At 72.1% G+C, this 57,671-nt stretch carries 42 protein-coding genes (2 of these 42 cut by a window edge); 29 read left to right on the top strand and 13 right to left on the bottom strand.

What is annotated here, in order from left to right; translation table 11 throughout:
• Positions 1 to 256 carry the 5' end (the start) of an FAD-dependent monooxygenase gene (locus WMF33_RS00410; protein WP_437335267.1) on the bottom strand. The gene continues 1,370 nt to the left of window position 1, outside the view, so 256 of the gene's 1,626 nt are visible here — the first part of the coding sequence; it begins with the start codon at positions 254 to 256; its stop codon lies beyond the left edge, outside the window.
• A gap of 401 nt (positions 257 to 657) precedes the next feature.
• On the opposite strand from WMF33_RS00410, the gene WMF33_RS00405 reads away from it, so the two are divergent.
• Positions 658 to 1,122, top strand: a complete 465-nt coding sequence (locus WMF33_RS00405; protein ID WP_437335266.1) for an SRPBCC family protein — start codon at positions 658 to 660, stop codon at positions 1,120 to 1,122.
• Positions 1,123 to 1,162: 40 nt separating this feature from the next.
• On the opposite strand, the gene WMF33_RS00400 is transcribed toward WMF33_RS00405, so the two are convergent.
• Complete coding sequence (locus WMF33_RS00400) at positions 1,163 to 2,035, bottom strand: sugar ABC transporter substrate-binding protein (RefSeq protein WP_437339594.1); 873 nt, start codon at positions 2,033 to 2,035, stop codon at positions 1,163 to 1,165.
• Between the two features lie 215 nt (positions 2,036 to 2,250).
• On the opposite strand from WMF33_RS00400, the gene WMF33_RS00395 reads away from it, so the two are divergent.
• On the top strand, positions 2,251 to 3,054 hold the full coding sequence (locus WMF33_RS00395) for a nucleotidyltransferase domain-containing protein (RefSeq protein WP_061629859.1): 804 nt from the start codon (positions 2,251 to 2,253) through the stop codon (positions 3,052 to 3,054).
• Positions 3,055 to 3,186: 132 nt separating this feature from the next.
• Here the strand turns inward: WMF33_RS00395 and WMF33_RS00390 are convergent, their stop codons facing one another.
• Complete coding sequence (locus tag WMF33_RS00390; protein ID WP_437339606.1) at positions 3,187 to 4,077, bottom strand: hypothetical protein; 891 nt, start codon at positions 4,075 to 4,077, stop codon at positions 3,187 to 3,189.
• Here WMF33_RS00390 and WMF33_RS00385 point away from each other — a divergent pair.
• The 3 genes from WMF33_RS00385 to WMF33_RS00375 all read left to right on the top strand — a co-directional run bounded on the left by WMF33_RS00385 (position 4,007) and on the right by WMF33_RS00375 (position 6,999).
• Positions 4,007 to 4,453 carry a cellulose binding domain-containing protein gene (locus tag WMF33_RS00385; RefSeq protein ID WP_437339593.1) on the top strand — a complete coding sequence of 149 codons (447 nt, stop codon included), beginning with the start codon at positions 4,007 to 4,009 and terminating at the stop codon, positions 4,451 to 4,453. The genes WMF33_RS00390 and WMF33_RS00385 overlap by 71 nt on opposite strands.
• A 369-nt stretch (positions 4,454 to 4,822) precedes the next feature.
• The gene (locus WMF33_RS00380) at positions 4,823 to 6,007 is read left to right on the top strand and encodes a PLP-dependent aminotransferase family protein (RefSeq protein WP_437335265.1); all 1,185 of its coding nucleotides are present in this window, start codon (positions 4,823 to 4,825) and stop codon (positions 6,005 to 6,007) included.
• A 158-nt stretch (positions 6,008 to 6,165) separates the two neighbouring features.
• The gene (locus WMF33_RS00375) at positions 6,166 to 6,999 is read left to right on the top strand and encodes a hypothetical protein (RefSeq protein ID WP_437335264.1); all 834 of its coding nucleotides are present in this window, start codon (positions 6,166 to 6,168) and stop codon (positions 6,997 to 6,999) included.
• Positions 7,000 to 7,032: 33 nt separating this feature from the next.
• On the opposite strand, the gene WMF33_RS00370 is transcribed toward WMF33_RS00375, so the two are convergent.
• Positions 7,033 to 7,773: a hypothetical protein gene (locus tag WMF33_RS00370; RefSeq protein ID WP_437335263.1), complete on the bottom strand. Its 741-nt coding sequence runs from the start codon at positions 7,771 to 7,773 to the stop codon at positions 7,033 to 7,035.
• A 231-nt stretch (positions 7,774 to 8,004) separates the two neighbouring features.
• Here WMF33_RS00370 and WMF33_RS00365 point away from each other — a divergent pair, with 231 nt between their 5' ends.
• The 6 genes from WMF33_RS00365 (at position 8,005) to WMF33_RS00340 (ending at position 16,066) form a co-directional block, all read left to right on the top strand.
• A complete protein-coding gene (locus WMF33_RS00365) occupies positions 8,005 to 8,679 on the top strand; it encodes a dienelactone hydrolase family protein (RefSeq protein WP_437335262.1) in 675 nt (224 codons plus the stop codon).
• Positions 8,680 to 8,822: 143 nt separating this feature from the next.
• Positions 8,823 to 10,178 carry a cyclic nucleotide-binding domain-containing protein gene (locus WMF33_RS00360; RefSeq protein WP_437335261.1) on the top strand — a complete coding sequence of 452 codons (1,356 nt, stop codon included), beginning with the start codon at positions 8,823 to 8,825 and terminating at the stop codon, positions 10,176 to 10,178.
• 275 nt (positions 10,179 to 10,453) lie between these two features.
• Positions 10,454 to 12,187 (top strand): serine/threonine-protein kinase, encoded by a 1,734-nt coding sequence (locus WMF33_RS00355; RefSeq protein WP_437335260.1) that lies wholly within the window; start codon positions 10,454 to 10,456, stop codon positions 12,185 to 12,187.
• Between the two features lie 8 nt (positions 12,188 to 12,195).
• Complete coding sequence (locus tag WMF33_RS00350) at positions 12,196 to 13,182, top strand: tetratricopeptide repeat protein (protein ID WP_437335259.1); 987 nt, start codon at positions 12,196 to 12,198, stop codon at positions 13,180 to 13,182.
• Positions 13,182 to 14,825: an SBBP repeat-containing protein gene (locus WMF33_RS00345; protein WP_437335258.1), complete on the top strand. Its 1,644-nt coding sequence runs from the start codon at positions 13,182 to 13,184 to the stop codon at positions 14,823 to 14,825. Before WMF33_RS00350 ends, WMF33_RS00345 begins: the two co-directional genes overlap by 1 nt.
• Positions 14,826 to 15,370: 545 nt before the next feature.
• Entirely contained in the window at positions 15,371 to 16,066 is a 696-nt protein-coding gene (locus WMF33_RS00340) for a hypothetical protein (RefSeq protein ID WP_437335257.1), read from the top strand.
• Positions 16,067 to 16,271: 205 nt separating this feature from the next.
• On the opposite strand, the gene WMF33_RS00335 is transcribed toward WMF33_RS00340, so the two are convergent.
• A complete protein-coding gene (locus WMF33_RS00335; RefSeq protein ID WP_437335256.1) occupies positions 16,272 to 20,186 on the bottom strand; it encodes a lamin tail domain-containing protein in 3,915 nt (1,304 codons plus the stop codon).
• A gap of 41 nt (positions 20,187 to 20,227) precedes the next feature.
• On the bottom strand, positions 20,228 to 21,547 hold the full coding sequence (locus WMF33_RS00330; protein WP_437335255.1) for a hypothetical protein: 1,320 nt from the start codon (positions 21,545 to 21,547) through the stop codon (positions 20,228 to 20,230).
• Positions 21,548 to 21,627: 80 nt separating this feature from the next.
• On the opposite strand from WMF33_RS00330, the gene WMF33_RS00325 reads away from it, so the two are divergent.
• From WMF33_RS00325 to fadJ, 6 genes are all read left to right on the top strand, one after another.
• Complete coding sequence (locus WMF33_RS00325; protein WP_437335254.1) at positions 21,628 to 23,328, top strand: hypothetical protein; 1,701 nt, start codon at positions 21,628 to 21,630, stop codon at positions 23,326 to 23,328.
• A gap of 168 nt (positions 23,329 to 23,496) precedes the next feature.
• Positions 23,497 to 24,315, top strand: coding sequence for a hypothetical protein (locus WMF33_RS00320; protein ID WP_437335253.1), 819 nt, complete (start codon positions 23,497 to 23,499; stop codon positions 24,313 to 24,315).
• Positions 24,316 to 24,359: 44 nt separating this feature from the next.
• Positions 24,360 to 25,253 (top strand): hypothetical protein, encoded by an 894-nt coding sequence (locus WMF33_RS00315; RefSeq protein WP_437335252.1) that lies wholly within the window; start codon positions 24,360 to 24,362, stop codon positions 25,251 to 25,253.
• Positions 25,254 to 25,365: 112 nt separating this feature from the next.
• Positions 25,366 to 27,309, top strand: coding sequence for a CBS domain-containing protein (locus WMF33_RS00310; protein WP_437335251.1), 1,944 nt, complete (start codon positions 25,366 to 25,368; stop codon positions 27,307 to 27,309).
• 418 nt (positions 27,310 to 27,727) lie between these two features.
• Positions 27,728 to 29,038 carry an acetyl-CoA C-acyltransferase FadI gene (fadI, locus tag WMF33_RS00305; protein ID WP_061625164.1) on the top strand — a complete coding sequence of 437 codons (1,311 nt, stop codon included), beginning with the start codon at positions 27,728 to 27,730 and terminating at the stop codon, positions 29,036 to 29,038.
• The gene (gene fadJ, locus WMF33_RS00300) at positions 29,035 to 31,263 is read left to right on the top strand and encodes a fatty acid oxidation complex subunit alpha FadJ (RefSeq protein WP_437335250.1); all 2,229 of its coding nucleotides are present in this window, start codon (positions 29,035 to 29,037) and stop codon (positions 31,261 to 31,263) included. Before fadI ends, fadJ begins: the two co-directional genes overlap by 4 nt.
• A 34-nt stretch (positions 31,264 to 31,297) precedes the next feature.
• Here the strand turns inward: fadJ and WMF33_RS00295 are convergent, their stop codons facing one another.
• The 7 genes from WMF33_RS00295 to WMF33_RS00265 form a co-directional block, all read right to left on the bottom strand.
• The gene (locus tag WMF33_RS00295) at positions 31,298 to 32,302 is read right to left on the bottom strand and encodes a hypothetical protein (RefSeq protein WP_437335249.1); all 1,005 of its coding nucleotides are present in this window, start codon (positions 32,300 to 32,302) and stop codon (positions 31,298 to 31,300) included.
• A gap of 189 nt (positions 32,303 to 32,491) precedes the next feature.
• Positions 32,492 to 34,072 carry a protein kinase domain-containing protein gene (locus WMF33_RS00290; protein WP_437335248.1) on the bottom strand — a complete coding sequence of 527 codons (1,581 nt, stop codon included), beginning with the start codon at positions 34,070 to 34,072 and terminating at the stop codon, positions 32,492 to 32,494.
• A 220-nt stretch (positions 34,073 to 34,292) separates the two neighbouring features.
• Entirely contained in the window at positions 34,293 to 35,363 is a 1,071-nt protein-coding gene (locus tag WMF33_RS00285; protein WP_437335247.1) for a formylglycine-generating enzyme family protein, read from the bottom strand.
• Positions 35,364 to 35,763: 400 nt separating this feature from the next.
• Positions 35,764 to 36,078, bottom strand: a complete 315-nt coding sequence (locus WMF33_RS00280; RefSeq protein WP_437335246.1) for a hypothetical protein — start codon at positions 36,076 to 36,078, stop codon at positions 35,764 to 35,766.
• 8 nt (positions 36,079 to 36,086) lie between these two features.
• The gene (locus tag WMF33_RS00275; protein ID WP_437335245.1) at positions 36,087 to 40,679 is read right to left on the bottom strand and encodes a PAAR-like domain-containing protein; all 4,593 of its coding nucleotides are present in this window, start codon (positions 40,677 to 40,679) and stop codon (positions 36,087 to 36,089) included.
• Positions 40,666 to 41,694: a DUF2169 family type VI secretion system accessory protein gene (locus WMF33_RS00270; RefSeq protein WP_437335244.1), complete on the bottom strand. Its 1,029-nt coding sequence runs from the start codon at positions 41,692 to 41,694 to the stop codon at positions 40,666 to 40,668. Before WMF33_RS00270 ends, WMF33_RS00275 begins: the two co-directional genes overlap by 14 nt.
• 23 nt (positions 41,695 to 41,717) lie before the next feature.
• Complete coding sequence (locus WMF33_RS00265; protein ID WP_437335243.1) at positions 41,718 to 43,964, bottom strand: type VI secretion system Vgr family protein; 2,247 nt, start codon at positions 43,962 to 43,964, stop codon at positions 41,718 to 41,720.
• A gap of 461 nt (positions 43,965 to 44,425) precedes the next feature.
• Between WMF33_RS00265 and WMF33_RS00260 the strand changes: the two genes are divergently transcribed.
• From WMF33_RS00260 to WMF33_RS00205, 12 genes are all read left to right on the top strand, one after another.
• A complete protein-coding gene (locus WMF33_RS00260; RefSeq protein WP_437335242.1) occupies positions 44,426 to 46,693 on the top strand; it encodes a DUF2169 family type VI secretion system accessory protein in 2,268 nt (755 codons plus the stop codon).
• A gap of 171 nt (positions 46,694 to 46,864) precedes the next feature.
• Positions 46,865 to 47,845 (top strand): SDR family oxidoreductase, encoded by a 981-nt coding sequence (locus WMF33_RS00255; protein WP_061622094.1) that lies wholly within the window; start codon positions 46,865 to 46,867, stop codon positions 47,843 to 47,845.
• A gap of 164 nt (positions 47,846 to 48,009) precedes the next feature.
• Positions 48,010 to 48,567 carry a GNAT family N-acetyltransferase gene (locus WMF33_RS00250; protein WP_061622093.1) on the top strand — a complete coding sequence of 186 codons (558 nt, stop codon included), beginning with the start codon at positions 48,010 to 48,012 and terminating at the stop codon, positions 48,565 to 48,567.
• A gap of 14 nt (positions 48,568 to 48,581) precedes the next feature.
• Positions 48,582 to 49,361 carry a lysophospholipid acyltransferase family protein gene (locus WMF33_RS00245; RefSeq protein WP_437335241.1) on the top strand — a complete coding sequence of 260 codons (780 nt, stop codon included), beginning with the start codon at positions 48,582 to 48,584 and terminating at the stop codon, positions 49,359 to 49,361.
• An 8-nt stretch (positions 49,362 to 49,369) separates the two neighbouring features.
• On the top strand, positions 49,370 to 50,338 hold the full coding sequence (gene speB / locus WMF33_RS00240; protein WP_437335240.1) for an agmatinase: 969 nt from the start codon (positions 49,370 to 49,372) through the stop codon (positions 50,336 to 50,338).
• A gap of 138 nt (positions 50,339 to 50,476) precedes the next feature.
• Entirely contained in the window at positions 50,477 to 51,469 is a 993-nt protein-coding gene (locus WMF33_RS00235) for a M14 family metallopeptidase (protein ID WP_437335239.1), read from the top strand.
• Positions 51,470 to 51,576: 107 nt separating this feature from the next.
• Complete coding sequence (locus tag WMF33_RS00230; RefSeq protein ID WP_437335238.1) at positions 51,577 to 52,977, top strand: serine/threonine-protein kinase; 1,401 nt, start codon at positions 51,577 to 51,579, stop codon at positions 52,975 to 52,977.
• Complete coding sequence (locus WMF33_RS00225; protein WP_437335237.1) at positions 52,964 to 53,977, top strand: tetratricopeptide repeat protein; 1,014 nt, start codon at positions 52,964 to 52,966, stop codon at positions 53,975 to 53,977. The genes WMF33_RS00230 and WMF33_RS00225 overlap by 14 nt, the downstream gene beginning before the upstream one ends.
• Positions 53,978 to 54,050: 73 nt before the next feature.
• Positions 54,051 to 54,869, top strand: a complete 819-nt coding sequence (locus WMF33_RS00220) for an SRPBCC family protein (protein WP_437335236.1) — start codon at positions 54,051 to 54,053, stop codon at positions 54,867 to 54,869.
• A 4-nt stretch (positions 54,870 to 54,873) separates the two neighbouring features.
• Entirely contained in the window at positions 54,874 to 56,055 is a 1,182-nt protein-coding gene (locus tag WMF33_RS00215) for a zinc-dependent alcohol dehydrogenase (protein ID WP_437335235.1), read from the top strand.
• 228 nt (positions 56,056 to 56,283) lie between these two features.
• Entirely contained in the window at positions 56,284 to 56,991 is a 708-nt protein-coding gene (locus tag WMF33_RS00210; RefSeq protein WP_437335234.1) for a hypothetical protein, read from the top strand.
• A 157-nt stretch (positions 56,992 to 57,148) separates the two neighbouring features.
• On the top strand, positions 57,149 to 57,671 hold the 5' end (the start) of the coding sequence (locus tag WMF33_RS00205) for an alkaline phosphatase PhoX (protein WP_437335233.1). Its footprint extends 800 nt past the window's final position; only the first 523 of its 1,323 coding nucleotides appear in the window; the start codon lies at positions 57,149 to 57,151; its stop codon lies off the right edge, out of view.

Raw genomic sequence — 57,671 nt, 5'->3', positions numbered from 1 at the left:
CGCGCTGCCCGTCGGAGAGGAGGACGTTGATGCCGCCCACGCGCACGGCGCGCTCCATGGCGAGATCGACGATCCCCATCCTGCGGAAGAGCTCCATCGTCCGTGTCTGAACTGCGAGCGCTCGCGAGTGATCCGAGGGCGGCTCCGGTGCTCTGTCCACGATGCGCACCGTGAGCCCCCGCCGGGCGAGCTCCCCGGCCATCGTCAACCCCGTCGGCCCTCCGCCGACCACCAGCGCGTCCAGTGCTCCCGCCATGACCCGCCTCCTATTCGGTGAGTGAGTACTCACTCACTAAGGCAGGGCGAGCGGGTTGGCAAGGCGGCCGTCGCTGACGTCGACCGCAAGGCGTCGACCACAACGTGGGTTGGGGTGGCATCGGCCCGACCCACGTTGAGGCAGCCGAGCAGCCGACCGACCCAGGTTGCGCTCTGCCGACCGACCCAGGTTGCGCTCTGCCGACCGACCCAGGTTGCGCTCTGCCGACCGACCCAGGTTGCGCTCTGCCGACCGACCCAGGTTGCGCTCGCCCCCCGCCGCCCACCAATCCCGTCAAGGACGGATCCACCACCCCCGCAAGCTCTCTCTCCTCTCCCCCCTAGCCCCTCTCCCCCCCTCCCCGCGTGCTTGCTCCGTGGGATCCATGCGATGGTCGCCGCATGGCAGAGGTCCACGTCAACGTCTACATCCACGCCCCGCTCGAGCGCGTCTTCGACGCGGTGGCCGATCACGAAAGCTTCCTTCGCTCCGAGGACGGCACCCGCACGACGCTCATCCGGCCGGGGCTCACCGAGCGCAACGGCCTCGGCGCCCTCCGCGAGGTGCGCGTCGGGAAGCGGATCCGCTACGTCGAGGAGATCACGGCCTTCGAGCGCCCCGCCTCGTTCGACTACCACATCCTCGAGAGCAGCCAGCCGCTCCGGCACCACGGCTCACGTCTCCGCTTCACCTCGCGCGGCGACGGCACCGAGGTCGACTGGACATCACGCTTCGAGGTCCCGCTGCCGCTCGTCGGCGACCTCCTCGGCTCGCTCGCCAGGCGCTTGTTCACCGCGGCGTTCACCGAGCTGCTCCTCGCCGAAAAGGCGCGCCTCGAGGCCTCGCAGCCCAAGCCCGCCGCATGACGCGCCCGCGGCCCCTCCGGCAAGCCGGGGAGCTCCAGACCTAGAGGCCAGCCGCCTTGCACGCCTCGGCGTACTGGGCCGTGCAGATCTGCTCCTGGGTCCAGAACGCGTCCGCCATCACCCAGTCCTTCAGGTTCTCCTTGGTGACCGCCAGCGGGACCAGCAGCACCGACGGGACGTCCTTCGTCCCGTTGTTGACCGTCTTGCCGCCGGTGATGTCCGTGGGCACGGGCTTGCCCGTGGCGAGGTGGTACGCGATCACCGCCGCGGCCTCCGCCTGCGGCTTGATGGCCTTGTACACCGTCATGTACTGCTCGCCGAGGAGGATCCGCTGGACGGCGGCGAGCTCGGCGTCCTGGCCCGTCACGGGCGGCAACGGCTTGATACCGGCCGCCTTCATCGCGGCGATCGCCCCGCCGGCGGTCCCGTCGTTGGCCGCGTACACGCCGTCCACCTGGTTGTTCAGCGCGGTGAGGGCCTGGGTCATCTGGTCCTGCGCCTTGTCGGGGCTCCAGTCCGGCGTGTCGTACTCCTTGACCACCTGGACCTTGCCGTCGAGCGCGCCGTGCGCCCCCTTCTTGAAGGCCAGCCCGTTGTCGTCGGTCGCCGCCCCGTTGATCATCACCACGCGGGCCTTCGGCTCGTTGTCGAGCGCCGTCAGCAGCGACTCGCCCTGGAGCCTGCCCACCGCCTCGTTGTCGAACGACACATAGGAATCGATCGCGTCCGTGCCCGGGACGGGGCGGTCGTAGGCGATGACAGGCACCTTCTGGGCCTTGGCCTTGTTCGCGATGACGGCCGCCGACGCGCTGTCGACCGCGTCGAGGACGAGCACGCTCGCGCCGTTCGTCAGCGCCGCTTCGGCCTGCGCCTGCTGCTGCGAGGCGTCCTGGTTCGCGTTGCTCGCGAGGATCTGGCAGTCAGGACAGGCCGACGTATACCGTCACTGGAGCGTGCCGTCCACAGCCGCCGGCCCCCGGGGAGGGGCCGCGCTCGGCGAGGCCGAACCGGGTCTCGCCGAGCGCGTCGAGCGGGCGCCTCTGAGCGGGAAGTCTCCGAGCGGCCGCGCTACCGTGCGACGGCCCTCCGGGAGCGAGCTCCTCGGGGCAAGAAAGCGTGGATGACCCAATGCGAGAACCGAACTATCGACCTCACCATCTCCGGACCGTATCGCGCCTCGTCGAGCGGCTGAGCGCGGACCCGTGCTCCGTGGCCGTCATCGTCGGGGGCTCCCAGGCGAAGGGGCTGGCGAAGGAGACGTCCGACATCGATTTCTTCTGGGTGGTCACCGAGGAGGAGCAGAGGCGGCGTCACGCGACCGGCGAGCTCGTCTACGTCGCCTCGGACGAGGGCCTCGTGGACTATCCGGGCGGGTACGTCGACGGCAAGATCGTCAGCCTCGACCTGCTCCAGAAGACCCGCGAGCGCGGCAGCGAGCCGGCGCGCTCGGCGTTCCTGGGCGCGACGGTCGCCTGGTCGCGGCTCCCGGAGATCGACGGCCTGGTGCGCGCGATCTCGGCCTATCCCGAGCACGAGCGCGCGCACAAGATGCTTGGCTTCATCGCCCAGCTGGAGGCGATGCGGTATTATCTCGAGTCGGCGGAGCAGCACGACAACCGCTATCTCCTGACCTGGGCCGCGGCGCGCGCGGTGCTCTTCGGCTACCGGCTGATCCTGGCGCACAACCGCATCCTGTATCCATACCACAAGTGGGTGAGGGCCTTCGTGGCGGACGCGCCCGACAAGCCGGCGGATCTCCTGCGCCTCGCCGACGAGCTCATCGGCGCGCCGGGCAAGCGCACGGGCGAGGCGTTCTGCGGCGCGGTGCTCTCGTTTCGTGACTGGGAGAGACCCGCCCAGTGGCAGACGCGGTTCATGGAAGACTCCGAGCTCAACTGGCTCCATGCGCCGCCTCCGCTGGAGGACGCGTGAGGCAGCCCCGCGGGCCGGGCCACAGGCGGCGAGGACGCGAGCGCTCCCCGGCATCGGCCCGTGTTGTTCGCCTACCTGTGCGCATATCTGTGCACAGGTAAACTCCGAAAACTCCAAAAACGCCAAAGCTGGCTACGACATCAGCAGAAATGTACCGGGGTAGCCCTGTCCCTGCGCCCAAACTTCTTGCTGGAGACCAGGGGATCTGGTTAAACTCCCGAGCTCAACTTCCTTCCGTTCGACCTTCGGACACGGTTGGGCGCTCGCAGGAGTACTCAAGATGCGACCGACGGCAAGGTGTGCGTCGCTGCTCGGCCCGAAGGCGTCCGAAGCAGCTTGTAGCCGAGGTTTTCCGATGAAGATGTCAACGAGGGCAGGAGCGCCGCTCCTGCCGGGCAGTTGCAGCCATCGAGTCGGAGAATCGCGCTCCTGGTTGAGGGACTCGAGGGCTCTCTCCGCCGCCTCCCTCCTGATGCTCGCGGCGTGCGCCGAAGGCTCCAGCCTGGGCGGCGACGGCGGAGGGGGCGGGGGCAGCCCGACCTCGACATCGATCGGCGTGACCAGCTCGATCAGCGTGGGCTCCTCGGTGTCGACCTCGGGCAGCACGACCAGCTCCGCGACGAGCGGCACGTCCGGCTCCGGCGGCGGTGTCGCGAGCACGACGGTGAGCAGCTCGGCAGGCGGGGACGGCGGAGCCGGCGGCATCGGCGGGGCCGGCGGCGAGGGCGGCGCCGACGTGACGGCCACCACGGCGAGCAGCTCGGTCAGCACCACCGCGAGCAGCACCACCAGCTCCACCACGAGCAGCACCACCAGCGCCACCACGAGCAGCTCGGTCAGCACCACCGCGAGCAGCACCACCAGCGCCACGACGGGCGTCGGCGGCGGCAGCGCCACGAGCTCCACCACCGCGAGCTCCACCACCGGCGGCGCGACCACGCCGGCGCTCGAGCTGCAGTACGCGGCGAGGGAGACCGGCGCCGAGGCCCAGCAGCTGTCGTTCAAGGTCCGGATCAGGAACACGGGCGCTGAGCGCATCGCGCTCAGCGATCTGACGATTCGCTACTGGTTCACGGCCGACGTCGAGATGGTGGATCTCAAAAGCGAATGCGACTTCTCCGGGGTCACCGGCGGGTGCGCCAACGTCACGAGGGCGTTCCGCGCGGCGTCGGGCACGGACGCGGATCACTACCTGGAGCTCGGCTTCAGCGCCGCCGCGGGCAGCATCGATGCGGGCGCCACGTCCGGAGAGTCGCAGATCCGCATCTACAACAGAGAGGTCTACGACCGCATGACGCAGACCGACGACTACTCCTTCGAGGCGACGACGGCCTGGACGCCCTCGATGCAGATCACCGTCTACTACGACGGCGAGCTCGCCTGGGGCGTAGAGCCCTAGTCAGCACGACACCTCCTCCCCGACGGCCGGCCCGGGCGAAACACCGCGCGAGCGCGCTCCACGCCCGGCGCGCCGGACACGGATCTCCTGGCAGAGCCCTCGCCGCCGGACCACGACGGCCGTATTTCCAGACCATGTCCGCCTCGGGGACACCCCTGCACGCCCGTCGTTGCGCTGTGGCAGCCTGACACGCCGCGCGAGCACGCCACACCCAGCAACGCGCTCTCGCCTCTCCGGCGTTGCCGCGATGTAACCAAATTTCCAGGGAATTACGTCCTGCCGTGGGCCCCGAGGGTTTCTGCTCCGTCTGGAGACGGACAGCGCTGGCGGCATCATCCTTGAATAAGCAGCGTCCGGACTCTCAAATCTATGGACGCTACCGCGCTCGCCCCCCATCCGCCCCCGTCATCCCACATCCGGCCGTCGCAGGCCCCGAGCTCGCAAGATCCGCCGCGGAGCGGGCCGCGGCTCGGCCTCGGCCGGTTCGAGACGCTGAAGCGGCGCGCCGCAGGCACGCCGGGCCTCGTCAGCTTCGCGGGCGGGCTGCCGGCGCCGGGGGAGTTCCCGCGCACCAAGCTCGCGGCGTCGTTCGTCCGCGCGCTCCAGACCCCCAGCTGCCCGGCGCTCCAGTACGGCTGGCCCGAGGGCGACGAGGACCTCCGCTCCTGGATCGCCGGGCAGCTGCGGAGGCGCGGCGCCAGCGTCGCCGCCGACGACGTCATCGTGACGAGCGGCGCGCAGCAGGCCGTGTCGCTCGCCGCGCAGATGCTCCGCGGGCCGGGCGCCAGGATCGGCGTCGACCCCGAGAGCTACCCCGGGGCGCTCGAGCTGTTCCAGGCGCTCGGCGCGACGGTCGTCGACGACGGGCGCCACGTCGACGCCCACTACCTCATGCCCGCCGTCTCGAACCCGCGCGGCCGCAGGATGTCGCCCCGCGAGCGGGCCAAGGTCCTGTCGACCCTCCGGCCCGTCATCGAGGACGACGCCTACGCGGATCTCTGCTTCGACGGCCCCGCCCCGCGGCCGCTCCTGGCCGAGGCGCCCGATCGCGTGTTCCACGTCGGGACGTTCTCGAAGACGCTGTGCCCGGGGCTCCGCGTCGGCTGGCTCGTGCCCCCGCGCGCGCTCCGTGCCGACGTGCTCAAGCTCAAGCAAGCCGCCGATCTGCAGGCGGCCAGCTTGCCGCAGGCGATCCTGGAAGACTACCTCCGCAACGAGGACTTCGATCAGCGGCTCGTGCGCCTGCGCGAGTTCTACGCCCGCCGCGCCGCCCGCATGGAGCAAGCGCTCCGCCGGTACCTGCCCGGCTGGAGGTTCGAGCCGCCGGCGGGCGGCTTCGCGATCTGGGTCGAGCCCGACGCCGAGCCGAACGAGGCCTTCTTCCTGGCCGCCGCCATCGAGCACGGCGTCGCCTTCGATCCGGGGTCGCTGTTCCGCGCGAACGGCGCCGTGACCCCGTTCGCCCTCCGGCTGTGCTTCTCGTCCGTCGAGCGCGACGAGGACCTCGACGAGGGGATCCGCCGCCTCGCGCGGTGCTGGGCCGAGGTCGCGTAGCGCCGCCCGCGATCGCGGCCAGCGCCGCGCATCGCCCTCGTCCTCCCCTTCCCGGGCTTTTCCGGCGTCTCCCCCGCGGCGGGCGATTTCCCGCCTCGCGGCGCGGCGCGTCCGGCGTCGACAGACCGATCTTCGGCCCCAGAGATCGCGTCGAGGACATGATCACCTGGACCCGCCGCGCGACGCTCCGCGGGCGCCTCGAGCGCCTCGCCCTCCTGGCCCTCACGCTGGCGGCCCTGCTCGCGTCCGCGCCCCCCGCGCGCGCACGCGAGATGTTCTTCGATTACGGAGATCACTCGAGCGCCGAGGAGGCGCTCGAGTTCTCCGGGCTCCACCTTTCCCGCATCGTCTATTCGGAGCTCGGATGTCCGAGCCGCCCGGTATGGCTGACGCTCGACGCCACGCAGGGAGAGACGCTGCGCGTGCAGCTCGGCGTGCCGGAGATGGACGCGCTCCGCCGCGAGCGCCCCTCCCTCGCGCTGCTCGGCCCCGGCCTGCCCCGGGCCGCGGCGCTGCCCTTCGAGGCGCCCGCGGGGCTCGGCGCGCGGCTCTTCTCGACCGGGAGCGCCCGCGCGCCGGAGGTGGTCCACGAGCCCGTCACCGGCGCCCGCTCCTGGCTCCTGCTCGAGCTGCGGACGGAGGTGCCGGAGACCGGGAGCTACCACCTGGTCGCGTGGAGCCCGGAGGCGCGCCGCGTGCGGCTCTGGATCGCGCTCGGCGACGCGCCGAGCGAGGAGCTCAGCAACGTGGACGACCCCGAGGAGCGCGCGGTGGCGTTCCACCAGCCCTGGACGGCGCCCGATCTCGGCGCGACCTGCGCGCCCGGGCGCCCCGCGCGGCCCGGGGACGGCGCCTCGGCGGCGGCCTGCGCGCACGCGGCCGGCCCTGCGCGCGGCGCCCTGCCCGGCCTCGCGGCGGCGCTCGCCGTGGCCGCGGCGCGGCGCGCGCGCCGCCGCGACCGCGCGGAGCGCCGCGGCGGGCCGGAGCCGTGATCGGCGCCGCGGCCGGCGTCGCCGCGGGGCCGCTCACTGCTCCAGCGCGCCGCCCGGCTTGTGCGGGACGGGCGGACGGCGCTCGAGCAGCTCCCGCGCCGCGGCGCGGACGACCGCGGGCACGTCCGCCGCCGCCGCGAGCTGCAGGAGCTCGGGCCGCAGGAGGAGGCGCACCATGGGCACCGCGATCTCCGGCGGCGCGCCCGGGTTCTGCACGATCGCCATGCGCACCCGCGCGCGCTGGGGCCACTCGGGGTGCCGCGCGATCTCCGTCATGACCTCCGGGCTCGCCGGGCGCCGCGCCGCGAGCCGGACGACGTCATCCTCGGTCAGGCGCGGGTTCGCGAGCAGGTTGCGGATGACGAGCGGGTGCGGATCCCGCAGCAGGGCGTCGAAGGCGGCGCGCGTCGGCCGCCGCGCGAGCGCGCGCCGCTCGCCGAGCGTGAGCGCGCGGCCCGCGCCCGAGGTGGCCACCTGGCGCTCGTCGGGCGCCGGTGAGGCCGGCTGCGCCTCGCGCCGCCCCGCCTTGCGGCGCAAGAGCCGCGAGAGCGACAGGAGGGCGAGGGAGGCGGCGAGCTCCCGGAGCTGCGCGACGCGCTCGGAGAGCGCCGGATCCGCGAGGACCGGCACGACGGCGCCGAGCACGTCGCGCGCGGCGGGGTCGGCCTGCTCGGCGTCGCGGCACAGGTCGTCGAGCGCGCGGGCGACGGCGGCGGGCTCGGCGCGCAGCATCTCGCTCCGCAGGAACGCGACCCGCAGCCGGAGCTCTTTCACGGAAGAGACGGCCCGCCTCCATCGCTCCGCCAGCGGATCCACGCGCTCATGTTACTCCCCGCCGGCCCGGTGTGCAGCGCGTGCCCAGCATCTCGCGATGCGCGATGCACGATGCGCACCACGCGAGGCGCGGTTATCCTGCGCCGCGCCCGAGGGGGCGGCGGAGGCCGTGCCCCGCTCGTTCACTGGGGCCGGCGGAGGCCGTGCCCCGCCTTGAAAGGGAGGAGTCGCATGTCCGAGAAGGTTTCGTTCCCCGTGAAGGATGGGTCCTCGGCGACCGGCGAGATCGTCTGGCCGAAGCAGGGCGGCAAGGCGCCCGCCGTCGTGCTGATCCAGGAGTGGTGGGGCCTGAACGACCACGTCCGCTCGCTGCTCGATCGGCTCGCCGCCGCCGGGTTCGTCGCCCTCGCGCCCGACCTCTACCACGGCAAGGTCACCAAGGACGCCGCCGAGGCCAACCGGCTCATGACCGAGCTCGACAAGCCGCGCGCCCTCGAGGAGATCGCCGGCGCGGTCCGCTTCCTGTCGGCGCACGAGCGGTCGAACGGCAAGGTCGGCGTCATCGGGTTCTGCATGGGCGGCGCGCTCAGCTTCGCCGCCGCGGCGACGGTCCCGGAGCTCGCGGCCGTGGTGCCCTTCTACGGCGTCCCGAGCCCCGCGCCCGACTACACGCGCGTCAAGGCGCCGATCCTCGCCCACTTCGCCGCGCGCGACGGGTGGGCGACGCCCGCCGCCGCCGAGGCGATCCGGAGAGAGCTCACCGCCCGCGGCCAGTCCATGGAGCTCCACGTCTACGACGCCGACCACGCGTTCGCGAACGACACGCGCCCCGAGGTCTACAACGCCGATGCGGCCAAGATCGCGTGGGAGCGGAGCATCGAGTTCCTGAAGCAGCACCTCGGCTGAGCGCTGCGCCCCGGCGCCGCCCCGGAGACGGCTCGCCGCGCTCCGCGCCCCGCGCTGGTCAGACACGGACCGCCGAGCCGCCGCATTGCGACCGGGTCGGCCTTCTTTGCCGTCGCGCAACGAACCCTGATATAGACGCCTACATGGCCCTCCCCCCGGTGCTCCCGGGTTCGACCCACCAAGCGGAGTCGCCGATCGACCGAGCGCTCTCGCTCGCGCTCGCAGGAGAGCGCGACGCCGCGCTCCGTTGGGCCGCGGCGCTGGTCCGGCACGACCCGACCATGCCGTCTGCGCTCTGCCTCTGCGGCCGCCTCCTCGGCGAGCTGAACCGGCACGAGGCCGCGCGCGAGGCGTGCGCCACCGCGGTCGTCCGCGCCATCGATCTGGAGAACCTGCCGCTCGCCGTGGCCGCCGCGCGCGAGAGCGAGCGCTTCGGCGGCGATCCCGGCCCGGGCCTCGACCTCATCGCCGAGGCCTTTTGCCGGGACTCGCCGCGGCTCGGCGAGGGCGCGCCGCCGCCGCCGCCCCTGCCGACCGCCGAGGCGTTCCAGCCGCTCGCGTCCGTGCTCACCGGCGCGCTCCTGCTCAACAAGGCGACGGAGATCATCCACGACGCCACCCGCAGGCTCGCCGCCCAGGCCGACCACCCCGGGATCGCGCCCCAGCCGGTCTTCTCGTCCGTCGGGCGCGACGCGCTCCGCGCCCTGTGCGCCGCGTTCACGCCCATCTGGGTGGCGGCGGGGACGACCGTCATCGAGCAGGGCGCCGCGCGCAGCGAGGCCTACTTCGTCGCGCGCGGCGAGCTCGAGGCCCGGCGCCGGCGCGGCAGCGAGGAGATCGTCCTCGCGCGGCTCACGAACGGCGCCATGTTCGGCGAGATGGCGCTGCTCTCGCGGGCGCCGCGCACCGGCAGCGTCGTCGCCACACGGCCGTCCATCGTGCTCGAGGTGAAGCGCGACGCGATCGACGAGATCGCCCAGCGCGAGCCCGAGGTCGGCCTGGAGCTCGCCGCCTACTGCCGCGACCGCATGGTGGAGAACCTCGTCCGGATGAGCGACGTGCTCCGCGTCGTCCCCGACGCCGACCGGCCCGCGTTCGTGAAGCGGTTCCGCACCCGCACGTTCGAGAAGAACGAGCGGCTCCTCGTGCAGGACGAGCGGCCCCCCGGCCTGTTCCTCATCGCCTCCGGCGAGGTCGCCGTGGTCCGGCGCGACACCGCCGACGACGCCCACCTCGAGCCGCTCGTGCTCACCACGCTCGGCCCGGGCGACGTCGCCGGCGAGATCGCGATGGTCCTCCGCCGCGCGGCGAACGCCGACGTGATCGCCGTCCACCCCACCGTGGCGCTGTACCTGCCGGCCACCGAGTTCATGGGTCTGGTCGAGGATCACCCGGCCGTGCTGGCGCAACTCTACAAGCTCGCCGTCCAGCGCGACGAGGAGACCACGAGCATCATGGCCGAGGAGGTCTCCGTGGCCGAGGACTTCGTGCTGATCTAGGGCGCCGAACCGCTCGAGAGACGAAGAAATGCGCCATGGTTGGGCAGAGTTTTTGTTGTTGTTCCCTCTCTGCCTCTGTGGTTCAAACTCTCTGTTGCGCGGCGTTTCAACCTGTTCGGTGGTCTAGCAGCGTCCTGCGAGCCCGAGGTACGGGCGTCGATTGACGCTCCGCGCCATGGCCCGTAGACTTCCGGTCTATCCGTTGTTCTTGTTGATCAGCACTGAACAATTACCAGCGTAGGGTAGGCCACGCGCGCACGACAGGTCCTGCGACAATGACGACGAAGGCGTTCGGGCTGGAGGGACAGGTGCTGGTCGGCCGGTATCGGCTGATCCGCCCGCTCAGCTCGGGCAGCATGGGCACCGTCTGGCGCGCGGACGATCTCACGCTGGGCTCGCCGGTCGCGATCAAGATGCTCGGCCCGCTGTACGCGAAGGACGAGACGGTGCGCGCGCGCTTCTACCAGGAGGCGCAGGCGGCGGCGGCGCTCCGCAGCCCGCACGTCGTGCAGATCCTCGATCACGGCGTCGACAACGACGTCCCGTTCATCGCGATGGAGCTGCTCGAGGGCGAGGACCTCGCGCACCGGCTCCAGCGCGTCGGCCCGCTCTCGCCGGCCGAGACGGCGCGCATCTTCGCCGACGTCGCGCGCGCGGTCCGCAAGGCCCACGACGCCGGCATCGTCCACCGCGACCTCAAGCCCGACAACATCTTCCTCGCCCGCGACGACGACCGCGAGGTGGCCAAGGTCCTCGATTTCGGCGTCGCGAAGACGCGCCTGTACGGCAGCGAGGGCCTGGGGACGCAGGCCGGCGTGCTCATCGGGACGCTGCCGTACATGAGCCCTGAGCAGGCGCAGGGCGCGAACGTCGATTACCGATCGGACCTGTGGGCGCTCGGCGTCATCGCCTTCGAATGCGTGTGCGGCCGGGCGGCGATCACGGCCGAGGCGCCCGGCGCGATGATCCTCGAGATATGCAGTGACCCGCTCCCCGTCCCCTCGAAGGTGGCGCGCGTGCCCGTGCCGCCGGCGTTCGACGACTGGTTCCTGCACGCGTGCACCCGCGATCCGAGCGCGCGGTTCCCGTCGGCGACGGCGATGGTCGAGGCGCTGCGCGAGGCGCTCCTGCCGGGCGGCGAGGCGCAGGAGGCCGGGAGGGCGTCGCTGATCTCCGCCCCCGCCCCGGCCCCCGCCGCCGCGGGCGCCGCGCCGAGCTCCGTCCCGCCGGCGGACGCCGCGCCGGCATCCGCCCCGCCGGCATCTCCCGCGCCGGCGTCTGCCGCACCGGCATCTGCCGCACCGGCATCTGCCGCACCGGCATCTGCCGCACCGGCATTTGCCGCCCCAGCGTCCGCCGCACCGGCATCTGCCGCCCCGGCGTCCGCCGCGCCGGCGTCCGCCCCGCCGGTCTCCGTCTCGCCGGGCGGGGGCGCGGCCTCGCCGCCGGTCGTCGACGAGGGCGCGGAGGTCGACTGGCCGCCTCGCCGCGTCGCGCCCGTCACCGCCCTCGTGCTCGCCCTCGCGGCCTCGGTCCTCGGCGTGGCGCTCTTCGTGGGCTGGCGCGCGCTGGGCAGCGACCCGACCGCGCGCCAGCAGCCGTCCGGCGCGGCGTCGTCGAAGGCGCCCGCGCTCGAGGCGCAGGCGGCCGCTCCTCCGGCGAACGCGCCGCCACCGGAGGCAGCTCCGGCCAGCGGATCGCCCGAGATCGCGCCCTCCCGCGAGGCGACTGCGGCGGCCACCGCGGCGCCCTCGGCCACGGCCGCCGCGGCGCCCCCGGCCGCTGCCGACAGCGCCGCCCCCGCGCGAGCCTCCCGAGCGCCCGCCGCGGCCGCATCGTGGGCCGCGTCGGCGCCCGATCGGCCGAGCAAGGCCGCCCCGTCCGCGCAGCGGACCAGGGCCGCGGCCGTGCCCTCGGCCTCCAGCGTGGCGCGGCCCTCGGCCTCCAGCACGGCGCGCCCCTCGGGCTCCAGCCCGCCGCGGACCAAGGCCGACCGCCTCGGCTTCTGAGGAGACGCATGCACCCGCGCTTGAGGGCCCTCGGCACCGCCACCGTCGCGTTCGCGCTCGCGCTCGCCGCCGCGCCCCCCGCGCGCGCGGCCGACGTCGACCCGGCCACCGTCAACGCTGCCCGGGCGCTCGCGGAGGAGGGCCTCGAGCTCTACGACCGGGGCGAGTACGCGGCGGCGCTCGACAAGCTCGGGCGCGCGGAAGAGCTGATCCAGGCCCCCACGATCGGCCTGTACGCGGCGCGGTGCCTCGAGCAGCTCGGTCGCCTCATCGAGGCCTCCGAGCGCTACCTGCAGGTGAGCCGCACGGCGCTCGAGGCCTCGGCGAGCGACGTCTTCAAGGCGGCCGTCGCCGACGCCGAGAGGGCCTATCGCGATCTCAAACCGCGCATCCCCAAGCTGGCAGTCGGGGTGCGCGGCGCCCCGGAGCGCGAGGTGCAGATCGCCGTCGACGGCAAGCCGATGCCGCCCGCGCTCGTGGGGGTGAGCCGGCCTGTCGATCCCGGCAAGCACCTCGTCGAGGGCGCGTGGGCGGGCCGGGTCGTCCGGCAGGAGGTCACGCTGGCGGAGCGCCAGGAGGCGTCGGTCGCGCTCGCGTTCCCCGAGGTCCGCCGTCCCCCCGCCCCCGCGCCCGCCGGCCCCGCGTCGCAGGGCGTCGCGCAGCGCGTGCTCGGCTGGTCTGCGCTGGGCACGGGCGCGGCGGCGCTCGTCGTCGGCGGCGTCACGCTCGGCGTGACCCTCGCCCTGCGCGGCGATCTCATCGACCTCGGGTGCACCGAGAAGGTCGAGTGCCCGGACACGCCGAAGACGCGCGACAAGCTGGGCTCGTACAACAGCACGCGCCTCATCCCCGCGCCGGCGTTCATCGTGGGCGGGGCGCTCGCCGCTGGCGGCGCGGCGCTGCTCCTCACGCTGCCGGCCGCGGCGAAGCCCAGGGACGCGGCGGTGCGTCCGTGGATATCGCCGTGGGGCGCTGGGATCACAGGGGTGTTCTGATGAGACGCAGCGGCTACTTGGTGCTCTTCGGCGCGCTCGGCGTGGCCGGCGCGCTCGGCGGATGCTTCGACAAGGGCGTGATCGCGATGAACGGCGGCGGCGCGGCCGGCGCCGGCGGCACGGGCGGCACGGGCGGCCTGGGCGGCGACGGCGGCGCGGGCGGCGGCGTCGGCGGGGCGACGACGAGCGCCTCCACGGGCGACGAGCCCTGTGTGTCTTGTTATGACGGTCCCCCCCTCACCTTGAATGTCGGCGAGTGCAAGGACGGCTGTCTGCGCGACGGGGTGTGCGTCGATCAGGTGGTCCCCACGGCCGAGGGGTGCGCGACGGAGGCCATGGACGAGAGCTGCGACGGTGAGCCGAAGTGCACCGGAAAGCTCGAGTGGAGCATCAAAATCGGGGAGAGCGGCGCGCAGTACGGCCATGACATCGCCTTCGACGGGGAGGGAAACCTCCTGGTCGCGGGGCGGTTCACCGGGAACGTGGGCTTCGCCACCGACCAGGGCTCGACCGACGCCTTCGTCGTCAAGCTCGACCCGACCGGGGCCAGGATCTGGGGGAAGGCGTTCGGGGGGAACGGCTCCGATGCCTGCACCCGCCTTGCGTACACGAAGGACGGCGGCGTGATCGTGGCCGGGACCCACGACAACACCCTCCGTATCGACGGGACGCCGCTCGACAACGACACCGGCACGGACGACGTGTTCGTGGCGAAGCTCGATGCGAACGGCGCCCTTGACTGGATGAATAGCATCAGCGGTCGCGCGGCCAACACGGTCCAGGGGCTCGCCGTGGACGCCGAGGGCAACATCTTCGTCGCTGGCAGTTTTATCGATCGCACCAGGGTGTTCGGAGCGAAGGACCTGGTCAGCCGCGGCGGAGAGGACATCTTCGTCGCCAAGATAGACGCGGGGGGGAACCACGTCTGGAGCTTCAACTTCGGCAATCAGAGCGAACAGGTCGCCCTCGACGCCGCAGCCACGCCCGATGGCGGCGTGGTCCTGGTCGGCAGCCTCGCGGGGGAGATGAGCTTCGGGGACAAGCCCGTCATCCCCCGCGGCTACGACGCCTTCATGGTCAAGCTCGACAGGGACGGGGTGCCGCGCATCGCCAAGAGCTTCGGCGATGACATGGCGCAGGAGTTCGTGTCGGTCGCGGTGGACGCCCAGGGAGGCATCGTCGTCGCGGGGAGCACCTACGGAACGATGAACATCGATGGGTCCACCTCGCAGTATGGTGGAGGGGCCGACGCGGTGGTCGCCGCCTTCGACCGCGACGGCAAGCCTCGCTGGAGCCGTCAATTCGGGAATCAGGACGATCAGAAGGCGCTCGGGGTGGCGGTCGACCAGGTGGGCAACGTCGTCGTGGTCGGAGAATTCGCGCGCTCGATGGATCTCGATTCTCGACACCTCGAGTCGCGCGGCGGCAAGGACGCTTTCCTTGCGAAGTTCACACCGGACGGCACGACGGTCTGGGCCATCTCGTTCGGCGATTCGATGGCGCAGAGCGCAGCGGACGTCGCGGTGGGCGCGCTCGGCGTCATCGCGCTGACGGGCAATTTCGAAGGCAGCATCGATCTCGGGGGAGCCCCGCTGGCGAGCGTCGGGGGCCCCGACGCGTTCGTCGCCAAGCTGCAGCCCTGACGTCCGCCCCGCGGCGACGCGCGCTCCGCCCCCCCCGCTGGCGCCCTTCCTGCATTCCTGCGGATCGAGGTCTGCTCGCCGCCGCATGCTCGTGCAGCCAAGCTCGAATCGCGGGAACCGTACGGGAACGGCCATGGGGTGATGGCGTAGCCCTGAGCATGCGCCGACCGGCATTCCAGTGAAGATGCGCCGGTACACATCCATTGACATCTCTCGGTCGTTGACCAAATTGGCGCGAGGCCTCCTCGCGCTGCATTGAGCAAAGGCGGATCTCCGTACCCGCAAGCAGCACGAGAGTCCGACGCGCGGGGGCAGGACGTCCAGTGGACCAGGGGGACACATGGAGGTCCGGTGAGAGCTCCATGTACCAGAACAACTGATCCACCGGATCGAGCGCGACCCGCCTCTGGATCCTCTCGAGATCTCCTGCGTCGCTCGCATTCGAGCGCTTTCCGGGGGCGCGCGCGGCGCGGTGGCGAGCTCCTCGCACCGGGCACCACATTTGCCTGCCGAGGAACCGCTCACGGAGGAGGAGGTCTCGCGCGATGATCAACACTCAAGAGAGGCCGGGGTCGCTGCCCTATACCCCCGTCACACCAGGGGCGCTGCCCTATACCCCCGCCACGCATGCTCAGGGGACGAGGACGGGCGTCCACGCGGCGGTCCAGGTCAGCCCCAGCATCGCGCCGGTGGCGGCCAGCGTGCCGCCCATGTCGTCCTCCTCGGGGGACCTGGACCGCGAGCTCGAGGCGCTCGCCCAGGGCGTGCGGCAGAAGCGGCGGAGCCGGCTCGCGGTCGGCATGGGCCTGATCATCGCGGCCGCGGCTGCGGTCGCGGTCACCACCTTCGCCGGCAAGGTGAAGGAGGCCGAGGCGGCCCAGGCCGAGGCGGTCGCCGCGCGCATCGCCGAGCAGGACAGGATCGCGCAGCTCAACCTGGAGCTCGAGGCGCGGAACAAGAAGATCTCCGAGCTGACCCTCGCGCTCGACACGGCCAAGAGCGACGCCGAGAAGGCGCAGAAGGCGTTCGCCGCGTACAAGGCGGCGGAGGAAGCGAAGGCTGCGGCCGAGGCCGAGGAAGACGAGGCCGACGCGAAGACGTCGAAGCTCTCGCCCAAGGCGGCCGCGGTCAAGGGCGGCCGGTCGGCGGCGGCCAAGGCAGCGCGAGGCGCCCGCGCGGGGGTGGCGAAGAAGGGCAAGTGCGTGTGCAAGCAGGGCGACCCGCTCTGCGGCTGCCTGTGAGCGGCAGCGCGCCGCCTGTCCCGTGAGCGGCAGCGCGCCGCCTGTTCCGTGAGCAAAAGCTCGCGGCCCCTCCCCCTCCAGACCCGCTGACAGCATGACGACACCGGCGGAGGCCGCGCGGCGCGGGCCGCGCGGCGGAACCGGGGTCATGGCGGCCGCCGAGGCGCGCTGCGCCGGAGAGCGCAGCGCCTCGGCCGAGGCTCGCTCACGGCACGTTCGCCGCGCCGGGCGTGATCGTCTCGGAGAACGCCCAGTCGGCGGCGGCCTGGTTCGTGTCCGTCCCGTCGGGCACGCGGCAGAGCGAGCCGGGAGCATCGTTGACGTCCGCCACGGAGGCAGGCAGCGGCGCGCCCTCGACGAGGCTCACGCTGGCCTCCCCGATCGTGACCGCGGTGATGCTCCCCTCGTAGGAGAGCGCGTCGATCAGGGCGCCCGTCGTCGTGTTCACCAAGGCGATCCCGTCCGGCGCTCCGTTCTGCACCCGGTTGCTCTGCTCGTCGCCCGAGAACGCGATCTTCAGCGCGCCCTCCGGCACCACGCCCGGTTGGGTGTCGCTGCCGACCACCGCCGTGCTGCCAACCACGAGATACTGGCCCACCGCGAGCGTCCCGGCAGGGCTCAGATCGAACGTCTCGTAAACGGAGCCAGGCGCTCTCGCGCCGTTGATCAACACGATCGCGTGACCCGCGAGGTCCACCGGCGCGCCGGTGCCGTTGTAGATCTCGATGAACTCGGCACCATCGGTGTCCTCCTGATCGTAATCCACCTCGTTGATCACGAGCGCTCCCGCCACCGTCACCACCTCGACGGTCGCGGTGAGCGAGCTCTCCCCGAGCGTCGCCGTCACCGTGACGCCGGCGCTCGAGCCGCCGTCCACGTAGTCGAACGTGGCGCTCTGCTGCCCGGCCGGGATCGTGACCGACGCCGGCAGGGTGCCAGCGTCCGGCGGGTCGAGCGCGAGCGCCACGACCGCGCCGTCCGGCGGCGCCGGGATGTCGAGCGCCACGGTGAACGACGCCGTGCCGCCCGGCGCCGCCGTGGCCGACGACGGGTCGAGCGCCGCCAGCGCCGGCGCCTGGGCCGGGTCGAGGACGCGCACCGTCGCGGGGAGGCTCACGACGTCGAGGGCCGCGGTGAGCGTCACCGCCTCTGCCGCGGCGACGGCGTCGAGCAGCACGGGGGCGCTCGTCGCGCCGGCGGGCACGGTCACGCCGCCGCCCACCACCGCGAGCGCCGCCGGATCGCCCGAGGTCACGGCCACGAACATGTCGGCCGGCGCCGGCCTGGAGAGCGTCACCTCGAGCGGCGCCGGCACGGTCTGCGCCCCGGTCTGCCCCGCGTAGACGAACGACGCCGCCGGCCCGAACGCCGCGAGCCGCGGCGGACCCGGCACGAGGTCTTCCGCGCTGCGCGGCTCGATCTTCGAGTTGTCGTTCCGGTAATCGAGGATGCCGCGGATGCTCGCGAAGCGGTCGCCGACCACCGGGAACGGGTCGGCCAGGTACAGCAGGTCGTTCACGCGCAGATCGCCCGTGACGAAGAACTCGTTGTACATGGTCTCGAGCCCGGTCACCCTGACGTCCGCCACCTCGACGAGCACGCCCTCGAGCTCGGCGGCCCGCGCCCCGCGGGTGGCGATGTCGGCCGGCGCGACCGGCTCCGGCGCCGGCGCCGCCTCGCCGAGCGACGCGATCACCTCGACCACGGCGGATCCGAGCTGGATCTGGCCGTAGAAGTTCGTGACCGCCGCGCTCGCGATCCGCACGCGATCGCCCGCGACAACGGCGTTCTCCGGGCTGTAGACGTAGACGCCGGAGTACGCGGGCCCCGCGTACTCCGGGTCCCCGGGCTTGACCTGCACGAAGAACCCGCTCGCGTGCTTCGCCGTCACGAGCACGTTCTCCAGGGCCACCACCATCCCCTCGGCGACGGTGCCGTCCTTGATGTCGTAGATCGACACAGGGCAGCCCTGCACTCCCAAGTTCGCGTCCGCCGGGCAGAGGTCGCACGGATCGCCCTTGCCGTCGCCATCCATGTCGGCCTGGTCGGGGTTCTCGAGGCTCGGGCAGTTGTCCGCGCCGCTCTCGACGCCGTCGCCGTCGCCGTCGTGCGGGTTCGGCGCCGAGCAGAGGGTGCTGCCCGCGTCGACCGGGCACGCGTCGCAGGCGTCGCCCTCGCCGTCGCCGTCGGTGTCGGCCTGCGCCCCGTCGTCGAGCGGCCGGATGGGGTTGAAGACGCTCGGGCAGTTGTCCGCGCCGTTCTCGATGCCGTCGCCGTCGAGGTCCTCGTCCGTCGGCTGCCCGGTGTAGACGGTCGAGCCGTTCACCGAGGCGTTCACGGGCGCGGTCGCCGCGCGCGACGGGGTGCAGAGCGGCTCGCGCTCGGGCTCGTCGCAGAAGAAGGGCGGGTAGATCTCGCCCACCTCCCGCTCGAGCTGCTCCAGCCCCATCCCGATCTCGTCCTGCAGACAGACCTGCTTCGCGACGCCGCACACGTCGAGCTCGTCGCAGACCTCCGCGCCCCGGACCGCGGCCACCACGGCCGCGTCGCCGTAAAGGACCTTCCCGCCGCGCATCACGAGCACGACGTCCTCGGGATCGGCGGCGACGATCGCGCGGTGATCGGCGCGCTCCGCGCCGTTGAAGACGGCGATGTCCGCGACCTTCCCGAGCGACAGCGCGCCGATGACCTCGTCGGTGGCCGTGACCGAGGCGGCGCTCCCGGTCACCATCCTCCACAGCTCCTCGTCGGTGAAGAAGCCGTCGTAATACACCTCGTTGAGCGCCGCCGCGCACCGGAGCTCGCGCAGGAGGTTCATCGATCCGGTCGCGATCCAGTCCGTGCCGAGGGCGATCTGCACCCCGAGGCGGGCGGCGGCGGTGACCACGGCCGTGTCGCCGTAAAGGGTGATGTTGGAGCGCGGAGACCAGATGAGCGCCGTCCCGTTCTCCGCCATGGCCGCGTAGTCGGGCGCGGTGAGGCCGATCCCGTGGATGTACGCGCTCTGCGGCTTCAGCACGTCGTTCGGCGCCGTCTGCAGGCAGACGAACTCGTTGCGCGCCGACGCCTCGATCCCCTCGGCCACGTGCGGGCAATAGGCGGCCTCTCCCTCGATGTCCTCCCCTCTCACCATGTCGTTCGAGTAGCCGCAGCCGCTCACGAGCTCGCGGCCGCTCGAGTCGCGGAGCGGGAAGGTGTCGAAGAGGACCGAATCCTGCGCCAGGCCTTCCTGATCGCCCCGGTCCAGGTTCCGGAGGAGCCCGGTCGCGCTCCCCGAGCCGACGATCGACGTCGCGCCGCCCATCAGGAAGCGGAGCTCGCCCCACCGGATCTGCGCCTGCGTGGCCGAGCCCGGCGTGTCGATCTTCGTGTGGTCGTCACGGCCGGTGCGCCAGTCGTGCCGGTGCTCGTAGCGCTCCTCCGTCGGGGTATACGGGCTGTTCTGCGTGAACGTGAGGTGATCGTGCGTGTTGATCAGCGAAGGGGAGATGACGCCCTTCGGGCACGTGATCACCGTCGCGCCCGCCGCCTCGCAATCGCAGCCGACGCACGCGATCGTGCCCCGCTCGTCCACGAGCACCCGGCCGCCGCGGTACACCGCGCCCGGGGCGAGCACGACGCCCTGGATCAGCGTGGCGCCCGCGCCGGGGACCACATCGCACGTCCCGTGCGCGACCGGCGGGATCTCCCCGCAGGCGATCTCCAGGAGCTTCGACTTCGTGCAGTCGACCTCGCAGCCGTCGGCGGCCGCGACGTTCCCGTCGTCGCACTGCTCGCCCGGATCGACGACGCCGTCCCCGCAGCGCGGCGGCACCTCGATCTCGCACTCCGCCGAGCAGCCGTCGCCGCCGTCCGCGTTGCCGTCGTCGCACGCCTCGCCCGCGTCGAGCGCGCCGTCGCCGCAGCGGGGCCGCGGCGCCTCCTCGGGATGGCACGTCGGCGAACAGCCGTCGCCCTCCGCCGTGTTGCCGTCGTCGCACACCTCCCCCGCGTCGACCACGCCGTCGCCGCACACGCCGGCGGGGGTGTCGCCTCCGTCGTCGTCCCCGCAGCCGTTCCAGAACACGAGGCCCACGAGCACGGCCATCAGCCGCGCGAAGCGCATCGATCGGTGAGGCATGGCGCCAGTGTAGGCGATGCCCGCGCTCACCCGTATTGACTTCAGATGACGCGGCGGGAACGCGCCGCGATCGCCAATCCCGCGAGGAACGCGAGCCAGCCCACAGCCGGCAGCGCGCCGCGGCCCTGGGGCGCGCCGGCGGCATAGCTGCAGGAGCTCTCGCGCCGCTTTCCGTCGATCGGCCGCCCTCCCTGGCCGCTCGTGCCGGGCAACGGGACGCCGCTCACGCCGCCGCTGCTCGAGCCGCTTCCGTCCCCGCCGCTCCCGGTCCCCCCGCCTTGCTCGGGCTCGCAGCCCGCGGCCTCGTCGCGGAGCGCGGCGAACGCGACCTTGGCGGCGCCGGCCTCGTCGACCAGGCCGTAGAGCCGCTCGGCGCCCGGCGCGTCCTGGAAGCTCGCCCAGACCACGCCGGCGACGTCGTCCCGCTGCGCGAGCAGCTCGAGCGAGGTGGTCAGGTTCGCCGCCTGGAGCTCCTCGCCCACGAGCGCCGACGACCACGCCATCCCGCTCACGAAGAACGGGCTCTCGTCCCCCGCCTGCTCGGCGAGCTCGCGCACCTCGTCGAGGGTGCCGCCGAACGCCACCGGGTCGACCTCGCTGAACTGGCTCACGAACAGCTGATGGCCGAGGTACGACCACGGGGTCCGCTCGCCGTAGCGCAGCGCGAGCTCCTCCAGCACGGGCTGCTCGTAGAGCTCGCGCAGGTAGTCGACCCCCGAGAACGGCGCCGCGGCGTCGTCCGAGGCGAGCAGGCCGCCCGCGATCAGCGACAGCTCGCCCACGTTGAAGAGCGCCTCGTTGCGGATGCGGATCTGGGCGAGGATCTGCGCGAGCACGCGCGGCAGGATGTAGGTGCAGCCGGCGTTCTCGGGATCGAGCGCGTAATCGGGGTCTTCGAAGCAGTTCGGCTGACTCCAGATCTCCCAGCGCACGACGTCCCCGGCGAACCTCGTCATCAGCGCTTCTGCCGTCGCGGCGAACGCCTCCACATAGGCGTTGTTGCCGTCCCCGTCCGGGTCGTCGTTCCAGCGTGCCTGTCCTTCTGCGAGCGTGCGGTGGGACAGCAGCCCGAGCGGCTCGAGGCCGGCGCCGCGCACGGCGTCGATGATGGCCTCGTACTCGTCGAGCTTGTCCTCGTCCCACGCCTCGGCGCCGTCGAGCAGGAACTCGACGCGCACGGCGCCGGCGCCCGCGCGCGCCAGCTGCTCTGCCCGCTCCTCGTCGAGGATCACCCTCCCTGCGTCGACGGGCGCCCCCGGGTCGATTCCATAGAAGGCGCACGGCACGTCCCGCGCGGCCAGCGCGGGCGGCGCGAGGGAAAGCGCGGAGGAGGCGGCAAGAGCGACAATGACTGCACGCATGTTTCGAGCATAGCTGGGATGACCGGCCCGACCAAGAAACGACCCGTTCATGGACCATCCATGCTAGGGAGACGCATCACATGGCTTCCCTGGAACTGGACGAAGAGGTGCGCGGGCGCGTCGGGGACGCGGCGGCGGGCGGCGACGCCGGCGGCGAGGTGGACGACGCGGCCGAAGGCGAGCACGACGCGCCGCCTGCCCGGGGCTTGCGCGACTGGTTGCGCGGCGCGCCGCTCTCCGGTCGATTGCACCTCGCGCTCGGCCTCGTGCTGCCGGCGATCGTGCTCGTCGCGAACATGGTGCGGGTGCGCTCGTTCACGATCGACGACGCGTACATCTCCTACCGCTACGCGCGCAACTTCGCCCGCGGCCTCGGGCTCGTCTACAACGCCGGCGAGCGCATCGAGGGGTACACGAACTTCCTCTGGACGGTGCTGCTCGCGGCCTTCATCAAGGTCGGCCTCGACCCCGACGTCGTCGCCAAGGTGCTCGGCGGCCTCGCCGCCTGCGGCTCGCTCGGCGCGATCTACCTCCTCTCGGCGCGGCTGCGCCCGCACGGCGCGATCCCGTGCATCGCCACGTGGCTGTTCGCGACCTCGATCGTGCAGAGCGGATATGCCGTCTTCGGCCTGGAGACGCCGCTCTTCGTCCTGCTCGTCCTCGCCGGCACGGAGATGATGTTCCGCGAGCGCGACCGGGGGACGGGCTTCCCGTACTCGGGCCTCGTCTTCGGGCTGGCCGGCCTGACGCGCCCCGAAGCGCCGATGTTCCTCGGCATCCCCATGCTGTTCCTCGGCCTGCGCTTCTTCGGGCGGCAGAACCTCCTCCGCGGGGTCGTCTTCGCCGCGCCGATCGCGTGCCACATGTTCTGGCGGCACAGCTACTACGGCACGTGGCTGCCGAACACGCTGAGCGCCAAGACCGGGAGCCTCACCGACCAGCTCGCCGGCGGGCAGCGCTACCTCGCGGAGTACGCGGCGCACACCTCGCCGGTGCTCCTGCTCGCGCTCTTCGGCCTCTGCGTGGCGATCGTCGCGCGCCACCGCGACGCGCTGTGCGTCGCGGCCCTGGCGCTCGCGGTGGGCGGCTACGTGCTCCTCGTCGGCGGCGACTGGATGCCGTTCTACCGCTTCATGAGCCCGTTCGAGCCGTTCTGCTTCCTCCTCGCCGGCCTCGGCGCCCGCTCGCTGCTCGAGCCGCTGCTCACCGCGCTCTCGGCCCGCGCCGCGGCGTCGCGCGATGGCCGCGCGATCGCCCTCGCCGCGGGCGCCGGCGCGCTCGCCGTCGGCTGCATCGTCGCGCTGGGCGTCTTCCGGGCGCACAAGCTCGATCGCGCCCAGTTCCGGATCCTCGACGACGACAAGCGGTTCTGGGACACCGCCGCCGGCGGCACGGCCGCGTGGTTCCAGGAGCACAACAAGCCCGGCGAGGTCGCGGTGGGCGACATCGGGTACATCGGGTACGCGACCGACTATCCGGTGCTCGACCTCCTCGGCCTCGTCGATCCGGTGATCTCCAAGCTCCCGGGCGGCTACACGCGCAAGACGGGCCCCGGCTACGTGCAGCGCGTGTTCGACAAGTCGCCGCGGTACTTCGTGTTCGTCGGCGGCGCCGACACGTGCGACAAGCTCCCGTTCCCGGCGCAGGAGAAGCTCCGCAAGGACCGGCGCTTCCGCGGCATCTACGAGGTGGCCGGGATGATCCGCCACAGCAAGAACGGCTACTGGTGCATCTTCGAGCGGCGGGACGACGCGCCGCCGCCCGCGGCCGCCGCGCCCTGAGCGCCGCCGCCCGCGGGCGCGCGTCCCTGCGGAAGGCCCGTCCCCCCACCTCGGATGCGCGCAGCCCCACCTCGGATGCGCGCATCCCCACCGCGGACGCGCGCCCCCCTACCTCGGATGCGCGCAACCCCACCGCGGCTCCGCGAGGTTTGCTAGCATCGCCGCCCCATGCCCTGGCTCTGGTACGTAGGTCCCCTCGCGTTGCTCGTCGTCTGGTACCTGACCGGCTTGCGCGGCCGGCACGAGGCGCGGCGCGACGCCGAGCTCGTGCGCTGGCGCGTGCTGATGACCCCGAAGGCGGCCTCGCGCCGGTCCGGGGCGCAGCGCGACTCCCGGAAGACGGTCGCCGACATCGACGGCCCTCGCCCGGTGCGCTCGATGCCGGGCAGCCTCGAGCGGATGCTCGACGACGCGGGCGGCGGCGCGGTCGTCTCCCGCTACGAGCTCGTCCCGAAGCTCGCCTACGTCGCGGTCGCCGGGCCGGACGCGAAGAACGGCAGCGAATACCAGGTGGTGGTCGCGAAGCTGGGCAAGCCAGCGCCCCGGCTCACCGTGTGCCCGCTGCCGATCATCGACGGCAGGCGCGCCCCCAACACCGGCGTCCAGTTCAAGAAGGACCCGGATTTCATGGAGCAGTTCCTGGTCGAGGGGCCGGAGGCGAAGTCGATCGGCCGGTGGCTCTCGGCGCGCGTCCGCGACGCCCTGCGCGACTTCCCCGACGCGTGGCTGTTCGTGCAGGACCGCGCCATGGCGATCGCCGTGTACGGCCCTGTGGACGCGGAGCGCCTTCAGGAGCTCGTGGTGGCCGCCGACGCGATCTTCGCGGAGCACGGCGCCGGCGGCGCCCCCTCGCTCCTCTTCGAGGACAGCGAGGCGGACGACGAGGACGAGGACGACAGCGAGGCGGACGACGAGGACGACGAGGACGACAGCGACGACGAGGACGAGGACGAGGAGGCCGCGGGCGCCGAGCGCGCCGTTCGGTGATCACGGGCGAGCCGGACCGTGTTAGTCATCGCAGCTGGGACCGCTTGAACGCGAAACCGCTGCTCTCCGCCGCCGTCCTCCTCTCCCTCGCCCTCGCGGCCCGGACCGCCGCATCGGCGGAGAATCCCAGCTGGATCAAGTCCCAGGGCTCCCGCGCGGCGCTCGAGCTCGACGTCCTGAGCAAGTCGGCCGGATGGTCGATGGCCGACGTCGAGTCCGAGGTGAGCACGTTCGGCCTGAGCTTCGCCCTCGTCGGCCAGCTGGCGTGGCGCAAGCGGCTCCTCCTCGATGCGGAGCTCCCGCTCGCCTACGGCAGCGTCTCCGCCACGTTCCGGTCGTCGCGGCTCGACGTCGACGAGAGCAGCAGCGCCGGCAGCTTCCTCTTCGGCAACCCCACGGTCGGCGCCCACTACGCGCGTACGATGTCCAAGAAGCTCGCCGTCTTCGGCGGCGGCGCGCTCTCGATCCCGGTCATCACCGATCCCAACGCGGACGCGCGCGCCGCGCTGCAGGCGACCCTGCCGGCGCGCGCCTACGCCGATCTGCACCGGCTCATCCCCGAGCACTTCCCCCTGCGGGCCCGCGGCGGCGTCGAGGCCGAGATCGCCACGCGGCTCGTCTACCGCGCCGACACCGCGGTGATGGTCGCCTTCCCGACCGGCGGGGGCGACGTCGACCTCGTGCTCGAGCAGGGGAGCGAGCTCGAGCTGCGCGGCAAGGGCGCCTTCGGCGGCGGGCTCCGGCTCCAGGCCGCGCTGACGCTCGCGCACGAGGACCTGGCGCAGCTCGCGCTGGAGCCGTTCGTCGGCTACACGCCGGCAGAGCCCGGCTTCTACGGCCGGGCGGGGCTGCTCGTGGCGCTCGACGCGCCGCTCGGGTTCGGCCTCGCCGAGGACAAGGTCGCCACGCTGCGGCTCGCGGTCGGCCACAGGTTCTGACGTCCACCGGCGTGACGTCCGCCGGCGCGCCGCGGGAATGCTCCGCGCGCGCCGCCGCCCGTCGTAGGCTTCGGAGCGGGAGCGGACCGGGCGAAAGGGCGGGTGGATCACGATGGGCGAGCATCACGTCTCCGAGCGGGCGAACGAGGAGCAGCTCCAGGCCTTCATGCGGGCGCTGCTCGACGACGTCGCGGCGCTCGAGCGCCTCCTCGAGGAGGATCGCATCGAGTCGGGCGTGCGCCGGATCGGCGCCGAGCAGGAGATGTTCCTGGTCGACCGCGCGCTCCGGCCCGCGCCGGTCGCGCTGGAGGTGCTCGAGCGGGCCGCCGACGGCCGGCTCACGACCGAGCTCGCCCGCTTCAACCTCGAGGCGAACCTCACCCCCCTGCCGTTCGGCGGCGGCTGCCTGCGGCGCCTCGAGGCCGAGCTCGCCGACGTCGTCGGCCGGGCCGCCGAGGCCGCGCGCGCCGTCGGCGCCGACGTGCTGCTCGCGGGCATCCTCCCCACGCTGCGCGCCGGCGATCTCCGGCTGGAGAGCCTCACGCCGGTGCCGCGCTACCACGAGCTCAACCGCGCGCTCCGGGAGCTGCGCCAGGGCGACTTCCGCGTGTCGATCCACGGGCTCGACGAGCTCGAGATGACCCACGACAACATCCTGCTCGAGTCGTGCAACACGAGCTTCCAGGTCCACCTCCAGGTCGGGGCGCGGGAGTTCGCGCCGCTCTACAACCTGGCGCAGGCGGTGACCGCGCCGGTCCTCGCCGCCGCGGTCAACTCGCCGTTGCTCCTCGGGCAGCGGCTCTGGCACGAGACGCGGATCGCCCTGTTTGAGACCTCGGTCGACACCCGCCCGAGCGACCGCGAGGGCCGGCAGCACAAGCCCCGCGTCCACTTCGGCGACGGCTGGGTGCGCGAGGGCGCGCTCGAGATCTTCCGCGAGGACATCGCGCGCTTCCGCGTGATCATGACCGCCGAGACCGGCGAGCCGCCGCTCGCGGCGCTCGCGCGCGGCGAGGCGCCGGATCTCCGGGCCTTGCGCGTCCACAACGGCACCGTCTACCGCTGGAACCGCCCCTGCTACGGCGTCGCGGACGGCGTCGCGCACCTGCGCATCGAGAGCCGCGCGCTGCCCGCGGGGCCCACCCTCCTCGACGAGGTCGCGAACGCCGCCTTCTTCTTCGGCCTCATGTCCGGCCTCGCCGAGCGGCACCCGCGCATCGACCTGGAGATGCCGTTCGAGGACGCCAAGGCGAACTTCTTCGCGGCGGCCCGCCACGGCCTCAAGGCGCAGCTCGCGTGGACCGGGGGGCGGAGCCTCCCCGCGCCGGAGCTCATCCTCACGGAGCTCCTCCCGGCGGCCCGGGAGGGCCTCGCGGCCGCGGGCATCGACGCCGCCGACATCGACCGCTACCTCGGCGTCGTCGAGGAGCGCGTGCGCCGCGGCCAGACCGGCGCCCAGTGGGCGCTCGGCTCGCTCGCGGCGATGGCCGGGCAGGGCACCCCGGAGCTGCAGTGCCGCGCGCTCTCGGCCGCGATGCTCGCCCGCCAGCAGGAGGAGTCCGGGAGCGGCGGGGCTGGCCGCCCGGTGCACACCTGGGAGCCCGCGGCGCTCGAGGCGGACCTGGATCTGCTGCGCGACAGCTACCGGACCGTGGGCCAGTTCATGTCGACCGATCTCTTCACGGTGCGGCCCACCGACATCGTCGACTTCGCCGCGAGCGTGATGGACTGGCGGCACGTGCGCCACGTGCCGGTCGAGGACGAGCGGGGCCGGCTGGTCGGCGTCGTCTCGCACCGCGCGCTGCTCCGGCTCGTCGCCCGCGGCGCCGCGGCGTCGAACGGGTCCGCGCCGCCCACGGTCGCGTCCGTCATGCACGCCGATCCCGTGACGATCACGCCGGAGACGCCGACCTTGGAGGCGATGCGGATCATGCGCGAGCAGCGCGTCGGCTGCCTGCCCGTGGTGGCGGGCGAGCGGCTCGTGGGCATCGTGACGGAGCGCGACCTCCTCGACGTGTCGGCGACCTTGCTCGAGGCGTTCCTGCGCGAGGGGTGAGCGGGCGTGGCGCAGCTAGAGCACCGTTCAGCTTGAACCACCCGAGAATGAAGAGATTGGAACCACAGAGGGCACAGAGGGATGAAGAAAAGATTCTGAGCTCTCTCTTCTCTCTTCCTCTGTGCCCTCTGTGGTTCAATTTCTCGGCGTTAACGAACCGAATCCGTCGCCCCATAGCCAACCACGCTATCGGGAAGATCCCGTGTGGGCCCAACTAGCATTCAGGGCCGCTTCGCCGATCTTCCACCCTCCTCGCCTCGCCGAGCGCGCGCTCCGCCTCGCCTCCACCGAGCGAGGTTGACACGCCGCGTTAGCGCACCTAAGGGATCCCTCCAACCGGCGAGCCGGGATCCGGGGGGGCTGCGCGGGGCGCGCGGGGCGGGCCCGCGGCGGACCCTCCGGCAGCAGAGGAGTCGACATGGCTTCAGGCAAGAATGGGAAGGGCGGCAAGGACCGGGTGGCGGTCGTTGCCGGGCTGCGCACGCCGTTCACCAAGGCGGGGACGGCGCTCAAGGCGATGCGCACCGTCGATCTGGCCGCCACGGTGGTCAAGGAGCTCCTCCAGAGGAGCGAGGTGAGCCCGCGCGACGTCACGCTCGTCGTCTACGGCCAGGTGGTGCCGACGCTCGACTGGCTCAACGTCGCGCGCGAGGTGGTGCTGCGCACGGGCATGCCCAAGGACATCGACGCCTTCAGCGTCTCGCGCGCCTGCGCCACGTCGCTCCAGGCCATGACGAGCGCCGCCGAGGCGATGCTCGCCGGCCAGCACGACGTCGCCGTCGTCGGCGGCGCCGACAGCATGAGCGACGTGCCGCTCGGCGTCTCCCGCAAGCTCGCCTCCGCGCTGACCGACCTCCAGAAGGCCAAGACGCTCGGCGCCCGGCTGGAGATCCTCTCCCGCCTCTCGCTGAAGGACATCGTGCCCCCGATCCCGGGCTTCTCGCGCGAGCCGACCACGGGCGAGCAGATGGGCGAGGCCGCCGAGAAGATGGCGAAGCAGAACGGCATCTCGCGCGCCGAGCAGGACGCCATCGCCCACCGCTCACACACGAACGCCGCGCGCGCCTGGCGCGACGGCACGTATGCGGCCGAGGTCATGCACGTGATCCCCCCGCCGTACGACAAGCCGGTCGAGCGCGACAACGTGGTCCGGGACGACTCGACCCTCGAGGCCTACGCCAAGCTGTCGCCCGCGTTCGATCGCCGCCACGGCACCATCACCGCGGGCAACGCCTCGCCGCTCACCGACGGCGCGAGCGCCCTGCTCCTGATGCGCGAGAGCAAGGCCAAGGCGCTCGGCTACCAGCCGCTCGGGTACGTGAAGTCGTGGGCCTACGCGGCGGTCGACCCGGGCTGGCAGCTCCTCATGGCCCCGGTGCTCGCCGCGCCGCGGGCGCTCGATCGCGCCGGCCTCTCGCTGGATCGCATGGACCTCGTGGACATGCACGAGGCCTTCGCCGCGCAGGTCGCGTCGAACCTGAAGGCGCTCGCGTCGCCGTCGTTCGCCGCGGACAAGCTCGGCCGGTCCGCCGCCGTCGGCGAGGTCGACCCCGAGAAGCTCAACGTGAACGGCGGCTCGATCGCGCTCGGCCACCCGTTCGCGGCCACGGGGGGGCGCATGGTGCTCTCCACGCTCCGCGAGCTCAAGAAGCGCGGCGGCCAGCACGCGCTCCTCACCGTCTGCGCCGCGGGCGGCCTCGGCGCCGCCGTGGTCCTGGAGGCAGCATGACGACGACCGAGAGCGCCGCGACGCAGTCCCCCGCGGCCAAGAGCCCCGTCTCCCTCGAAGTGCGCCCCGACGGCGTCGCCGTCGTCACGTACGACGTCCCGGGCGAGGCGGTCAACACGCTGAAGCCCACGTTCGCCGGCGATTTCGAGCGGATCATGGGCCAGATCGCGAGCAACCCGCTCATCAAGGCCGCGATCCTCGTGTCCGGCAAGGCCGACACCTGGATCGCGGGCGCCGACATCGACATGCTGAAGAGCGTCACCACGGCGGCCCAGGCCGAGGCGATGTGCCGGGCCGGCCACGAGGCGGTCCTGCGGATCGTCCGCTCGCCCAAGCCGATCGTGGCCGCGATCCACGGCGCCGCGCTCGGCGGCGGCCTCGAGGTGGCGCTCGCCTGCCACGCCCGGGTGCTGAGCGACGACAAGAAGACGGTGCTCGGCCTGCCCGAGGTGCAGCTCGGCCTGCTCCCCGGGATCAACGGGCTGCAGCGGCTCGCGGAGCGCGCCGGCCTGCAGGCGGCGCTCGACCACGGCCTCACCGGCAAGAACATGCGCCCCTCCAAGGCGCGGCAGCTCGGCGTCGCCGACGACGTGGTCCCCGCGCCCATCCTGAAGGAGACGGCCGCGGCGCTCGCGCTGCAGCTCGCTGCGGCCGGCCCGCCGTTCCGGCCGGCGCGCGCCGGCAAGAAGGGGCCGAAGCTCGACGCCGCCGCGCTCACCCGGGCCGCCCTCGAGCAGAACCCGATCGGCCGGGCCTTGCTCTTCCAGCAGGCCCAGAAGCAGACGCGCGAGAAGACCGGCGGGCACTATCCGGCGCCCGAGCGGATCATCGAGGTGCTGCGGACCTACGCGGAGCGGGGGTTCGACGCGTCGAGGGAGGTCGAGGCGCGGGCGTTCGGCGAGCTCGTCGTGTCGAGCACGGCGCACCGGCTGATGGAGCTCTTCTTCGCGACGAACGCGATGAAGAAGGACACCGGCGTCGACGACCCGTCGGTGCAGCCGAGGAAGGTCGAGAAGATCGCGATGGTCGGCGCCGGCCTGATGGGCGCGGGCATCGCCTACGTGAGCCTGAACGCCGGCATCGCCGTGCGCCTCCGGGATCGCGACGACGCGTCGCTCGGCCGCGGGCTCAAGTACGTGACCGACATCCTCGGCGACCGGGTGAAGAAGAAGCAGCTCACGCCGCTCGAGCGGGACCAGAAGCTCGCGCTGCTCACGACGACGACGGACAGCTCGGGCCTGAAGAGCGCCGACCTCGTGATCGAGGCGGTGTTCGAGGACCTCGCGGTGAAGCACGCGGTCGTGCGGGACGTCGAGGCGAACGGCAAGGACGGCGTGATCTTCGCGTCGAACACGTCGTCGATCCCGATCTCCCGGATCGCGGCCGCGTCGAGGCGTCCGGAGAACGTGGTCGGGATGCATTACTTCAGCCCGGTGCACAAGATGCCGTTGCTCGAGGTCATCCGGACGGAGGCGACGTCTCCCGAGGTGGTCGCGACGGCGGTGGCGGTCGGCAAGCGGCAGGGCAAGACGGTGATCGTGGTGAACGATGGAGTCGGCTTCTACACGAGCCGGATCCTCGGGCCGTACATGAACGAGGCGAGCTGGCTCCTGGCCGAGGGGGTGTCGATCGAGCAGGTCGACCGGGCGCTCGTCGCGTGGGGCTGGCCGGTGGGCCCGCTGGCGCTGCTCGACGAGGTGGGCATCGACGTGGCGGCGCACATCGGCCCGATCATGATCGAGGCGTTCGGCGATCGCATGTCCCCGCCGCCCACGATGGCCAAGCTCGTCTCCGACGACCGCAAGGGCCGCAAGAACGAGCGCGGGATGTACCTGTACGGCGCGGCGGCGAAGAAGAAGGGCAAGGGGAAGCACCCGGACGAGAGCGTGTACGCCGTGCTCGGGCTGCCGGTGCCGAAGGCGAAGGACAAGCCGCCCGTGGCGGTCGAGGAGATCCAGATGCGGTGCTCGCTCCAGCTCGTGAACGAGGCGCTGCATTGCCTCGGCGAGGGCGTCCTGCGGAGCCCGCGCGACGGCGACATCGGCGCCATCTTCGGCCTCGGTTTCCCGCCCTTCCGCGGCGGTCCGTTCCGCTACGTCGACGCCCTCGGCCCCGCGGAGGTGCTCCGCCGCATCGAGATCTACGAGCGCCGCTTCGGCAAGCGCTGGACGCCCGCCCCGGCCCTCGTCGAGGCGGCGAGGACGGGCAAGCGCTTCTACGACTGACGCGCCGGGGCGCGGCGGCGGGCGGCGGCCTGACTCAAAAGCTGCCTCGCGCGCCGAGGACCGCGCCCGCCGGCCCCGCCTCCAGCACCCCCGCGCTGACCCACCTCGGGCGCGCGCCGGTCGCCGCGCCGGCCGGCGTCGGTTCGGTCCACAGCAGCACCGCCGCCGCTCCGAGCCCGGCCAGCCCCACCCCGAAGCCGAGGGTGCTCACCACGGCCATGGCGTTCGCGCTGTTCGCGGCGTCGAGCCCCGTGGCATCGCAGGCCTTCGGGTCGCTGGCCTGGATGGCGCTGCCGCAGTGCCGGTCGATGACGCCCTTCTTGCCGAGCACGAGCGCGCCCACGATCCCGCCGAGCGCGAGCCCCGCGACGCCGACCCCGCCCGCGACGTAGGCCGCCGTGCGACGGCCCGCCGGGGCCTCCGGCGCGCCGGAGGTCGGCGGCGGCGCTCCTTTCTTGATGTCCAGCACCAGCTCCTTCGACTCGCCTTCGGCGATCGTGATGCGCTGTTCCTGGACAGCCCCTCCCGGCATCTCGATCGCTATCCGGTGCTCTCCTGGATCCACCGGCAACGCGACGCCGAGCGAGGCGTCGCCCAGCTCGTGGCCGTCGCGCCGCACGACCGTTCCGGCCGGCGCGCCCGGCGGCAGGGAGAGCGCGAGCCGCGGGACACGCCGAGACAGCGCGTCGATCTCCTGGGCCGCGACCTGCGGTCGCCTGCCTTGCCGGGCCTTCTCGGCCCGCGTCATCCGATCGAACAGCGCCATGTAGTCCTTGAAGCGCGCCGCCGCGGTGGCGACCCGGCCCCACCTCGCCTCGCAGGAGGCCAGCGTGAAGAGCGTGCCCGGCTGAGGGTCGAGGCGCTCGCTCTCGGCGAGGGCCTTGCAGCCCGTCTCGTAGCGACCTGCCTTCATGTCGGCGAGCCCTCGGTCGAAGAGCGCCTCGGCGGCCGCGATGTCCTGGGCCGCGGCGGGCGCGGAGAGCGAGACCAGGCCGAGGGCGGCGAGGAGCTGCGTGGGCCGGCGGAACCAACGAGTCATGATCTGGCGCTCAGCGGGCAAGGGAGCTCGGGACACGGGCCCCTGTGGGGGACGAGCGACGCGGAGCATGATGGCCGGAGGGCAGGCAGGCGAGATGAAACGTCACCCCTCGAGTGAGCCTCGCCGGGGCGCATCAGGCCGGTCACGGCGCGCGCGGGCGGCGCGGCGGCGGCGCGGCGGAGCGCCAGATCAATGCCGCCCATACAGGTCGGGGGTCGAGGCGGGCTCGCGCGGCGGCGGCTTCTTGTTGGCGGACGACGCCGAAGGCGCCTTGGACCTCGAGGGCGCAGACGTGCTGGTAGGCGCCGGCGGATGTGCGCTCGGGCGGCGGGAGGCCGCGGCGGGGGCCGAGGAGGCCGGCGCCGAGGTCGCAGGCACCGCTGCGTCGCTGGGCCCCGGCGGCGCGGCGCTGGGCTCGGGCGGCGCGGCGCTGGGCCCGAGCGGCGCGGCGCTGGGCCCGAGCGGCGCGGCGCTGGGCTCGGGCGCTGTCGCGGGCGCTGCCGCGGTTAATCCGGGCGCTGCCGCGGTCGGCCCGGGCGCTGCCGACGCCTCGGAAACAGGGTCCGGAGCCGTCGCCTCCGGACCGCCTCCGCCGCGAGCGCCCAGCATGAGCCAGCTCGCGGCGCCGAGGACCCCGAGCCCGAGCACCGCCAGTCCGGCGGCGATCGGCCCTCGCATCGGCCTCACCGCCCTTGTCGGCCCCGCCGACACCGCCGCCTCGGTCTGGGTCCTCGCGAGCGTCAGCCCGTGGGAGCGCGAGTCGCGCTCCGGGTCCGGGATCGTCGCCGGCTCCGCCGCCTCGTGCGCCGGGGTCATCGCCGTGACGGCGGCGACCATCCCGGGCCGGGACGGCGTCCCGGAGATCGACCACCGTTCGCCGCCCACCGGAACGCCGAGCACCTCGCCCAGGGCCTGCACCGCCTCCACCGCCCGGCCGAACCGCGCCGCCGGCACGACGGCAGTGGCCCGCGCAAACCACGCATCGAAGCCCGGCGGCAACATCACACCTTGCGCGCGCGCGCGCTGCACCGGCGGCTCCTGGGGACCACGGACGGCCAGCAGCGCGAACGCGACCATGTCGCCGGCGCTCCTCGCCTCTTGCCTCCAGTACGGTACCCCCACGAGCAGCGTATAGGCGATCATGCCCAGAGCATAGATATCCGCGGCCCCCGTGAGCCTCGCGCCGACCTGGAACTGCTCGGGCGCCATGTAGATCGGCGTGCCGAGGTTGCGCGTGGCGCCGGCCGCGGCCGTGCTCTCGGCGATGAGCTTCGCGATGCCGAAGTCGAGGAGCTTCACGCGGACCGAGCCGTCCTCCCGCTCCGACAGGAAGATGTTTGCGGGCTTGAGGTCGCGATGCACGATGGACGCGGCGTGGGTGCGGTCGAGCGCGAGCGCCGTCTGGTGGAGGTAGGTGATCACCTCGGCGGGCGGCAGGCGGCCGACGCGCTTCAGGCGCTGGCCGAGCTCCTCGCCGCGAAGCAGCTCCATGACCAGGAAGGGCGTCCCGGTCGCCTCGTCGACGCCCGCGTCGAAGACGTCGACGATGTACTCACTCTCGACATCCGCCGCGATGCGGGCCTCGAGCTTGAAGCGCTCGCGCATCTCCTCGTCGGCGAAGATGTGCGGGTGCATGGCCTTGAGGGCCCGGCGGCGCGCCGTCTCCAGGTGCACCACCTCGTGGATGCTCCCCATTCCACCGGTAGCGATGAGGCGCACCACGCGATAGCGCCGCGCGAAGACGGTCCCCTCCGCGAGTGTGGCCGACACGGCGGGAGGCTCGCTTACCGGGCTGGCGGCGTCAAGGATCCAGGGAGCCGGCGGCCGGCCGCGAGCGAGCGCGACGGCGGTCTCCCTCGGTGCCCGCCGTCACGCATCGCCGCGCCGCGCCGCCGCGCTGCATGTGGGGCCCGGCGCGCGGCGATCGCGCGGCTGGACGGCGGGGCGCCGGCATCGCGCTCGTCGAGGAGCTCCGCGGCGCCGCTCTCCACTACAGGTCTCTCGCACACCGGACGCCGGCGTCATTTTCTCTGTCCGCCGGATCGTCCTTGATGCGGTACGAAGTAGGCAGGTACGAGGCATCGTTGACGAACGCCCCGCCCCGGACCACCCGGTCCGAGGCAGCGGCCATGTTGGCGCAATCCTCGCACTCTTCTTCGGGATAGTCGGCGTACCAGTCCAGGGCCCACTCCCACATGTTCCCCGCCAGGTCCGCCTGCCCCCATCGCCCGTCGCCCTTCGGACGGGACCCGACGGGCAGGATATCGGTGAACGCACAGTCGCTGGCCGGAGACCCGTCTCCGGTGCAGTCGTACGCCGCGTAACTCCCATCGATGGTCGTGTCCCCGGGCTCCGACCACGGATACTCTCGCTGCTGTTCACCGCCGGCCGCGGCGTAGTTCCACTCCGCCTCCGTGGGCAGCCGGCCCCCGTCCCACGCGCAGAACGCGAACGCCAGGTACCAGCTCAGGCAGTTCACCGGTAGATGCTCGTGCGCTTCGGGCACGTCCGTCCATGTCGACAAGGTCGAGTCGCACTTCAGCGCTTCCTTCAGCGCCGCCGCGTTCGCGGGCAGCCAGCTGTTGTCCCAGCCATCGTTCCACCCGCTCCCGTCGATGAGCGGGTGCTTCCCCGCGCCCGCCTTTGGCTTGCTGCCGGGATACGCCTCCACGAACTTGCGAAACCGCCCCACCGTCACCTCGAACCGATCCAGCGCGAACCCGCTCACCCTCGCCGGATATCGCTCGTCGTTGTCTCGCTTGAAGCTCCCGCCGGCCACCTCCAGGGTCGCGCAGCAGCTCTCGTCGCCCCTGGGGCCGCACGTCTCCTCCAGCCCGGCGCAGCTCGGCGGAGCGGGGCACGCCGCTCCGCTGCAAGCCCCTCCCGGACCGGTCCCGGTGGATGCTCCAGGGCCGCTCCCGCTGGGTGCTCCAGTGCCGGTCCCGCCGCCCGCTCCTTCGTGCAGGTAATAGCCGTCGTCCAGCCCCACGAGCGTCCCGCACCCGCCGGTCATGACAGCCCACGCCGCCCCTGCGCATGCCGCGAGCTTCCCTCTCGTCATGTCCTCTTTCTACCGCCCTGGCGCGGAGGCTGTCCACCGCCCCGCGTGGCCGGGAATCCGCCCCGCTGCGCCAGCCAGTCACGCGCGCCGCAGCGCGCCTCCCCGGCCCCGCGGCGACTCCCGCAGGCGCGCGGCTGGCTCACCGTCGCCACGGCGCCGCGTCCGAGGTCCGGCGCGCGTCTCCCGTGAGGTGTCGCGTCCGGCGGGGATCGTGGACGACGCGATGGCACGCTCGGCGCCCTGTCGCACCGGACCCCGGCCGCCTCGTCAGGCTGCGGATTCTCTACCCGGCGTGAACCACTGGCGTGGCCGCCGGCACGGACGGACGTCCTCACATCCCCGCGCCTCGTGGGCAAGGAGCGGGAACGTTGCAACCTGGATTCGATGCAGATTTTGGCCGTCAAAAGTCGATGGGATCGCTCCACTCGAAGTCGTCGTCATCGACCCTCTCACGGCTGGACAGATCTTGCGTGAACCGCTTCAGCGCGTCTTCAAGCGCCTCCAAATCAGTTCTACCCAGTCCCACCATCCAGTCAGGCGAGCCGTCGGGCGCCTTCAGGCATACGTTAAGACAAGCCATAAAGTCACCGCTATCTCGCTCCATGACCTTGATCTTGAACTTCGCCCCGGGAATTCGCGTATCGGTCACCTCATAAAGGCCGCAGATTCGAGCAATACACCCGGCCCCATAAAGATTGAGCTTCCTCCAATCCATGTCCCCTCTCACTGTTTACCATACGATATAATCGACCCATCCGGTGCCATGTCGATATACTTGCCATCCTTCTTGTATCGAACGACGCCGTCAATTCTTCCTCTGACGGTAGATCTTTGAGCACGCCTGAGATTGGTCGCGAAACCTTCAGCTTTCCGCAAGTACGCATCCACGGTCGACGCACCGACTTCAGCCCCGTGTTTGTTGAAGTGCCATCGGAGCGAGTCAGCGGGGGAATCAAAGCTACCCTGGTTCCACCTTCCCGTTTCGAGCGTATCCTCCGCGGCATCTCGTGACACCTCTTGCCTTGCGTTGCCACACGATCTTCTATTCCCTCCATTGCCGCTTTCAGATCTGAGGCCCCACGGATCGATTCCTACTGTCGGCGCTATACCATACTGGTGAAGATTTCGATCGCCGCGGATCCCCAGCGGATCCGGGCTACACCACCGCCCCACGTCCGGGTCGAAGTACCGGAATCGCGTATAGCACAACCCGGTTTCCTCGTCCGCGTACTGCCCCAGCAGCCGGAACGGGCTCTCCACCGACCGCGCGTGCTGCGCCCCGGGATCTCTCCAGACGTCGACCACCCGCCCCCACGCCGAGTGCGCCGCCGACCAGGCCACCCGCCCGTCCGGATTCACGAGCTCCTTCGGCATCCCGAGGTGGTCGTTCACCACCGCGAACACCTGCCCCTGCTCCGCTTGCAGCAGCGGCACGAACGTCCCCGGCTCGTTCACGAACACGCGTACACCTCGCGTCCGCTCCAGGTCCGCCGCCAGCGCATCCCCGTCCCAGACGAACTCCACCGCACGGCCCGCTGTCTCGGCTCCCGCTGGCACGACCTCCTTGCGCACCCGCCGCCCGAACGCGTCGTAGGAGAATCGCACCTGCGTCCCGTCCGGCCGCCGCACCTCGCGCAGCCGGTCGCGGCAGTCCCATGTGTACTCGGTCGCAGCCCCCTCAGCGCCCCCTGTCCGCGTCCCGAGGTCGAGCTTGACGATGCGTCGCCCCCGCTTGTCGTACGTATACTTGGATTTGCCCGTCTGCCGCAGCAGGTTCCCCGGCGCAATATCCCACTCCGGCGACGCCGCCTGCGCCCCGAGCCCTTCGACCATCTTCTGCAGCGAGCCCGCCGCGTCGTACGCGAACACCTCGCGCAGCGAGCCGCGCTGCGCTTCGAGGAGCTGGTCGATCCGGTCATACCGGTACGTGGTCGCGCCCCATCGACCCTCCTCGATCCGCGTCACGCGCCCGAGCGCGTCGTAGCTCCATTTCCGCTCGACCAGGCTCTTGGCGATCTCCGTCCCAGGGGCCGACGCCGATACTCTCTGCTCGATGAGCCGATCCATCGCGTCGTATCCGCTCTGGATCGACACCTGCTCATCCGGACGACCGCGCCAGACCTCCCGTCCGAGCACGTCGCGCTCGATCTCCATCCGGTAGCCGTCGTGCTCCACGGCGATGAGCGCATCCAGCGCATCGTACACATAGGTCGTGGTCGCGCCGTTCGGCAGCACCCGCTGGGCCCGCCGCCCGAGCGCGTCGTACTCGAACCGCACCGCTTTGTCTCCCTGCCACTCTGTCACGATCCGCCCGAGCTTGTCTCGCTCGAACATCGTGACGATCTTGCGCTCCCCCTCCTCCACGACCGCCGTGGTCAGCCGCCCGAGCGCGTCGCGCAAATAGGTCGTTATCCCGTCCGTCGACTGCTCGAACACCACATTGCCCAGCCGATCGTGGTTGAACGCCCGGAAGCTCCCGTCCGGATAGTCGATGCGCGACAGATTTCCGGCCTTCGAGTAGTCGTACTTCAGCGTCCTCCCGTCAAATGTCAGCTCCTCTACGACGCGAGCTGCAACATCGTACGTGAAGGCATACACCTCTCCACGCGAATTCTCGATCTCCCGGAGCCGCTCCATGGACGTGTACCGGAACGACCATGTGTGCCCATCTGACTGCGTTATACGCGTGAGCACCCCCGTGCCGGCGTACTCCATCGCCGTCACATGTCCGAGGGCGTCCGTGACGCGTGTGACGTTGCCCTGCGCGTCGTAGGCTTGCCGCGCGACGGTTCCATCTGGGCGATGGATCTCGATGGGCCTTCCTAGCCGATCGTAAGCAAGCCGCGTCACCCTCCCGAGCGCGTCCGTCATCGACACGGGCCGTCCGAGCGCGTCGTATTCGAACGTGGTCCGCGCTCCGCGCGCGTCCGTCTCTGCGATCACATTGTGCCGGGCGTCGTATTCATACCGCATGACCGGCCCGTCAGGTCCCTCGATCGAGCACAGGAGCCCTCGACCGTCGTACGATAGCTTGTACGTCACGCCCGTCGGGTACTGGATCTCGATGAGTTTCCCGCGCGCGTCGTGCGTATAACGCGTCTCAAGGCCATCGGGCCCCGTACGCTGGACGGGGAGATCCCCCTCGTAAGTCCACGCCGTCACATTCCCTGCCGGATCCACGACCCGCACGAGGTTGCCGCGCTCATCGCGCTCGAAACGCGTCGTGTTCCCCGCGCCGTCGCGCTCCTCGACGAGGAAGCCATCCTCGTCGTACTCCCGCTCCTCCAAGACGACGCCCGTCGTCGTCTCCTCGCGCGTGACGAGCCCCTCGTCGTTCCATGTATAGATCTTCGGCTCCTCGCTCTCCGCCCTCGTCGTCTGCGTCCGCTCGTCGGCGTAGAGCTCCACCTCGTGCAGCCCGTCGGGTCCCCACGTCCGCACGCACCGCCCGGTCTCATCGTCATAAGCGTACTGAAATCGCGCGCCACTCTTGCGCCGCACGGCGATCATTTGATCCGCGCCGTCATACTCGTACTCCTCGGCGTTCCCGAGCGCATCGACAACGGCGGATAGATTCCCGCCCTTCGAATACCGGTACTCCACTGATTGTTCGATGTGTCCGTCAACGCAAACGTCGAGCCGCACGAGCCGGCCGCGGTCCCACCTGACGAGGACCTCACGCCCGGTCGTGTCGACCACGCGTGAGAGCAATTCATCGTCGTATTCGAGCGTGATCGCGTTACCGTTCGCGTCCTCGATCGAGCGGAGCAGCGCCTTACGCCCCGGGCCGGCGAAGACGCGGGCGATGCGGCTTTCCAGGTCGTAAACGCGATAGCTCCCGTCGCGGCCGACGCGGAGCTCGAGCCGCTCACCGCGGTGAAACGTTGCCTCGCCGGCGCCTACCTTATCGAAATAGAGCCATCGACCTTCGCCATCGTGCAGGTCGAGCGTCTCCTCGCCCTCCTCGATCCACTCCTCGAGACTGTGGGCCCATCCCGGCCCCAGCGCCGCGTCGCGGTCGCCACAGCACGAAGAAGCATATTGGCGTTCGATGACGAGCGGAATGATGCCGGGCAACGAGATATCTGTCGCCTGATTGACGACCTCGCCTGTCGCCACGTCGACGGGATCTCCTACGCACTTTTGGTCGCGCGCCGGCTTCTTTGACGGGTTCTTGCGTTTCTTTGGGCCCTTCGGGCGCCCTTTCCCGCCACCCGCTTTGCTTCCCTTGCCGGGGGTCCCTTTGACCACGACCCCGTTGTTGCCCTTCTTCTTCGGCTTCTTCGCACCTCCGCCGGCGGCGTCGTCAGCGCCCTTCTTGCCCGCCTTCTCGGCGCCCTCTTTCCCCGCCTTCTCGGCGCCCTCTTTCCCCGCCTTCTCGGCGCCCTCTTTCCCCGCCTTCTCCGCTCCCTCTTTCCCCGCCTTCTCCGCTCCCTCTTTCCCCGCCTTCTCCGCCCCCTCTTTCCCCGCCTTCTCCGCTCCCTCTTTCCCCGCCTTCTCCGCCCCCTCTTTCCCCGCCTTCTCCGCCCCCTCTTTCCCCGCCTGCTCCGCCCCCTGCTTCCCCAGCTGCTCCGCCCCCTGCTTCCCGACCTGCTGCGCGGCCTCTTGCGCCCCCTCCTTGCCGACCGCTTCCGCAACGGCCTTGCCCGCCTTTGCGGCCAGCCTCCCCCCCGTCGCCGCCGCGCCCCCGAAGGGGATCATCCCCGCCGCGGAGATGGCCGCGTTCAGATAGTCGCCTTCCGCGAGGTAGATGGCCGCGTTGAGCCCGTCGGCGATCTCCCCGAGGCCCGGGATGAAGCCGACGATATCGAGCCCGGTGTGGACCCAGTCCGAGGCCTTCTCCCACCAGCTCTTCTCGGCCTCCTCGCGCATCTTGTTAAGATCCACGAGCGGCCCTGCATAAGGTGCCAACCCGTGGGCCATGAACACTGCCTTGCCGAACGTGTTCTCCGGCCCGTCCGGGCCCGCACAGTTCATCGCGTACAGCGATGTGTGATAGGTGACGTTGGCCCCTCCCGCGTGGACGGTCGTGCTGTGCGTGACCGGCCGGCAGTACCCCAGGTTCACGCCGCTCTTGACGCCGCCGCCCGTCCCCGGCTCGTCGCCCTGGACGGTGGTGATCCGGCTCGCCATCGTCGCGGTGTCGAACGTCCCGAGCCTCACCGTGGTCGCCTCGTCCACGCCGGCGGCCAGGCAGGCGCGGATCTGGTACGGCACCGGCTTCATCTCGTCGCCGATGGGCGTCTTGCAGACATCCGGCTCGATGCAGACGACCCACGCGTTGCCCGTCTTGCAGAGCCCTTCATTCTCGGCCACGAGTCGTCCCTCCCGGCGCCGCCATGCACGCCTCGAGCGCCTCAATCCTGCGTCTCTTGCTGTACGCGCCGCGCCACGTCATGAACAGGCGCCCCTCCGGCACGTCGATCATCAGCGTGTCGAGGAGCATCGGGACCACCGCGCGCGAGCCCGTCTCGAGCAGCGCCAGCAACCCGAGCTCGTACCCCGGGAGCCGGAGCTCGAGCGCCCCGTCCGGGTGCATGTTCTCGAGGACGATCTCCTCGTTGCCGCGAAGATATCCCGGATAAACGAGATCCGGATGAGCGCTGTTGTAGAACCGGTAATCGAAATCGAGCGGCGCGTGCGGCCAGCGCTCCGCCTGCCACGCCTCGTCGTAGGTCCCGGCGTACCCGCGCCGCGGCAGCCAGACGCCCGGGATCGGGCCGAGCCCCTCCGGCTTGTGGGGCCGGCCGAGCTCGGTGACGGGGTCGTCGGGCGACTCGATCTGCGGCGCCTCGAACGTGACGTCGCTCGGCGTCTTCCCCTCGGGGAGATAGCCCTTCCCGACGGGGTTTTGCTCGAACGCGTGGCGGGCCCCCCACGCGTCCTGGAAGGTCCCGCCGAACGCGTGCTCGTACCGGATGGGCACCTCGCGGCAAGGCTCGGGGTCGGTGAGGCGGTACTCGTCGCCTTCGCGCACCCAGCGCCGCGGTCCTGTCACGCGGAGCGTCTTGTCCACCTTGCCGACGCGCGCGCGGACGAACCACGCCGGCGCGGGCCAGCCCCCCGGCGCGTGCGCCGTAGCGTTGATGTGGATGTCGCTCCGCTGCTTGAACGGCGCGAGATCGCCCTCCATGCGCAGGCTCGACGAGCCCGCGTCCCCGTGGAACACGTCCCCTCCGGACACCTCCGGTTGCTCAGGATCGAGCTGCGCGACGCCTCCAGGGACGATGCGGAACGCCCCGCGCAGCACGAACACGCCGAACTCGCGCCCCTGCGGATCGACGCTGTCGAAGAGAAAAGGCCAGAAACGAGTGTAGTTCCGTACGATCATGGCAGCGCCCGTCCAGCGGCGGATCAGTTGAGGTCGATGTACTCGCCGTCGATGTCCACCACCCCCGACGCCGCGATCAAGACCGTATCCCCGTTGACCTCCACCGCCGCGGCGTCCACGGTCGCGCGCTGGCCCGCCTTGACCTCCACGACGGCGCCCGCCGTGGTCGTGATCGTCACGCCCGCCGCGTTCGCGATCGTCACGCCCGCCGACGTCTGGATCGTCGAGCCGGCGGTGATCTGGATGTTCGCGCCCGCGCTCATGCTGATGTTCGCGCCCGCGCTGATCGACACGCTCCCCTCGGCCGTCAGGCTCACGTCCGGCCCTTTCATCGTAAGCGTGGACCGCCCCGTCGTCTGCGAGATGAACTGATCCGTCATCACCGTCCCGGTGGGCGGGATCTTCGGCGGCGGCTCGGCGGGTTGCTCGATCGTGACCGTGTGCTTCTTGCCCACGAGCGTCGAGTCCTGGACGCCGATCGCCGCGGCCCGATCCTTCCCGACCGTGATCGTCTGGTTGTTCCCAACCGCGATCGTCTGGTCGTTCCCCACCGTGATCGCCTCGTCGTGCCCGACCGTGCGCGTCCGATCGACGCCCGTCGTCTCCGTCTCGTTGTTCTTGACGAGCTTGTTCAGGTCCTTCTGCGCCTGGACATTGACGAGCTCCCTCCCCGCCGCGTCCTCGAACATGATCTCGTTGTAGCCGCCCGTCCCGCCCGTGGAGTTGCTCCTCCACCCGCTCTGCGTCTTGTTGTCAGGCAGCTTGTACGGCACCTTCTGCAGGTTCGTGTACACCCGTCCCACGATGACCGGCCGGTCCGGGTCCCCGCTCAGGAAGTCCACCAGGACCTCCTGCCCGACGCGCGGCAAGGTCACCCCGCCGTACCCGGCGCCTCCCCACGACTGGCTCACGTGGATCCAGCACGAGCTGCTGTCGTCCATCTGGCTCTCGCGGTCCCAGTGGAAATGCACCCGGACCCGCCCGAACTCGTCCGTGTGGATCTCCTCCCCGGGCGGCCCCACCACGGTCGCGCTCTCGACCCCGTTCACCTTCGGCTTCGGCGTCACGAGCTCCGGCCGGAAGGGGATGTCCGTCCCCCGCGCCTTGCACCGGTGCGACCACTCGCCGTGATGGGTCCCGCTCATCGACGACTCGACGACGAGCAGCGTCCGGCTCTCGGCGAGCGCCTCGTGCGGATGCCCCGCGATGCTCACCACGCTCCCTGGCGCGAGGTCATGGGCGTTCGTCTCGAAGGTGCACACCTTGGCGCTGCCGCGCTTCGCGTCGAGCCGCCGCTGCGCCAGGCTCGCCGCCTCCTTCTCGTCGGTGCGCGCCTTGCCCTTGTCGTCGGCGCTCGGCGTCGCGTCCCCCTGATCCGTGCCGAAGAGGAACGCGCCCGGCGTGTACTGGTAGCGCTCGAGCTTCGCCTCGAGCCCCTGCCCGCCCGACGCGCTGCCCACGAGCTTGTAGCCCGGCGGCCGGCGATAGTCGTGGTCCCGCAGCGTGTATTTCCCCGGCCGCACGCGCTTGCCCATCCGGACGTCGGTCACGAACGAGATGCCGTGGCTGCGCAAGAGGCTCGCGTCGTCCAGGAACATCAGCGGCGCCCCGCGCTTCACGTTCGCGTGCGGCGCGTCCGACAGGACGAGCTTCGTCTCGTCCCCGCTCTGCTCGAACGCGTACGCGATGCCCGCGTCCTCGAGCATCCGGCTCACGAACGCGAAGTCCGACTCCGCGTATTGCACGCGGTATTTCCGCTTCTTGTAGGCGCCGCCGTCGATCCGCACCTCGGGCTCGATGCCCCACTCCTGGAGCACCTTGAGCGCGATGTCCGGCTCGGAGGTGTGCTGGAACATGCGGTAGTTCTTCCGCTGCGTGAGGAGCCACATCGTCGGCACGACGGTGAGCTGGTAGGTCGAGAGCCCGCCCGGCTCGACCCGCACCTGCTCGAGGTGGTTGCAGAGGCCCGACCAGGACCTGTCGTGCGCGCCCGCGCGCAGCGTGAAGCGCGCCGGCTGGCCCACGACGGCGTCGAAGTCGATGCTGGCGTTGTCCGAGACCGCGACCAGGTTGACCTCGAACAGGGACGAGAGCCGCTCTTGTACGGAGAAGTTGCGCACGTCGAGCGCGTCGCCCGAAGCGACCTCGACCTCGAGGTTCTTTCCGCCGATGCGGCTCGCGGCGGCGCCGGCCGCCTTGCCGACGCCCTTGGCCGAACCACCAGCGGTCACCTGCGAGGGATCCTCACCATGGCTTTTCACGAACGTCATCCTCGCGCCCTCCTGCGCTCCGGCCCGCTCCGTCTGCTCGCGAGCGTCCAAGGCTCCTGTCGAACCAGGCAAGTCGAATCATGGCTGGGAATACGCCGGGGAGCGTCTCACGAGATCTGGTGTACTGTCCAGGGCCTGCTGTGCAGGCGAACGGCGCTGGATGGCCGTGCGCGGTCCGTTCGGCGTAGAGGGTCGGCGTCGAGGGTCGTTGGACGCGAGGCGATGCCAGGGTGTGCGCACTGCGCCGCTCCGTGGACGATGGCGGGGCGGAAGCACCACATCATCGAATCTGCAAAATTACACCATGCCACGCACAAAGCTCGCGCGTGGCAGCGAGAATGGCGCCCTGCGGCCACGATGCCACACCCCTCGCGTCCCCTCCGGGGGACGACGCACGAGGAGGCGACGTGTAGAATTTCAAGTCTTAAAGTTACGGGTCGATCCTCGTACGCTCGCGTCCGATGGACGTGGTGTCGCTGTGCCCGCTGCCGGCGTCGGGGTTCGTCTGGCAGTCGCAGGACGGGAGGGCTGCGCAGACCGTCGTCGCGAAAGCGACGTTCGTGCTCGTGCCTGGGAGGTCGTATCTCGCGGCGGAGCAGCAGGCGCCGAACGAGGAGGACAAGCACTGGAACGACGATCCGGCGCGCAGCGTCGTCGCGCCGAGCGACAGGGTGCCCTACAAACCGCGCGCCGACGTGATGCTCGTCGGGCACGCGTACGCTCCGGGCAAGCGTCCCATGCGATCGATGATGGTCCGCGTGGCGGTCGGAGACATCGACAAGTCGATCGAGGTGTGGTGCGACCGGGCCTTCCGGGTGCGAGACGGCCAGCTCCTCGAAGGACAGGGCTTCACGAAGATGCCTCTCTGCTGGGAGCGCGCCGCCGGCGGCCCCGACACGAGCAACCCGGTCGGCGTGCGGTTCGACGCGCCCCCGGACATGTATGGCAGGGTCACGGTCCCGAACCTCCAGCCGCCCGGGATGCATGTGGTCAATCCGTCGGACACGTTCGCGCCGGTGTGCTTCGCCCCGATCGGGCGGAGCTGGCCAGGGCGAACATCGTGGCTCGGACATCTGGCCGGGAAGTTCCCGCAGCCCGGATGGGAAGAGCGGCCGCTGCCGGAGGGGCTCGATCCCGTGTACTTCCTGGCGGCGCCCCTGGACCAGCAGGTGGAGCAGATCCGACCCAACGAGCACATCATCCTCGAGAACCTGAGCCCCGATCACGCCCGCCTGGTGACGAACCTGCCGGGCGTCCGGCCGAGGGCGGTCGCGCACCGGGCCACGGGGGAGCACGAGGAGGTGGCGCTCGTCGCGGACACGCTGTGGATCGACGCCGATCGTGGGCTGTGCACGGTGGTCTGGCGGGGAAGGATCGGGCTCAGGCATCCGAACGAGGCGGGGCGCATCACGGTGACGCTCGAGGGCGACGCCGGCGGCCGGGTCTCCGGCGACGAGGCGAAGCCGTCCCCGCCGGAGGCCAGGGGCGCGGCGGAGAAGCGCGGGGTGGAAGAGGACGCGGAGGGGACGCTCCAGCTGGGGGACAAGGTCAGCGCGGCGGTGGCGCCGGTGATGCCGTTCCAGGGCGGGGGCGAGCCGCGGCAGGCGCCCGCGCCGCCGGCGTCGAGGCCGGGGGACGCCGCGTTGCCGTTCCGGCCGGGTGGTCCCCCGCCGCACACCGCCGAGCCGGCGCCGCCGCCTGCGCCGCCCGCCGTGAGCCCGGCGCCCCCGCCGCTCGTGGTGCTGCCGCCGCCGGCGGAGCCGATCGCCCGGCCTGCGACGGCGGGGCCGTGGAGCCGGCTGGAGGCGGGCGGGAGGCCTTCCATCGGACAGTCCGTCGTGGAATCCATGGCGGGATCGAGCCCTGGCTCGAGGAGCCCCGCGTCGCCGCCGGCGGAGCCGACCCCCGCGGCGGCCGCGCCCGCGCCCGCGCCCGCGCCGAGGCGCAGCGGGCGTGAGATCGTCGATCTGCTCTGGTTCAGCCCCGCGGCGATGCCGAGGATCCGGAAGCACCCGGCGTGGAAGGAGATCCTCGCGGACGTGAAGCCGCGGCCCGACGACGAGGAGCTCGACGACGACATGCCGCCGGGCAAGCGGCCGTCGGCGAAGGATCGCCGGGACGTGCTGGCGATCCTCGCGCGCGGGCAGCCGATGCGGGTGGAGGACCTGGAGCAGGCGATGATGGAGGCCGTGGGCGAGGACGGGGCGTTCGTGCCGCCGCTCGTGCTGGTCGCCGGGGAGCTGGAGCTCCCGTTCGATGAGGTGGAGACGCTGAAGGCGCTGGTGGCCGCGGCGAGCCCGCTCGTGATGGCGGACAAGAAGCTGAAGGAAACGGTGGAGGCGATCCACGACGTCTTCAAGATGCCCTGGGTGCAGGGGGCGACGAGCGTGGTGGAGGGGCTGACGGGGCAGCTGCGCGAGGCGCTGGGTCAGAATCGCGTGGTCCCGGCGAGGACGATCGAGGCGCACGCGGAGCGGGCGCTGCTCGAGCACAGGCATTTTCAGAAAAGGCTGGTGATGGGGCAGATGAGATTGCGGGCGCTGCTCTCTTCCACCGGAGGTCACGTGAAGGTGCCTGTGTACTGGCCTGAGGCGGTGGGGAAGGAATTGCCGGGTCTCCAAAGAATGCAAGTGAGAATGATCGCCGCGCTCGGAATGCGCACCGAGCACCAGGAGAGCGCTGGCGTCGCGCTGCGGGCTTGCTCGGTCGCGAGGCGCGGAGCTCTTTGAGTCGCGCGCGTGGGCGGACCGGCGCGGCGCGCGTCCCGTTGCGGCGTTCCCGGCGCCGCGCGCCGCGCGCCGCGCGCCGGCCGCGGAATCCCTGGACGCGCCCCGGGCCAGGGTGGCCCGCGGGTTGCTCCCCTCCCGGTGCGGGACAGACCGCGCGGGAGGGGTTCAGTCATGCGGAAGTGCGTGCGCGATTCGGTGGTCGTCATCACCGGGGCTTCGTCGGGGATCGGCAGGGCGGCGGCGCTCGCGTTCGCGCGGCGCGGCGCGCGGGTGGTCGTCGCCGCGCGGAACGCGTCGGCCCTCGAGGAGGTCGCCGCCGAGTGCGCCAGCGCCGGGGCGCGGGCGCTCGCCGTCCCGACGGACGTGCGGGACGAGTGCGCCGTCCGGGCCCTCGCCCGCGCCGCGGTCGAGGTGTTCGGCAGGATCGACGTCTGGGTGAACAACGCCGCGGTGTTCCTCTACGCGCGCGCCGACGAGGCGCCCTACGAGACCTACCGCCAGGTCATCGAGACGAACCTGCTCGGCTACGTGCACGGGGCGCGGGCCGCGCTGCCCTATTTCCGCGCGCAAGGCGCCGGCGTGCTCGTCAACAACGTCTCCGCGCTCGGCAAGTTCGGCGGGCCCACGATGAGCGCCTACGTGAGCGCCAAATTCGGGGTCCTCGGCCTCGCGTCCTGCCTGAGGCAGGAGCTCGTCAACACCCCGGACATCCACGTCTGCTCCCTCTTGCCCGCGGCGGTCGACACCCCGATCTACCAGCACGCCGGCAACTACACCGGCCGCGCCGTCCAGCCGATCCAGCCGGTCCTCGACCCCGAGCGGGTCGCGGCCGCGATGGTCTCCCTCGCCGAGCGGCCGCGGCGCGAGGTGCACGTCGGCGTCGGCGGCCGCGTCACCGCCGCGGCGTACACCGCCTTCCCGGGCCTCACCGAGCGGGTGCTGGCGGCGTACATCACGAGCGCGACCTTCCTGGATCGCGCCGCGCCGCACACCGACGGCAACATCTTCTCGCCCATGAAGCGCTGGACCGGCGTGACCGGCGGGTGGCGCGCGGCCTCGCGCCTCGCCGCGCTCCTCGACACGGCGAGGGCCGCCGCCCGGCTCGCGCTCGAGATCCCGTCCGCGGCGCTCGAGCGCCTCAAGCCACGGTGAGCTCGCCGATCTGGCACCCTCCGTACGCGATCTCCCATCGGTCCTGACGCGCCGTCGTCCCCGGGGTGCCTCCCAACCTCGGGGATTCTGTGACGCGTTCTCCACCGTCGGTCGGCATGCTGCGCGCCGACCAACGATTCACTGAGAATCAAGGAGGCGCAACGATGAGCCGTTATGTGGCGCGCACGCTCCGAAGCGATGACTTTTCGACGCTGATGGACCTCGAGGCGGCGCTCTTCGGAAGCGCGGGCGAGGGCGAGCTCGGGCGGTATTACATCCGTCTTTGCTGCGATTTCTTCAAGGACTCTTGCTTCATGGTCGAGGCCGCGGGCAAGCCCGCGGGCTACCTGCTCTCCTTCGCGCGCGGCAAGGAGGTCTATTGCACGACCCTCGCCGTCCTGCCCGAGTACCAGGGCTCCCGCGCCACGCACACGCTGCTCCGGGCGTTCGTCGGGTCGATCCTCGGCTGGGCGGAGTCGTGCTGGTTCACCGTCGAGGAGGACAACCACGCCGCGCGGGCGCTCCACGCCATGCTCGGCGCCAAGGAGATCGAGGTCCGCCCCGACTTCTACGGCACCGGACACCCGCGCATCATCTCGCGCATCGATCGCGACGCGTTCATGGCGCTCCGGGCCCGCTTCGAGCGGGTCGGGCTCGTCGATCGCGCCGCCGAGGCGAGGGAGCCGCGCGCGGCGGACGGCGGCATCGCCGCGGTGGCCTGAGGCGGACGGACCTCATGACGACCACCGCTCCGCTGGACGCCGCCCGCCGCCCCGGGGCGGCGGGCGACTGGCCGTGGACCGAGGCGCTCTCCGTCGTCAGCCGGGTCTCCGGCGTGATGGGGCTCGCGCTCGACACCGTGTTCCGGACCAGCCTCTTGCCCGAGCTGCCCGCCTCGCGCGACCGCGAGCGGGCGCGCCTCCTGCACGCGATCGCCGGGGAGCTCTGCGCGCTGCACGCCCTGCGCGTCCGCGTGACCGGCGCGCTCCCCGCGCCGCCGTTCGTGATCGTGGCCAACCACGTCAGCTACCTCGACCCGATCGCCCTCGCCTCGCTCACCCCCTGCACCGCCATCGCCAAGCAGGAGATCGGCGGCTGGCCGATCGTCGGCGAGCGCGCGCGCGATCTCGGCGTGCTGCTCGTCGACCGGCGGCGCCCGGCGAGCGGGGCGCGCGTGCTCCGGTCGGCGCTCCGCGCCCTCTGCCACGGCGTCCCGGTGCTGAATTTCCCGGAGGGCTCCACGACGCGCGGCGAGGAGGTCCTCCCCTTCCGCAAAGGCATCTTCGGCCTCGCCCGGATCGCGGGCGTCCCCATCGTGCCTGCGGCGATCACCTACGATGCCCCGGAGCTCTGCTGGGCGGGCGACGACACCTTCGTCCCCCATTATCTCCGCTTCTCCAGCCGCCGCGAGGCGAGCGCTCACATCACCTTCGGCCCCCCGCTCGGCGATCACGGCGGCGCGGCCGAGCTCGCGGAGCGCGCCCGCGCCGTGATCCTGGACCTCTTGAGCCTTTAGGAGATCTCATGTCGCAACAACGAGCCGCCGCGTACCTGCGGCACGGGCAGACTCCCTTCTTCCGCCTCCCGACCGCGAGCTTCCAGGAAGCCGGCGCGTCGGCCTACGCCGGCGCCGACGCCGTGCTCCTCGGCGTCCCGTGGGACGGGAGCGTCACCTACCGCCCGGGCGCCCGGTTCGCGCCCTACGAGCTGCGCCGCGTGAGCGCCCTCGTGCAGTCCTATCACCCCGGCCACGGCGTCGACGTGTTCCGCGCGCTCCGCGTGCTCGACGGCGGCAACGTGCCATTTCCCCCGTTCCACGCCGAGTCCGTGCGCGAGCTGGTCCAGGCCTCGGTCGACGAGGTGCTCGCCGCCGGCGCGGTGCCGTTCGTCGTCGGCGGCGACCACTCCATCGCGCTCCCGGTGCTCCGCGCGCTCGCGCGACGGCACGGCCCCGTCACGGTCGTCCACGTGGACGCCCACCTCGACACGAGCACGGCGGAGGTGTGGGGCGAGCCGTTCCACCACGGCACGCCGTTCCGCAACGCCATCGACGAGGGGCTGATCGGCCGGGGCGCGCTCCACCAGATCGGCATCCGCGCGACCTGGGGCCACCCGGAGGAGGGCGCCTTCGCGGCGCACGCCGGGGCGACCCTGTACGGCATGGACCGGATCGACCGGGACGGCGCCTCCACGATCGCGGCCGCCATCCGCGCCGCCGCCGGCGACGCGCCCGTCTACCTCTCGTTCGACATCGACGGCATCGACCCCGCCTACGCCCCGGGCACCGGCACGCCCGTGCCCGGCGGGCTCACCTCGCGCGACGCGATCCAGCTGCTCCGCGGCCTCGCGGGGATCAACCTCGTCGGCATGGATCTCGTCGAGGTGTGCCCCGCGCTCGACCACGCCGACATCACCCTTCACCTCGGCGCGCACCTCCTGTTCGAGGGCCTCGCCCTGCTCGCGACGAGGAAGGCCAACCGGCCGCTCGGGTGACGCACACCTGATCTCGGCGAGCGCGGACGCGGACGGCGGACGTGAAGACGACGAGAGAAATGCCGCCCCGCCGCGCCGCGCGGCGCCTCAATCCGCTGGCGCCCATCGCCATTCCGGTGTCACATAAGAGACACTGGGATGACACGCTCGCCCGATCTTTCCGGTCGTTACGCCGATCTCCCGCAGCTCGACGCCGCCTGGTCGCGCCTCGCGCGCGCGCACGGCGGACATGAAATGACGGTGGGGACGTCCTCCCAGGGACGACCGTTGCGGCGGTATGACTTCGGCAACCCGCTGGGCCCGACGTTCCTGCTGACGTCGCTCATGCACGGGGTCGAGGTGATCGGCGGGCTCGCGCTGCTCGACGCGGTCCGGTCGCTCCTCTCGGGCGGCCGGGGCAGCATCGCCGCGCACGCGCGGCTGGTCGTGATGCCGGTGGTCAACCCCGACGCGTTCGCCGACAACCTGGAGCGCCTCCGCGGCGAGAGATGGGCGTCGCAGCGGTGCAATGCCCGCGGCGTGGATCTGAACCGGAATTTCGCGCCGCTGTCCGCGTCGCGGCCGCTGCACCCGTTCGCGGGGTCGCGGCTCCGGTGGTCGCCGCATTACACCGGGCCGCACGCGTTCTCGGAGCCCGAGTCGCGCGCGCTGCGCGACGTCGCGCTGGAGACGCGGCCCGCGCTCGCGCTCGGCTTTCACAGCTGCGGCAACCTCCTGCTCTACCCCTGGGCGCACACCGGCGCGCCGAACCCGCGCGCCTCGCTGTACCGCGCGCTCGGCGACGCCTTCTGCCGCGCGCTGCCGCGCGAGCCGTACGAGATCCGGCAGGCGGCGCACTGGTACCCCACGGTCGGCGACATGGACGACTGGCTCGACGCCAACCTGGGGACGCTCGCCTTCACCGTGGAGGTCAGCCGCCCCGCGCGCTCGTTCCGCGATTTCCGCCGGCTGCTCAATCCGTTCTGGTGGCTCAACCCGCTCGAGGCCGACGCGGCGATCGAGAACGTCGTCCCCGGCGTGGGCGCGCTCCTCGGCGACGCGCTCGACCGCGGCGTGGGTCGGGCGGCCCCGCACGCGCCGCCGCGCCTCGAGGAGCCGCCGGCGGAGCTGTTCGCCGACGCCGCCGAGTGATGCGCCCGCGCGCGCGGCCGCCACCCGGCTGACCGCCGCCCACACCGGCCGGACGCCGGCGGACAAAAAGTGCCAGTCTCGCACGCGGCATCCACTATCCTTCGCGTGTGGACGCTGACTCGCCCCGCCTGCCGACGACCGTCAGGGTCAGCCTTAGCGCGGCGGAGCGCGCGCCCGGCGCGGACGAGTCCGACATCTGGCAGCACGAGGCCGACGAGATCGTCGACGGCAAGTACCGGCTGGTCCGGCCGCTCGGGCGCGGGGGCATGGCCGAGGTCTGGCTCGCGGTCCACGTCACGCTCAAGACCGAGCTCGCCATCAAGTTCCTCAGCGTCTCGCTGACCGGCGACCCCACGCGGAGCCGGACCGTCCTGGAGCGGTTCCGGTTCGAGGCCCAGATCTCGGCCCGCCTGGGCGCGCGCACGCGGCACATCGTCGCCGTCCACGACGCGGGCGTGCACGACGACATCCCGTATCTCGTGATGGAGTACATCCGGGGTCGGACGCTGTTCGCCGAGGTGCGCGAGAAGGGGCCGATCGAGCCGCGGCGCTTCGCGGACATGCTCGATCAGATCGCGGACGCGCTCACCGTCGCGCACGACATGGGCATCGTGCACCGCGACCTGAAGCCCTCCAACGTGATGATCCTCGACGATCCCGGCGCGGAGCTCACGGTGAAGGTCGCCGATTTCGGCATCGCCAAGGCGCTGCACGGCGATCTCGGCCTCGATCGGCCGCGCGAGACGGAGGCCGACGTCATGCTGGGCTCGCCGAACTACATGAGCCCGGAGCAGCTCTCCTCGCCGCTCGCGGTCGACGCGCGGGCCGACGTGTGGGCGCTCGGCGTCCTCGCCTATGAGGTGCTGACCGACTGGCCGCCGTTCCAGGGCAACACCATCGCCGAGCTCATCGTGGCGGTCAGCACCCGCGATTTCGAGCCGGCCACCGAGGTCCGGCGGTCGCTCCCCCGGGGGCTCGACGGCTGGTTCTCGCGCGCCCTCGCGAAGGAGCCGGTGCGGCGGTTCACCTCGATCCGCGAGATGGTCCGGGCCTACCGCGACGCGCTCGCGGCACCGCCGCCCGCGCCCGTGAAGGCCTCGCCGGCGCGGCGGCCGGCGGCGCTCGTCGCCGTGGCGGTCGCCTCCCTGGGCACGCTCGCGGGCGCCACCGCGCTCGCGTGGCGCCTGCTCGGCGGCCCGCGCGCCGAGCCGGAGGCGGCGCGGCACCTGTCCCCCGGCGTGCGCGGCGCGCTCCAGGAGCTCGCGCTGCGCCCGCCCCCGCCCCCGCCGCCCGCCGCGACGGCGCCGCCGGTCGCCGTCGCCCCGGCGGGCGAGCCCGCGGGCGAGCCCGCGCCCTCCGCCGCGGCGACCGCGTCCGCGCGGCCGCGCGGGGTCCAGCCGCGTCCTGGGGCGGAAGGCGGCGCTCCCCGCGCCACCGCGACCGCCAAGCCCGCGCCGCCCACCGTTCCCCGGCGCCGCAAGGAGATCGACAAGAGTGAGATCCTTTGAGCGACAGCTCATCACGCTGTGCGGCGCCGCCTTGCTCGCGGCCGCGCCGGCGCCGGCCCTCGCCATCGGCGCCGAGGAGGACGCGAAGACGCTGTTCGCGCGCGGGCGCGAGCTGCGGAGCGCCGGCCAGTGCGAGCAGGCGGTCATCGCCTTCCGGAGCGCGCTGGAGATCTACCCGGAGGGGCTCGGCGCGCTGCGGAACATCGCCGAGTGCGAGGAGGAGATGGGCCGCTACGCCTCGGCGCGGCGCGACTGGTGGGATCTCCGGCGCGCCGCGCTCCAGTCGAACGAAGCGAAGTACGCCGGGTGGAGCGAGGACGCCGAGCTCCGGTACCGGGCGCTCGGCAACAAGGTCGGGACGTTGACCGTCCGCCTGCACGGCGCCGAGGGGCGGTCGCCGGTGCAGGTGGTGCTGGACGGCAAGCCGCTCGATCCGAGGCTCCTCGGCGTCGCGCTCGAGCGCGATCTCGGCGCCCACACGGTCGAGCTCTTCTACGGCGGCGCCGCGCCGATCCTGGAGCGCGTCGAGCTCACGCCGGGCGCGAGCCGGGACGTGACGCTCACCGTGCCCGCGCCGCTCCCGGCGCGCGACGCGCGCCCCCCGGACACCGCGCCCGCGCCGCCGTCGTCCAGCGGCGTCCGCACGGGCGGCTACATCGCGCTCGGCGTGGGCGGCGCGGGCGCGATCGCGACCGCGGTGGCGCTCGCCGTGCGCGCCAGCGCGCTGTCCAAGGTCGAGGACGGGTGCTCCCCAGCCGGCGGCGGGGGCTACGTGTGCCCACGATCGCTGCAGGGGGACTACGACAGGGGGAAGACCGCCACGACGCTCGCGGGCGTCTTCGCCGGCGTCGGGCTGGTCGGCATCGGCGCCGGCGTCACGCTGCTCCTGCTGAGCCCCTCCGAGGCCGCCTCGCCGGCGCCTGGCAAGCCTCCCGTGGCGGAGCTCTCCCTCACGCCGTCGCCGGCCGGCCTCGGCTCCCGCCTCCTCGTGCGCTTCTGATCGGGTCAGGCGCGCGCCTTGCCTGATCTCGCCGCGAACCCGGGCTGCGGCCCAGGTTGCGAGGAGGGGTGTCATGACGATGCTCGAACCGATCTCCGAGGTGCCGCCGCTGGCCGAGCGCGACCAGGCCGGGGCGGGCAGAACAGCGGGCAGGGCGGAGCGCCTGGTCTCCACGATCGGCGGCAGCGCCCTCGTGGCGTACGGGCTCGCCCGCCGCAGCGTGCCCGGCCTGGTCCTCGCGCTCGCGGGCGGGGCGCTGATCCAGCACGGCGTCTCGGGCCGCCGCGGCGCCGCGGGCGCGCCCGACGATCGCGCTCCACCCCGCGCGCGGCTCCTGCGCGCCGGCCAGCGCGTCGGCCGCCTGTTCGGCGCGCTGGCCCCGGCGTCGACGCGCGTCGCGCGCGCCGTGACCGTCGCGAAGCCCGCGGACGAGCTCTACAGATTCTGGCGCAATTTCGGGAACTTACCGCGCTTCATGGAGCACCTCGCCGAGGTCGAGGTCATCGACGATCGCCGCTCGCGGTGGGCGGCGAGGGCGCCCGGCGGCGGCTCGGTGTCGTGGCGGGCCGAGATCGTCGAGGACCGGGAGAACGAGCTCATCGCGTGGCGCTCCTGCGAGCCGGCGGACATCGAGAACGCGGGCTCGGTCCGGTTCGTCCCGGCGCCGGGCGGCCGCGGCACCGAGGTCCGCGTGACGATCGACTACAAGGCGCCGGCCGGCGCGCTCGGCCGGGCGATCGCGAAGGTCTTCGGCGAGGAGCCGGATCAGCAGCTCAGGGACGACCTCCGCCACTTCAAGCAGCTGATGGAGGCCGGGGAGATACCGACGATCGACGGACAGCCCAGCGGCCGGAGATCGGCCGTGCTGGGCGGGGCCGTGCTGGGGAGGTGAGGCCATGCGCGCGCTCTGCTGGAACGGGGTGAACGATCTCCGCGTCGAGACGGTGCCGGATCCGCGGATCCTCGCCCCGCACGACGCCATCCTCCGCGTGCGGATGTCGTCCGTATGCGGATCGGATCTGCACCTCATCGACGGCTATGTGCCCACGATGAAGAAGGGGGACATCCTCGGGCACGAGTTCGTCGGCGAGGTCGTCGAGGTCGGCCCGGACGTGAGCAAGCTGAAGAAGGGCGACCGCGTCGTCGTCTGCTCGATCGTCGGCTGCGGGCATTGCTTTTATTGCGAGCACGCGCTCTGGTCGCTCTGCGACAACTCGAACCCGAGCCACGCCGTGCTCGACGCGGCCTTTGGCGACACGACCGCCGCCATCTTCGGCTATAGCCACGCCTTTGGCGGCATCGCCGGCAGCCATGCCGAGTACGTGCGCGTCCCGTTCGCCGATCAGGGCGCCTTCCAGGTCCCCGAGGCGGTCCCGGACGACCGCGCGGTGTTCGCGGCCGACGCCTTGCCGACGGGCTACATGGCCGCGGACATGTGCGGTATCCGCCCCGGCGACGTGATCGCGGTGTGGGGGGCCGGCGGCGTAGGACAGATGGCGATCCTCAGCGCGTACCTGCTCGGCGCGGAGCGGGTCATCGCCATCGACCGGCTCCCCGAGCGCCTCCGGCTGGCCAGCGAGCGCGGCCGCGCCGAGGTGCTCAATTACGAGGAGGTGGACGTCCGCGAGGCGCTCCGCGACATGACGGGGGGCCGCGGCCCCGACGCCTGCATCGACGCGGTCGGCATGGAGGCGCACGGGCGAGGCCTCGAGTACGCCTACGACCGCGCCAAGCAGGCGATGCGGCTCGAGACCGATCGCCCGATCGCGCTGCGCCAGGCGATCATGGCGTGCCGCAAGGGCGGCACGGTGTCGATCGTCGGCGTCTACGGCGGGCATATCGACAAGTTCCCGATGGGCGCCGCGATGAACAAGGGCCTGGTCTTCCGGATGGGCCAGCAGCACGGCCAGCGCTACATCCCGCGCCTGCTCGAGCACCTCGAGCGCGGCGAGATCGATCCCTCTTTCCTCGTGACGCACCCGATGAGCCTCGAGGAGGGGCCGCGCGGATACCAGCTCTTCAAGAAGAAGCAGGATGGCTGCGTGCGCGCCGTCTTCACGCCGGCGGCGAGCGCCTGAGTCGGCGCTGCCGTCGCGGGCGACGGCGCGATCGACGCCGCGACGGTGGACCTGCGGGCCGGCGAGCGCGGCCTCTGCGCGGCGCCGGCCGAGCGCATCTGCGCAGGGGCGGCCGGGAACGGATCTCGCTCGTAGCGACGGAAGGAGCGCGCGGCGCTGAGCTTGTCTTTCCGCCCCAGGGCGCTACCCCTTGATGAGGCGGGGGCGCGCGCAGACGGCGAGGTCGAGATGAGCTCACGACGAAACAAGATCCTTGGTTCGGTGGCAGGGAGCGGCGCGGTCGCCGTCCGCGGGGCGGCCGAGGCGCTGTTCTCGGCGGCGGGCAAGGGGCTGCTCGACGAGGGCGCGCGGGAGGGCCTGCGGCGCGCGATGGTCGAGAACACCACGGCGGTCGTGGACGCGTTCGCGCCGGGGCTCTCGGTGGGGGCGCAGGCGACGGCGAAGATCATCGTGGATCACGGCGGGAAGCAGGCGGGGGCGCTCGTCGCTCAGGCGGCGGCGCGGCAGGCCGGCCAGGCGGCGCTCACCGACGGCGCGTCGGCCGCGGTGGCCAAGACGCTGACCCGCGAGGTGATGAAGACCGCGGGCCGGGAGATCCTGAAGGGCGCCGGCAAGGCGGCCGGGATCGGGTTCGTCATCGACGGCGCCTTCGGCGCGTACGAGGGGGTCACGGCCTTCCAGCGCGGCGAGATGACGAGGCAGGAGGCGATGGTGCACGCGGCCCAGGAGGCCTCGACGGGCGCGGTGGCGACCGGCGCCGGCGTGCTGCTCGCGGCGGGCCTCGTCGCGGTCACCGGCGGCGCTGCGGCGCCGCTCGTCTTCGCGGTGGGCGCCGGCGGCGCGATCGGCGCGAAGCAGGTCCTGCGGCGGCTCGTGGGCCGCGTTTCCTCGAAGATCCTGGTCCGTCCCGTTCCCGACGGAAGCCAAGCGGGGTGACACCGCGCCGCGGCATGCGTGCCGGCGAGCTTGTCGCGGCCTCGAGGCGTCCACCCGCGCGGATCGGCATGGTTTCCGTGCATCGGCCGAACGGCGGCCTCGCGGCGCTCGGCCCCGACGGCTTTCGGGCGGTGGCCGATCGACATAGATCATCGTCATGAAGCGACGCGTCCCGAGGCGATCGTTCCTGCGCGTCGGCGGGGCTGCGGCCGCGGCGCTGGCCCTGCCGTTCTCCCTGATCTTCGCGCGGAGGCCGAGGACGAAGAACGCGGCCGGCCGGTTCGGGCCGCTCCTCCCCGATCCCGCGGGCATCCTCGATCTCCCTGTTGGCTTCGCCTACCGGATCCTCGAGCGCGCCGGCGGCGACATGGACGACGGCTACCGGGTGCCCGGCCGGCCGGACGGGATGGGGTGCTTTCCTGGGCCGGACAACACGTGGATCTTGCTCAGGAATCATGAGAACGGGCCCGCCGACCGGAAGATCGGGCCTTACCGGGCCGGGCAGAGCGCGCCGGCGGAGGCGTACGACGCGGCGAGCATGGGCGGCGTCACCAGGCTCGTGGTCGACGCGGCGACGCTCGAGCGCCGCTCGAGCAACCTCGTGCTCGCCGGAACGAACCGGAACTGCGCCGGCGGCGCGAGCCCCTGGGGCTGGCTCACGTGCGAGGAGAACGTCGACC

The organism is Sorangium sp. So ce394 (assembly GCF_051474665.1).
Classification (GTDB): domain Bacteria; phylum Myxococcota_A; class Polyangia; order Polyangiales; family Polyangiaceae; genus Sorangium; species Sorangium cellulosum_D.
The sequence above is the reverse complement of the archived record's forward strand: the minus strand, read 5'-3'. Positions and strand labels throughout refer to the sequence as shown.

Bases quoted from the DNA above. Each gene is read 5' to 3' on its own strand.
- WMF33_RS00405 (WP_437335266.1), top strand. From the start codon at position 658: ATGGCAGAGGTCCACGTCAACGTCTACATCCACGCCCCGCTCGAGCGC.
- WMF33_RS00395 (WP_061629859.1), top strand. From the start codon at position 2,251: ATGCGAGAACCGAACTATCGACCTCACCATCTCCGGACCGTATCGCGC.
- WMF33_RS00380 (WP_437335265.1), top strand. From the start codon at position 4,823: ATGGACGCTACCGCGCTCGCCCCCCATCCGCCCCCGTCATCCCACATC.
- WMF33_RS00375 (WP_437335264.1), top strand. From the start codon at position 6,166: ATGATCACCTGGACCCGCCGCGCGACGCTCCGCGGGCGCCTCGAGCGC.
- WMF33_RS00365 (WP_437335262.1), top strand. From the start codon at position 8,005: ATGTCCGAGAAGGTTTCGTTCCCCGTGAAGGATGGGTCCTCGGCGACC.
- WMF33_RS00360 (WP_437335261.1), top strand. From the start codon at position 8,823: ATGGCCCTCCCCCCGGTGCTCCCGGGTTCGACCCACCAAGCGGAGTCG.
- WMF33_RS00355 (WP_437335260.1), top strand. From the start codon at position 10,454: ATGACGACGAAGGCGTTCGGGCTGGAGGGACAGGTGCTGGTCGGCCGG.
- WMF33_RS00350 (WP_437335259.1), top strand. From the start codon at position 12,196: ATGCACCCGCGCTTGAGGGCCCTCGGCACCGCCACCGTCGCGTTCGCG.
- WMF33_RS00345 (WP_437335258.1), top strand. From the start codon at position 13,182: ATGAGACGCAGCGGCTACTTGGTGCTCTTCGGCGCGCTCGGCGTGGCC.
- WMF33_RS00340 (WP_437335257.1), top strand. From the start codon at position 15,371: ATGATCAACACTCAAGAGAGGCCGGGGTCGCTGCCCTATACCCCCGTC.
- WMF33_RS00335 (WP_437335256.1), bottom strand. From the start codon at position 20,186: ATGCCTCACCGATCGATGCGCTTCGCGCGGCTGATGGCCGTGCTCGTG.
- WMF33_RS00330 (WP_437335255.1), bottom strand. From the start codon at position 21,547: ATGCGTGCAGTCATTGTCGCTCTTGCCGCCTCCTCCGCGCTTTCCCTC.
- WMF33_RS00325 (WP_437335254.1), top strand. From the start codon at position 21,628: ATGGCTTCCCTGGAACTGGACGAAGAGGTGCGCGGGCGCGTCGGGGAC.
- WMF33_RS00320 (WP_437335253.1), top strand. From the start codon at position 23,497: ATGCCCTGGCTCTGGTACGTAGGTCCCCTCGCGTTGCTCGTCGTCTGG.
- WMF33_RS00310 (WP_437335251.1), top strand. From the start codon at position 25,366: ATGGGCGAGCATCACGTCTCCGAGCGGGCGAACGAGGAGCAGCTCCAG.
- fadI (WP_061625164.1), top strand. From the start codon at position 27,728: ATGGCTTCAGGCAAGAATGGGAAGGGCGGCAAGGACCGGGTGGCGGTC.
- fadJ (WP_437335250.1), top strand. From the start codon at position 29,035: ATGACGACGACCGAGAGCGCCGCGACGCAGTCCCCCGCGGCCAAGAGC.
- WMF33_RS00295 (WP_437335249.1), bottom strand. From the start codon at position 32,302: ATGACTCGTTGGTTCCGCCGGCCCACGCAGCTCCTCGCCGCCCTCGGC.
- WMF33_RS00285 (WP_437335247.1), bottom strand. From the start codon at position 35,363: ATGACGAGAGGGAAGCTCGCGGCATGCGCAGGGGCGGCGTGGGCTGTC.
- WMF33_RS00280 (WP_437335246.1), bottom strand. From the start codon at position 36,078: ATGGATTGGAGGAAGCTCAATCTTTATGGGGCCGGGTGTATTGCTCGA.
- WMF33_RS00270 (WP_437335244.1), bottom strand. From the start codon at position 41,694: ATGATCGTACGGAACTACACTCGTTTCTGGCCTTTTCTCTTCGACAGC.
- WMF33_RS00265 (WP_437335243.1), bottom strand. From the start codon at position 43,964: ATGACGTTCGTGAAAAGCCATGGTGAGGATCCCTCGCAGGTGACCGCT.
- WMF33_RS00260 (WP_437335242.1), top strand. From the start codon at position 44,426: ATGGACGTGGTGTCGCTGTGCCCGCTGCCGGCGTCGGGGTTCGTCTGG.
- WMF33_RS00255 (WP_061622094.1), top strand. From the start codon at position 46,865: ATGCGGAAGTGCGTGCGCGATTCGGTGGTCGTCATCACCGGGGCTTCG.
- WMF33_RS00250 (WP_061622093.1), top strand. From the start codon at position 48,010: ATGAGCCGTTATGTGGCGCGCACGCTCCGAAGCGATGACTTTTCGACG.
- WMF33_RS00245 (WP_437335241.1), top strand. From the start codon at position 48,582: ATGACGACCACCGCTCCGCTGGACGCCGCCCGCCGCCCCGGGGCGGCG.
- speB (WP_437335240.1), top strand. From the start codon at position 49,370: ATGTCGCAACAACGAGCCGCCGCGTACCTGCGGCACGGGCAGACTCCC.
- WMF33_RS00235 (WP_437335239.1), top strand. From the start codon at position 50,477: ATGACACGCTCGCCCGATCTTTCCGGTCGTTACGCCGATCTCCCGCAG.
- WMF33_RS00220 (WP_437335236.1), top strand. From the start codon at position 54,051: ATGACGATGCTCGAACCGATCTCCGAGGTGCCGCCGCTGGCCGAGCGC.
- WMF33_RS00215 (WP_437335235.1), top strand. From the start codon at position 54,874: ATGCGCGCGCTCTGCTGGAACGGGGTGAACGATCTCCGCGTCGAGACG.
- WMF33_RS00210 (WP_437335234.1), top strand. From the start codon at position 56,284: ATGAGCTCACGACGAAACAAGATCCTTGGTTCGGTGGCAGGGAGCGGC.